This window comes from Aeromonas sp. R2-3 (genome assembly GCF_040908375.1).
In the GTDB taxonomy this organism is placed as follows: Bacteria; Pseudomonadota; Gammaproteobacteria; order Enterobacterales; family Aeromonadaceae; genus Aeromonas; species Aeromonas veronii.
Map to the genome: position 1 here is coordinate 418118 of NZ_JBFODP010000027.1, position 54784 is coordinate 472901.

50 protein-coding genes (1 of these 50 only partly in view) are annotated in these 54784 nt (G+C 54.1%); 23 read left to right on the forward strand and 27 right to left on the reverse strand.

Annotation, left to right across the window (positions count from 1 at the left end):
* The 12 genes from AB5Z02_RS14455 to AB5Z02_RS14510 form a co-directional block, all read right to left on the reverse strand.
* Positions 1 to 646, reverse strand: the 5' portion of a protein-coding gene (locus AB5Z02_RS14455; protein WP_080768620.1) for a 3-oxoacyl-ACP reductase. The gene continues 65 nt to the left of window position 1, outside the view; the window shows 646 of its 711 coding nt (coding positions 1-646); its start codon is at positions 644 to 646; the stop codon falls past the left edge of the window.
* Between the two features lie 40 nt (positions 647 to 686).
* On the reverse strand, positions 687 to 2258 hold the full coding sequence (locus tag AB5Z02_RS14460; RefSeq protein WP_368216268.1) for a glycosyltransferase: 1572 nt from the start codon (positions 2256 to 2258) through the stop codon (positions 687 to 689).
* Positions 2245 to 2811 carry a UDP-4-amino-4,6-dideoxy-N-acetyl-beta-L-altrosamine N-acetyltransferase gene (gene pseH / locus AB5Z02_RS14465; RefSeq protein WP_042080974.1) on the reverse strand — a complete coding sequence of 189 codons (567 nt, stop codon included), beginning with the start codon at positions 2809 to 2811 and terminating at the stop codon, positions 2245 to 2247. Before pseH ends, AB5Z02_RS14460 begins: the two co-directional genes overlap by 14 nt.
* A 19-nt stretch (positions 2812 to 2830) precedes the next feature.
* Positions 2831 to 3571: an ABC transporter ATP-binding protein gene (locus AB5Z02_RS14470; RefSeq protein ID WP_368216270.1), complete on the reverse strand. Its 741-nt coding sequence runs from the start codon at positions 3569 to 3571 to the stop codon at positions 2831 to 2833.
* Between the two features lies 1 nt (position 3572).
* Entirely contained in the window at positions 3573 to 4328 is a 756-nt protein-coding gene (locus tag AB5Z02_RS14475; RefSeq protein ID WP_196298548.1) for an ABC transporter permease, read from the reverse strand.
* Between the two features lie 53 nt (positions 4329 to 4381).
* Positions 4382 to 5509: a DegT/DnrJ/EryC1/StrS aminotransferase family protein gene (locus tag AB5Z02_RS14480; RefSeq protein ID WP_080768622.1), complete on the reverse strand. Its 1128-nt coding sequence runs from the start codon at positions 5507 to 5509 to the stop codon at positions 4382 to 4384.
* A 16-nt stretch (positions 5510 to 5525) separates the two neighbouring features.
* Positions 5526 to 6068 (reverse strand): dTDP-4-dehydrorhamnose 3,5-epimerase, encoded by a 543-nt coding sequence (rfbC, locus tag AB5Z02_RS14485; protein ID WP_080768623.1) that lies wholly within the window; start codon positions 6066 to 6068, stop codon positions 5526 to 5528.
* A gap of 17 nt (positions 6069 to 6085) precedes the next feature.
* Positions 6086 to 6961, reverse strand: coding sequence for a glucose-1-phosphate thymidylyltransferase RfbA (gene rfbA, locus AB5Z02_RS14490; protein ID WP_042080978.1), 876 nt, complete (start codon positions 6959 to 6961; stop codon positions 6086 to 6088).
* 32 nt (positions 6962 to 6993) lie between these two features.
* Complete coding sequence (rfbD, locus tag AB5Z02_RS14495; protein ID WP_368216272.1) at positions 6994 to 7884, reverse strand: dTDP-4-dehydrorhamnose reductase; 891 nt, start codon at positions 7882 to 7884, stop codon at positions 6994 to 6996.
* The gene (rfbB, locus tag AB5Z02_RS14500) at positions 7884 to 8969 is read right to left on the reverse strand and encodes a dTDP-glucose 4,6-dehydratase (protein ID WP_368216273.1); all 1086 of its coding nucleotides are present in this window, start codon (positions 8967 to 8969) and stop codon (positions 7884 to 7886) included. The genes rfbD and rfbB overlap by 1 nt, the downstream gene beginning before the upstream one ends.
* A 581-nt stretch (positions 8970 to 9550) precedes the next feature.
* Positions 9551 to 12700 (reverse strand): efflux RND transporter permease subunit, encoded by a 3150-nt coding sequence (locus tag AB5Z02_RS14505; RefSeq protein ID WP_058059856.1) that lies wholly within the window; start codon positions 12698 to 12700, stop codon positions 9551 to 9553.
* A 17-nt stretch (positions 12701 to 12717) separates the two neighbouring features.
* Positions 12718 to 13911, reverse strand: a complete 1194-nt coding sequence (locus AB5Z02_RS14510) for an efflux RND transporter periplasmic adaptor subunit (RefSeq protein WP_368216275.1) — start codon at positions 13909 to 13911, stop codon at positions 12718 to 12720.
* A gap of 140 nt (positions 13912 to 14051) precedes the next feature.
* Between AB5Z02_RS14510 and AB5Z02_RS14515 the strand changes: the two genes are divergently transcribed.
* The 6 genes from AB5Z02_RS14515 to AB5Z02_RS14540 all read left to right on the forward strand — a co-directional run bounded on the left by AB5Z02_RS14515 (position 14052) and on the right by AB5Z02_RS14540 (position 18064).
* Complete coding sequence (locus AB5Z02_RS14515) at positions 14052 to 14690, forward strand: TetR family transcriptional regulator (protein WP_159158471.1); 639 nt, start codon at positions 14052 to 14054, stop codon at positions 14688 to 14690.
* Between the two features lie 105 nt (positions 14691 to 14795).
* Positions 14796 to 15347, forward strand: a complete 552-nt coding sequence (locus tag AB5Z02_RS14520) for a hypothetical protein (protein WP_368216277.1) — start codon at positions 14796 to 14798, stop codon at positions 15345 to 15347.
* Positions 15348 to 15539: 192 nt separating this feature from the next.
* Positions 15540 to 16721, forward strand: coding sequence for a dicarboxylate/amino acid:cation symporter (locus AB5Z02_RS14525; protein WP_159158470.1), 1182 nt, complete (start codon positions 15540 to 15542; stop codon positions 16719 to 16721).
* Positions 16722 to 16943: 222 nt separating this feature from the next.
* Positions 16944 to 17258 (forward strand): DUF134 domain-containing protein, encoded by a 315-nt coding sequence (locus tag AB5Z02_RS14530; RefSeq protein WP_005338107.1) that lies wholly within the window; start codon positions 16944 to 16946, stop codon positions 17256 to 17258.
* Positions 17255 to 17836: a NifB/NifX family molybdenum-iron cluster-binding protein gene (locus AB5Z02_RS14535; RefSeq protein WP_159158469.1), complete on the forward strand. Its 582-nt coding sequence runs from the start codon at positions 17255 to 17257 to the stop codon at positions 17834 to 17836. Before AB5Z02_RS14530 ends, AB5Z02_RS14535 begins: the two co-directional genes overlap by 4 nt.
* 42 nt (positions 17837 to 17878) lie before the next feature.
* On the forward strand, positions 17879 to 18064 hold the full coding sequence (locus AB5Z02_RS14540; protein WP_128836170.1) for a hypothetical protein: 186 nt from the start codon (positions 17879 to 17881) through the stop codon (positions 18062 to 18064).
* A gap of 163 nt (positions 18065 to 18227) precedes the next feature.
* On the opposite strand, the gene AB5Z02_RS14545 is transcribed toward AB5Z02_RS14540, so the two are convergent.
* Positions 18228 to 19352 carry an HD-GYP domain-containing protein gene (locus AB5Z02_RS14545; protein ID WP_111901376.1) on the reverse strand — a complete coding sequence of 375 codons (1125 nt, stop codon included), beginning with the start codon at positions 19350 to 19352 and terminating at the stop codon, positions 18228 to 18230.
* A gap of 292 nt (positions 19353 to 19644) precedes the next feature.
* Between AB5Z02_RS14545 and rimO the strand changes: the two genes are divergently transcribed.
* Positions 19645 to 20973 (forward strand): 30S ribosomal protein S12 methylthiotransferase RimO, encoded by a 1329-nt coding sequence (gene rimO / locus AB5Z02_RS14550; RefSeq protein WP_005338111.1) that lies wholly within the window; start codon positions 19645 to 19647, stop codon positions 20971 to 20973.
* A gap of 80 nt (positions 20974 to 21053) precedes the next feature.
* On the opposite strand, the gene AB5Z02_RS14555 is transcribed toward rimO, so the two are convergent.
* Both AB5Z02_RS14555 and AB5Z02_RS14560 read right to left on the reverse strand, forming a co-directional pair.
* Entirely contained in the window at positions 21054 to 21635 is a 582-nt protein-coding gene (locus AB5Z02_RS14555; protein WP_368216278.1) for a DUF1349 domain-containing protein, read from the reverse strand.
* 229 nt (positions 21636 to 21864) lie between these two features.
* Positions 21865 to 22242, reverse strand: a complete 378-nt coding sequence (locus AB5Z02_RS14560; protein ID WP_368216280.1) for a hypothetical protein — start codon at positions 22240 to 22242, stop codon at positions 21865 to 21867.
* 666 nt (positions 22243 to 22908) lie between these two features.
* Between AB5Z02_RS14560 and AB5Z02_RS14565 the strand changes: the two genes are divergently transcribed.
* Genes AB5Z02_RS14565 through AB5Z02_RS14575 form a run of 3 tightly spaced genes read left to right on the forward strand, consistent with a single transcriptional unit; the run spans position 22909 to position 25205 of the window.
* Positions 22909 to 24111, forward strand: a complete 1203-nt coding sequence (locus tag AB5Z02_RS14565) for a hypothetical protein (RefSeq protein ID WP_368216281.1) — start codon at positions 22909 to 22911, stop codon at positions 24109 to 24111.
* Between the two features lie 13 nt (positions 24112 to 24124).
* The gene (locus AB5Z02_RS14570) at positions 24125 to 24571 is read left to right on the forward strand and encodes a DUF4325 domain-containing protein (protein ID WP_101531749.1); all 447 of its coding nucleotides are present in this window, start codon (positions 24125 to 24127) and stop codon (positions 24569 to 24571) included.
* On the forward strand, positions 24558 to 25205 hold the full coding sequence (locus tag AB5Z02_RS14575) for a hypothetical protein (RefSeq protein WP_335841488.1): 648 nt from the start codon (positions 24558 to 24560) through the stop codon (positions 25203 to 25205). The genes AB5Z02_RS14570 and AB5Z02_RS14575 overlap by 14 nt, the downstream gene beginning before the upstream one ends.
* 208 nt (positions 25206 to 25413) lie before the next feature.
* On the opposite strand, the gene thrC is transcribed toward AB5Z02_RS14575, so the two are convergent.
* The 4 genes from thrC to AB5Z02_RS14595 form a co-directional block, all read right to left on the reverse strand.
* Positions 25414 to 26688 (reverse strand): threonine synthase, encoded by a 1275-nt coding sequence (gene thrC, locus AB5Z02_RS14580; RefSeq protein WP_368216283.1) that lies wholly within the window; start codon positions 26686 to 26688, stop codon positions 25414 to 25416.
* Entirely contained in the window at positions 26685 to 27695 is a 1011-nt protein-coding gene (gene thrB, locus AB5Z02_RS14585; protein ID WP_368216284.1) for a homoserine kinase, read from the reverse strand. Before thrB ends, thrC begins: the two co-directional genes overlap by 4 nt.
* A gap of 2 nt (positions 27696 to 27697) precedes the next feature.
* Positions 27698 to 30157 carry a bifunctional aspartate kinase/homoserine dehydrogenase I gene (gene thrA / locus AB5Z02_RS14590; protein ID WP_368216285.1) on the reverse strand — a complete coding sequence of 820 codons (2460 nt, stop codon included), beginning with the start codon at positions 30155 to 30157 and terminating at the stop codon, positions 27698 to 27700.
* A 263-nt stretch (positions 30158 to 30420) separates the two neighbouring features.
* On the reverse strand, positions 30421 to 31128 hold the full coding sequence (locus AB5Z02_RS14595; RefSeq protein ID WP_021231205.1) for a tRNA/rRNA methyltransferase: 708 nt from the start codon (positions 31126 to 31128) through the stop codon (positions 30421 to 30423).
* A 206-nt stretch (positions 31129 to 31334) separates the two neighbouring features.
* Here AB5Z02_RS14595 and aceK point away from each other — a divergent pair, with 206 nt between their 5' ends.
* On the forward strand, positions 31335 to 33062 hold the full coding sequence (aceK, locus tag AB5Z02_RS14600) for a bifunctional isocitrate dehydrogenase kinase/phosphatase (protein WP_058059117.1): 1728 nt from the start codon (positions 31335 to 31337) through the stop codon (positions 33060 to 33062).
* A 78-nt stretch (positions 33063 to 33140) separates the two neighbouring features.
* On the opposite strand, the gene tesB is transcribed toward aceK, so the two are convergent.
* Positions 33141 to 34007, reverse strand: a complete 867-nt coding sequence (gene tesB / locus AB5Z02_RS14605; protein ID WP_005350232.1) for an acyl-CoA thioesterase II — start codon at positions 34005 to 34007, stop codon at positions 33141 to 33143.
* Between the two features lie 190 nt (positions 34008 to 34197).
* On the opposite strand from tesB, the gene AB5Z02_RS14610 reads away from it, so the two are divergent.
* Entirely contained in the window at positions 34198 to 34926 is a 729-nt protein-coding gene (locus AB5Z02_RS14610; protein ID WP_368216286.1) for a transporter substrate-binding domain-containing protein, read from the forward strand.
* A gap of 153 nt (positions 34927 to 35079) precedes the next feature.
* Here AB5Z02_RS14610 and rluB read toward each other — a convergent pair whose 3' ends face one another.
* From rluB to AB5Z02_RS14635, 5 genes are all read right to left on the reverse strand, one after another.
* The gene (gene rluB, locus AB5Z02_RS14615; RefSeq protein ID WP_005347347.1) at positions 35080 to 36003 is read right to left on the reverse strand and encodes a 23S rRNA pseudouridine(2605) synthase RluB; all 924 of its coding nucleotides are present in this window, start codon (positions 36001 to 36003) and stop codon (positions 35080 to 35082) included.
* Positions 36004 to 36137: 134 nt separating this feature from the next.
* Positions 36138 to 36710, reverse strand: a complete 573-nt coding sequence (scpB, locus tag AB5Z02_RS14620) for an SMC-Scp complex subunit ScpB (protein WP_005350230.1) — start codon at positions 36708 to 36710, stop codon at positions 36138 to 36140.
* Entirely contained in the window at positions 36694 to 37563 is an 870-nt protein-coding gene (locus AB5Z02_RS14625) for a ScpA family protein (protein ID WP_005347349.1), read from the reverse strand. Before AB5Z02_RS14625 ends, scpB begins: the two co-directional genes overlap by 17 nt.
* Positions 37556 to 38176, reverse strand: a complete 621-nt coding sequence (locus AB5Z02_RS14630; protein WP_005338129.1) for an L-threonylcarbamoyladenylate synthase — start codon at positions 38174 to 38176, stop codon at positions 37556 to 37558. Before AB5Z02_RS14630 ends, AB5Z02_RS14625 begins: the two co-directional genes overlap by 8 nt.
* A 106-nt stretch (positions 38177 to 38282) precedes the next feature.
* Positions 38283 to 39164, reverse strand: coding sequence for a PHP domain-containing protein (locus tag AB5Z02_RS14635; RefSeq protein WP_139406105.1), 882 nt, complete (start codon positions 39162 to 39164; stop codon positions 38283 to 38285).
* 436 nt (positions 39165 to 39600) lie between these two features.
* On the opposite strand from AB5Z02_RS14635, the gene AB5Z02_RS14640 reads away from it, so the two are divergent.
* The 9 genes from AB5Z02_RS14640 to AB5Z02_RS14680 all read left to right on the forward strand — a co-directional run bounded on the left by AB5Z02_RS14640 (position 39601) and on the right by AB5Z02_RS14680 (position 50098).
* A complete protein-coding gene (locus tag AB5Z02_RS14640) occupies positions 39601 to 41235 on the forward strand; it encodes an anthranilate synthase component 1 (protein ID WP_368216288.1) in 1635 nt (544 codons plus the stop codon).
* Positions 41228 to 41827 (forward strand): aminodeoxychorismate/anthranilate synthase component II, encoded by a 600-nt coding sequence (locus AB5Z02_RS14645; protein ID WP_005359135.1) that lies wholly within the window; start codon positions 41228 to 41230, stop codon positions 41825 to 41827. Before AB5Z02_RS14640 ends, AB5Z02_RS14645 begins: the two co-directional genes overlap by 8 nt.
* Before the next feature lie 15 nt (positions 41828 to 41842).
* Positions 41843 to 42871, forward strand: coding sequence for an anthranilate phosphoribosyltransferase (trpD, locus tag AB5Z02_RS14650; protein WP_368216290.1), 1029 nt, complete (start codon positions 41843 to 41845; stop codon positions 42869 to 42871).
* Entirely contained in the window at positions 42871 to 44379 is a 1509-nt protein-coding gene (gene trpCF / locus AB5Z02_RS14655; RefSeq protein ID WP_368216292.1) for a bifunctional indole-3-glycerol-phosphate synthase TrpC/phosphoribosylanthranilate isomerase TrpF, read from the forward strand. Before trpD ends, trpCF begins: the two co-directional genes overlap by 1 nt.
* Positions 44380 to 44426: 47 nt before the next feature.
* Positions 44427 to 45620 (forward strand): tryptophan synthase subunit beta, encoded by a 1194-nt coding sequence (gene trpB / locus AB5Z02_RS14660; protein WP_005347359.1) that lies wholly within the window; start codon positions 44427 to 44429, stop codon positions 45618 to 45620.
* Positions 45617 to 46423, forward strand: coding sequence for a tryptophan synthase subunit alpha (trpA, locus tag AB5Z02_RS14665; RefSeq protein WP_071911944.1), 807 nt, complete (start codon positions 45617 to 45619; stop codon positions 46421 to 46423). The genes trpB and trpA overlap by 4 nt, the downstream gene beginning before the upstream one ends.
* Positions 46424 to 47699: 1276 nt before the next feature.
* Positions 47700 to 48308 carry a DUF4365 domain-containing protein gene (locus AB5Z02_RS14670; RefSeq protein ID WP_279489493.1) on the forward strand — a complete coding sequence of 203 codons (609 nt, stop codon included), beginning with the start codon at positions 47700 to 47702 and terminating at the stop codon, positions 48306 to 48308.
* Entirely contained in the window at positions 48305 to 49465 is a 1161-nt protein-coding gene (locus AB5Z02_RS14675; protein WP_368216293.1) for a hypothetical protein, read from the forward strand. Before AB5Z02_RS14670 ends, AB5Z02_RS14675 begins: the two co-directional genes overlap by 4 nt.
* A gap of 321 nt (positions 49466 to 49786) precedes the next feature.
* Entirely contained in the window at positions 49787 to 50098 is a 312-nt protein-coding gene (locus AB5Z02_RS14680) for a hypothetical protein (protein WP_139407340.1), read from the forward strand.
* Between the two features lie 122 nt (positions 50099 to 50220).
* Here AB5Z02_RS14680 and AB5Z02_RS14685 read toward each other — a convergent pair whose 3' ends face one another.
* The gene (locus tag AB5Z02_RS14685) at positions 50221 to 50754 is read right to left on the reverse strand and encodes a metal-dependent hydrolase (RefSeq protein ID WP_368216294.1); all 534 of its coding nucleotides are present in this window, start codon (positions 50752 to 50754) and stop codon (positions 50221 to 50223) included.
* A 344-nt stretch (positions 50755 to 51098) separates the two neighbouring features.
* Between AB5Z02_RS14685 and AB5Z02_RS14690 the strand changes: the two genes are divergently transcribed.
* On the forward strand, positions 51099 to 51875 hold the full coding sequence (locus AB5Z02_RS14690; protein WP_368216295.1) for a BPL-N domain-containing protein: 777 nt from the start codon (positions 51099 to 51101) through the stop codon (positions 51873 to 51875).
* A 182-nt stretch (positions 51876 to 52057) separates the two neighbouring features.
* Here the strand turns inward: AB5Z02_RS14690 and AB5Z02_RS14695 are convergent, their stop codons facing one another.
* Positions 52058 to 52207: a hypothetical protein gene (locus tag AB5Z02_RS14695; RefSeq protein ID WP_005338159.1), complete on the reverse strand. Its 150-nt coding sequence runs from the start codon at positions 52205 to 52207 to the stop codon at positions 52058 to 52060.
* 442 nt (positions 52208 to 52649) lie between these two features.
* Here AB5Z02_RS14695 and AB5Z02_RS14700 point away from each other — a divergent pair, with 442 nt between their 5' ends.
* Positions 52650 to 54749, forward strand: coding sequence for a hypothetical protein (locus AB5Z02_RS14700; RefSeq protein ID WP_368216296.1), 2100 nt, complete (start codon positions 52650 to 52652; stop codon positions 54747 to 54749).
* Positions 54750 to 54784 lie beyond the last annotated feature (35 nt).

The following is a 54784-nucleotide window of genomic DNA, read 5'->3' on the forward strand; positions in this document are numbered from 1 at the left end:
CCAAGTATTTAACAAGATTCGCCACATCAAAAGGACTACCAAACCGTCCCATTGGGATAGATTTTTCTATTGACAAACGAATACTTTCTTGTATGTCCATAACCATATCTGTTGATATATAACCAGGAGATATTGAATTTACAGTTATCCCATAAGCAGCACTTTCAAGAGCAAGAGCTTTAGTAAAACCTAAAACACCTGCCTTAGCAGCACAGTAGTTAACTTGCCCAGCCTGCCCTTTATGAGCATTTACTGAAGATATATTAATGATTCTTCCATATTTATTCTCTCTCATTTTTTTGTAAATTGGCTGAGTTAAATTAAACATTGACAATAAATTAGTTTCAATGACTGATGTCCATGACTCAACCTCCATTTTATGAAAGAAACTATCACTAGTTACGCCCGCATTATTAATAAGAATGCTTGGATAACATTGTTCGCGTTCCAGATGACGCAAAAATGATAAACAAGAGTTTTTATCGTTTATATCTAGTTGATATCCAAATACATTTTCTTTATTAAAAACTGAATTTTTATTCTTATATATATATATTACTTTAAAGTTTTCATCTGATAAAACATCGACAATTGCTTTACCTATACCACGAGACCCTCCGGTTACTAATACGATTCTATTTCCCATATCATCACTCCATGTTAAATCTAGTGTAGATTTGTAATCTTTATGCATTTATACCAAATACATTGATTTTTATCAAATCATAGAACCACCTTACAATTACTTTCATATAATTGTATTTATGCTTGATTTTGCTTAAGCGCCCTGATTGGCAAGTACTCTCACATGTAATAAAAAGATCCTGAGCCAAATTAAGCACTTCAACAAAATCATTATTATTAACATCATTGAAAATATGATTTCCATATGTACCAAGTTCATTCCTCTGTGATAGAAATATTAACTGGGCATTCTCAACACTATTTAAATCGACGTTGTTTTTTACTTTTGAATCAAGAATCGCTAAAATTTTTACACCTGCAGAAAATACCAACGACGAGACCATTTTAACGTCATTTATATTGCCAACAATTACTACGTTTTTTACTCCAGACATCAAAAACATCATAAAATCATTATAATCAATAGCGATATGTGTTACATACTGCCGCAATATATCTAAAACAATTAAAGGTTCTCTATCTTTTCTCAAATCAATGAGAACACTATCTTTTCTTTTTTGTTTTACTACCGTGAATAAATCTGAACCATCCTCCACTTTTTGATTTACAATTTCGAACCATTTATTTTTATAAGATGAGAATGAATAGTTGTCTTTTATATCAAGTCTTGCATTTTCCTCTATAGAACGCCTTAAGTCAGAATTGTCCAATAGCAATTGGATTGCAGATGACCATTCAGCTACATTATTTGAGACTAGAAGTCCATTCACATTATTATTTATGCATGTATTATAAAGTGATACATTTGAATAAATCCCAGCAATCCCCATCCCTCCATATTCACGATATTTATTATTCGTTTTGGAATTATAAAACTCATCATCAATCATTGGAGCCAAGGCTAATACATAGTTCTGTGCGATTATTTTTTTAAGATATAGTTCATATGATGCCTCAAAGGCATAATATTTTATTCTAGGATGTGATATTTTGTTTTCAACAGCACCCCATATATGTAAAACAACATTCTCCCGCGTATTCAAAATATATAAAAGCGCTGGTTCAAATATTAATTTGAGCGAATCATCACTACGGCTTGTTGCATAGAGTATACGTAACTCAGAATTGAGATTACTTTTTTTATTTGCTTCACTTACAAAATCGGAATCAAAGTAAGTATTAACTAAAATAACATTTTTATTGTATTTAATAATCCGTTCATGTAATAAAGAGCTATAAACTCTAACAACCGAAGCTAGTTTTAATATTTCAATATGATAGAAAATATTTATCGGATGACGATGATATCGTCCAATAACCGTTTCAGTAGGTATAGCAAAAAAATTGTCATCTAGCTCATAAATCAACTTTTTGCCACAATTAAGTACATCTAGCGCAATCTCATATGCATTCTTAGATATAGCTCTACACATTACAACTACATCATATTTTAAACTCAGTCCATTATAATATTGACGTTCATGAACCATATGAAAAGTTAGTTTTTTATCTTTTTGCAATTCCAGCAATGGCTTAACCACGCCTAACTTTGCAGATGGTATTAATCCAGAACAAACGAATAGAACCTTCTGATAGGACTTATAATAGTTCAATTTTATATTTCTCCAACATAGAAATATCACCAGAAAAATATTCGTCTGAAAACATAGCCATACATATCACATCAATATACTTACCATACTTAAAAATATGCCGTTTCAACACACCTTCCTCTTTAAAACCAAACTTCTTATGCATGTTGACTACTTTCATATTTGTTGACAACACTTCACAGTACAATTTATTAAGATTTAAGTGTTCAAAACAATACTGCAAGATAAGCATTTCAACTTCACGGCCATACCCGGCTGATTTATGCTCCTCTGGTCCAATGATTAACCTACCCCACTCCGCTTTTCTATTCCGGTAATCAATATGTACAATGCTAACAGTTCCAATTACTTCTCCTGTATTCAAAGACACAACAAAATTAATTTCGGTTTTATTGTTTTTTTGATGTAAGTACCAATCCTTTTGTTGAGATAACGATATCGGTAAATACTCATAAAAATACTCATAGACATCAGGTTCAGAACGCCATTTTGCAATCAAGCTAAGATCATTCTCTTCAATAGCTCTTAATGATATACGTTTACCTTTTAGCATTTACTCTTCTCTCCAAAAACTATTTGTAATACTCTAAATATGCGTCAATAACTGTCGATGATTCCCCATCCATCATTATCGCTCCATGGTCAAGCCAAACCACACGCGAACATAGCTTTCTAACTAAATCTATCTGGTGAGATACAAAAATCAAAATATTTGCACTATCAACAAATCGATCCATTCTTTTAAGAGCCTTATTAATAAAAGCCGCATCACCGCCAGCGAACAACTCATCCAATATTAAAATATCAGGCTTTAACGATGTAGCGATCGCAAATGCAAGTCGCATATACATACCAGTAGAATAATATTTTACCGGCATATCAATAAATTCATGCAACTCACAGAAATCGATTATTTCCTGTTCGATTATTGTGATTTCATTTTTATTAAAACCTAAGATGGCACCATTTAGATGAATATTTTCTCGACCACTCAACTCAGCATTAAAACCTGCACCGATCTCAATTAATGGAGCAATATTTCCAGTAACCTCAATAGTCCCCCTCGTTGGGCTATATATTCTACTTATAGTCTTAAGAAGTGTGCTTTTACCTGCACCATTATGACCAATAATACCAACTCTCTCACCATGATGAATCTCAAGTGAAATATTATTTAATGCTTTGAAAACTGTTTTATTATTTATCTTTCCTCGTTTAAAAAGATCAATTACCATCTCTTTAAGAGACATTGATTTATCTTTATATGAAGAAAAATCAAGCTCGACATTATTGATGATTACTTTACTTTCCATTCTACATCCTAAAGACGACATGGTTTTTGTATTTATCAAATGTTAATAGACCTGCGATCATAGAAGTGACTGCCATTAACGTGCAAAATAGTATCGTTGTTGTAGCAGGAATAGTTCCATCGTATAACGGCGCCCTAAAAAGTTGCAAAAAATGCGTCATTGGATTTAGTTCAAAAATCCAATGGTACTTTTCAGGAATCATTGATAGTGGGTACAGAATGGGGGTCGCATAATAGCCAACCTGGAGCAATATTGTAAATATTTGTTGTAAATCTCTAAAATAAACAAACAAAATATTTGCTATTAAACACAGACCAAATGAAAAAAATATCAATAAAATAAACGATATTGGTAAAAACAATGCAGCTACATTTATTTTTTGCCCAAAAGCTAGAATTATAATAAAGAGACAAATAAAACTCAAAAATGAGTCAAAACAAATTGCCAATGCATTTGTTAATGGAAATATATATCTTGGTATATATATTTTCTTTATTAGTCCTTCGGATGCTAATAGACTACTACCTCCATTTACAAATAGAGAAGAAAATAGCCCCCATGGAATAAGCCCTGAGAAAATAAATATGACAAAATTTTCTAATGGAATCCTAGTAACCATTGAAAATACAAATGCAGACACCGACATAGTTAACAGTGGGTTTAATAGTGACCATAAAAAACCAAATACTGTTCTTCTATATTTCATAGTTAATTGCTGAACAACTAACTGCTGTATCAAATAGGAATATTTTTTCATGTATTGACCCAACCCCATCCTTGGTATGTCAAGGATGGGAATCGTTAGTAAAATTAACGGCTATATCTAATAACCAAATCAACAATTTTTACAACATCATTATATGACACACCCATATGCATAGGAAGAGACAATATTTCATCGCTTACTTGATGTGATATTGGGCACATCCCTGCACCATGAGAATACATACGATACGCTGTATTATCACGATAATGAACACCTGGGTAAATATCATGCTCATGTAACGCCATCATGACTTCATCACGATTACTGATTCTAATCTGGAATAAATGTCGTGAGGACTCACATCCTTCCGCCATAGGAATTGTTTTTATTTTCTCATTTCCGACAAATAACTCTTCATACCATTGAGCAAGTTGGCGGCGATATGCATTATCGCGGTCAAGATACTTAAGAGATACGAGTGCAAGGCCAGCCATAATTGAATTACCATGATACTTGAAGCCGACTTCTTCAACATCATACATCCATTTATATGCACCTTGAGTAGTGGTCCTGGCAAATGTGTCTTTGTTAATACCAAGCCAGCACAACTTACGAGCACGTGCATCATCTTCTTCATTTTTAAAGCAGATCATACCAGAGTCAGCTGTGGGCATATTTTTGACAGCTTGGAAACTAAATATTGTAACATCAGCATCATAGCCAACGTGTTTACCGTTATAGCGGGTACCAGACATATGAGCCGCATCAAGAATAAGCTTCAGATTGTGACGGTCACAAATTTCACGAATTTTATTATATTGACCTACGTTGCCACCTAACCCCACAAAGATAATAGCTTTAGTTTTATTGGTTATTTTCCTTTCTACATCGATAGGGTCAAGACAAAGGTGCTGATCTACATCAGCAAATACCGGCTTAAGATTTTCATATAAAATAGCATGATTAGTTGATACAAAAGTCAAAGGGGTGGTAATCACTTCATCATCATCTTGCCAACCAAGCTCACTTTTAAACATATGAAAAGCAAGATGGAGACCAACTGTATTTGAAGCTAAAAAGTGAGCATGTGGCAAACCAGTATACTTTTTCCATTCTTCTTCAATTTGCTGAGTCTTAAATCCCAGACCAGTCCAACCTTTTTCAAGACACTCACGAACTTGTTCAAGGCACTCTTCAACACGAAATGTTGGAACAAAAAGCTGAATAGACACAGGTTTACTCCTATTTTTAGTAGATTTCTATTTGTAACAAATTTGCAGCATTACGATCTTTTTCTGAAAGTAACACTTCATGATTTATAGGCCAATCAATATTAAGTGTAGAATCTTGCCAGTTTAATCCTCTTTCATATTCTTCATATCGATAGTCTGTTGTTTTGTACAAAAACTCAGCTGTTTTGCTAATGACATAGAAACCATGAGCAAAACCCTCTGGTATCCATAATTGTCGCTTATTCTCAGCACTTAAAAATACACCAACCCACTTTCCGAATGTTGGTGATTCTCTGCGAATATCGACAGCAACATCATAAACCTCGCCATGTACACAACGAACCAGTTTTCCTTGTGCATGTTGAATTTGATAATGTAGGCCGCGGAGCGTCCCTTGTATCGACTTAGAGTGGTTATCTTGGACAAAGTTAACCTTTTTACCGATAGCAAGCTCAAACTCTCGATGATTAAAGCTCTCAAAAAAGAAACCACGCTCATCTTCAAACACTTTAGGTTCGACAATCAATACATCATCAATATCTGTTTTAATCACCTTCATTTCTTTTCCTATAGTTCTTAAGCACTCACCATCCGTAACAAATACTGACCATAGCCATTCTTTGAGAGCGGCTTTGCTAATCTCAAAACTTGCTCTTTATCTATAAACTTCTTTCTATACGCGATTTCTTCTGGGCAAGCAACTTTCAAGCCCTGACGCGTCTCAATTGTTTGAATAAAATTACTTGCTTCAATAAGGCTCTGATGCGTACCGGTATCGAGCCAAGCATAACCACGCCCCATCATAGCGACTGATAGATTTCCTTGCTCTAAATAGATGCTATTCACATCAGTAATTTCAAGCTCACCACGGGGGGATGGTTTAAGGCTCTTCGCGATCTCAATTACACTATTGTCATAAAAATAGAGTCCCGTCACTGCATAGTTACTCTTGGGCTTCAGTGGCTTTTCTTCCAGTGAAATTGCAGTTCCTTGAGTATCAAACTCGACGACCCCATAACGCTCAGGATCTTGCACATGATAGGCAAATACAGTAGCACCACTCTCTTTAGCTGCAGCAGCCTCCAGCTGATTCTGAAGATCGTGGCCATAAAAGATGTTATCACCCAATACCAAGGCACAGGGATCTGAACCAATGAATTGCTCACCCAGAATAAATGCTTGCGCCAATCCATCCGGACTTGGCTGTACCTGATATTGCAAGTTCAAGCCCCATTGACTGCCATCACCCAATAATTGTTCAAAGCGTGGAGTATCTTGCGGCGTGCTGATGATCAAAATATCTCGAATACCAGCCAACATAAGAGTGCTCAGCGGGTAGTAGATCATAGGCTTGTCATAAATAGGCAGTAATTGTTTGCTCACTGCCATCGTTACAGGATAAAGACGTGTGCCTGAACCACCAGCCAATATAATACCTTTACGTTTTTCCATATTGACACAACCTATAGTTAGTATATTAAATTTTATTTTGCCATGAGTTCAGTCAACATTCTCTCCACACCATCTTTCCATTCCGGCAAAACAAGATTAAATTCACGCTGGAATTTTTCACTGCTAAATCTTGAATTCATTGGCCTAATTGCCGCACGGAAAAAGGATGCTGATGGAACTTCGATAACTTCCTTCACTTTGATGTTTTTATTTTGTTTTTTAGCAAAATCAAATATAAAAAGCGCATATTTATACCAGCTTGTAACTCCGCTAGCAGCCACATGATATAAGCCATACTTAGATTCATCATCTAAGACTATTTTAATTGCATGAGCACTACAATCAGCTAACAAGTCTGCACTAGTAGGAGCACCAAACTGATCATTAACAACTGAAATTATATCTCGTTCTAATCCAAGATTTAAAATAGTCTTGATAAAATTATCGCCATATGTGGAATAAATCCAACTTGAACGCAATATTAGATATCTATCACAATATTTTTGCACAGCTTGCTCGCCAGATAACTTTGTTTTCCCATAAAAATTTACTGGAGAAGGGTTATCTAGTTCATTCCATGCTTGAAAACCGCTGCCATCAAAAACATAATCAGTTGAGTAATGAACTAGTAAAGAACCTAACTTATTTGCTTCTTTGGCCACTACCTCTACACTCTCGGCATTAATTCTCATGGCTATATCCTGCTCTGTCTCAGCAAGATCTACAGCGGTATAACCTGCAGCGTTGACAATAACATCAGGCTTTAGTGATCGTATCGTCTCAATAAGCCCGTTAGGATTCAAAAAATCGCCACAATAATCTTTAGAATCATGACTTAGTGCCGTTAATTTTCCGAGCGGAGCTAGTGCTCGCTGCATTTCCCATCCCAACTGGCCATTTTTACCAAACAGCAGAATATGCATCAGGCACGATCCCCATAATTCTGCTCAATCCAAGATTGGTAGGTACCACTCTTGACGTTGCTGACCCACTGCTGGTTATCCAGATACCACTGCACGGTTTTGCGAATACCGGATTCAAAGGTCTCTTGCGGTTGCCAATCCAGCTCGGCACTCATCTTGGTCGCATCGATGGCATAACGGCGATCGTGGCCAGGGCGATCCGCCACATAGGTGATTTGCTCACGATAAGAGCCCGCCTTCGGCACCATCTCGTCCAGCAGATCGCAGATGGTGTGTACCACCTCCAGATTCTGTTTCTCGTTGTGACCGCCGATGTTGTAGGTCTCTCCGACCAAGCCAGTGGTCACCACCTTGTAGAGCGCGCGCGCGTGGTCTTCCACATAGAGCCAGTCACGGATCTGGTCGCCCTTGCCATAGACCGGCAACGGCTTGTCATCCAGCGCATTGAGGATGACCAGCGGGATCAACTTCTCGGGGAAGTGGTAAGGGCCGTAGTTGTTGGAGCAGTTGGTGACCATGGTCGGCAGGCCGTAAGTACGGCGCCAGGCGCGTACCAGATGGTCGCTGGAAGCCTTGGAGGCAGAATAGGGGCTGCTGGGGGCGTAAGGAGTAGTTTCGGTAAAGAGCGGCAATGGCTCATTGGCAGCAACTTCATCCGGATGGGGCAGGTCACCATATACCTCGTCAGTGGAGATATGGTGGAAGCGGAAGGCCGCCTTGCGTACCTCGTCCAGACCGTTCCAGTAAGCGCGAGCCGCTTCCAGCAACATATAGGTGCCAACGATATTGGTCTCGATAAAGTCAGCCGGCCCTGTAATGGAGCGGTCAACATGGCTTTCGGCAGCCAGGTGCATCACCGCATCCGGTTGATACTGGGCAAAAACCCGATCCAGCTCGGAACGGTTGCAGATATCTACTTGTTCAAAGGTATAACGATCGCTGGACGAGACATCGGCCAGGGATTCCAGATTGCCAGCATAGGTGAGTTTATCGAGATTGATAACGGCATCCTGAGTATCACGGATGATATGGCGTACTACAGCCGAACCGATAAAGCCTGCGCCACCGGTAACGAGAATTTTCATAGATAGGTTATCTCTTGCGAAGAGTTGATATGTGATAGGTGTGGACTGAAATTGAGTAAAACGCTGAAGAGCTGAAGCAATGTCTAAACTTCACTCAACATCTGAGGGCTGACATCTTAAACAAAGCAAAAGTTACATTGATAACAGGTAAACATCATGGCTACCGCCCCTGGGTTACAGCCCCCAGCTTGCTGCTTTTTACCATATTGCTCACGCCTTTGGTCATCATGCCTCCAGCATCGTTATGTCTTGGCAGCGTTGATCGCAACCCTCTCTCACGGGCACGCCGCGAGTTGGCACACTGCACCAGCCCGATTTTATAGGGAATTCTATCCCGTTTTTCCCAAGGATGAACAGTTGAAAGTAATTCGTGATGGGTGCAACTTGAGGCTCATCACAACCTCAAGAGCGCGAAACGCCTACTCATACCTCGCATTTTCAATTACAACCACGCAATTTTTGCTTACATTTTTCACAAAAAACAGGGCAACCCATGGGGTTGCCCTGTTTGATTGTCAGCCAGACCAAAGCTGGCTAGCGATTTATTGAACTCTGTTCAAATTAGCTAAACCTGCATGCCATCAGTCACCTTTTGACTCAACTGCTGCAGCCATGCGCGCCTCTTTACTCTTGTGGCTGGTGAAGTAACGCATCACCAGCACAAAAAAGAGCGGTACGAAGAAGATGGCCAGCACGGTGGCGCTGATCATCCCCCCCATCACGCCGGTACCGATGGCGTTACGGCTGCTGGCACCGGCACCGGAGCTGATCACCAGCGGCAGCACCCCGAGGATAAAGGCGAGCGAAGTCATCAGGATCGGACGCAGACGCAGACGCGCCGCCTCCACCACCGCCTCACCCAAGCCCATCCCTTTGTCGTAAAGCTCTTTGGCAAATTCCACGATCAAAATCGCGTTTTTCGCCGACAAGCCAATGGTGGTGAGCAGACCAACCTGGAAGTAGACGTCGTTCTCCAATCCGCGAAGGGTGGCAGCCACAATGGCCCCCAGAACCCCGAGCGGTACTACCAGCATCACCGAGAACGGAATGCTCCAGCTCTCGTAGAGGGCAGCCAGACAGAGGAACACCACCAGCAGCGAGATCGCGTAGAGCGCAGGCGCCTGTGAACCGGCCTGCCGCTCCTGGAAGGAGAGCCCAGTCCACTCGATGCCCACCCCTTCCGGCAGCTGTTTCACCATCTGTTCGATGGCGGCCATCGCATCACCGGTACTCTTGCCGGGCGCCGCCTCACCGACGATCTCCATCGCCGGCACGCCGTTGTAACGCTCCAGACGGGGCGAGCCGAAGCTCCACTCGGTGCTGGCAAAGGCGGAGAAGGGCACCATCTGACCGGCACTGTTGCGCACATACCAGAGTTTCAGATCTTCCGGGTTCATCCGGAAAGGGGCATCCGCCTGCATGTAGACCTTCTTGATCCGGCCACGGTCAACGAAATCATTGACGTAGGACGAGCCCCAGGCGGTAGCCAGGGTGTTGTTGATATCCGCGATGGATAGCCCCTGCGCCAGTGCCTTCTCGTAGTCGATCTTGATATCGAGCTGCGGCGTATCTTCCATCCCGTTCGGGCGTACCCGCACCAGAGTGGGATCCTGCGCCGCCATGCCGAGCAGCTGGTTACGCGCCGCCATCAGCTTGTCGTGACCAATACCGCCGCGATCCTGCAGGAAGAAGTCAAAACCGGTCGCCGTACCCAACTCCGGGATCGGAGGCAGGTTAAAGGCGAACACTTGCGCCTCCTTGATGCTGAACAGATAGCCCATGGCGCGGCCGATGATGGCATTGGCGCTGCGATCCGGGCTCTTGCGCTCGCTCCAGTCCTTGAGCTTGATAAAGGCCATCCCCGCGTTCTGGCCACTACCGGCGAAGCTGAAGCCGGATACGGTCAGTACGGAGTCAACGTTATCCTTCTCGTTTTTCAGGAAGTAGTCGCGCATGTCCGCCAGTACCACCTCGGTGCGCTGCTTGGTGGCCCCCACCGGCAGTTGTACCATGGACATGATGACACCCTGATCCTCTTCCGGCAGGAAGGAGGTGGGCATCCGCATAAAGAGCACTGCCAGTACCGCCAGCATGGCGCCGTAGATCAGGCTGTAGCGCACACCCTGCTTGATCACCTTGCGCACACCGCTCTGATAGCGGTTGGTACCGGCATCAAAGGCGCGGTTGAACCACCCAAAGAAGCCGCGCTTGGCACCAAACTCGCCATGTTTCATCGGCTTGAGCAGGGTGGCACAAAGGGCCGGTGTCAGGATCAACGCCACCAGCACCGACAGCACCATGGCCGAGACGATGGTCAGCGAGAACTGGCGATAGATGGCGCCGGTCGAGCCGCCGAAGAAGGCCATCGGCACGAACACGGCAGAGAGCACCAACGCGATCCCCACCAGCGCGCCAGTGATCTGGGTCATCGACTTGCGGGTCGCTTCCAGCGGGGAGAGATCCTCCTCGCTCATCAGCCGCTCCACGTTCTCCACTACCACGATGGCGTCATCCACCAGCAGGCCGATAGCCAGCACCATACCGAACATGGTGAGGGTGTTGATGGAGAAACCAAACGCCGCCATCACCCCGAAGGTACCGAGCAGCACCACAGGCACCGCAATGGTCGGGATCAGGGTGGCGCGGAAGTTCTGCAGGAACAGATACATGACGCAGAACACCAGGAAGATCGCCTCGATCAGGGTCTGCACCACCTCCTCGATGGAGATCTTCACAAACGGCGTGGTGTCGTAGGGGTAGACGATCTCCATGTTGGCCGGGAAGTAATCCGACAGCTCATTGAGCTTGGCACGCACCTTCTCGGCGGTATCCAGCGCGTTGGCGCCGGTCGCCAGCTTGATGGCGACCGCGGCGGTGGACTGGCCGTTGTAGAGCGCATCGGCGTCATAGCTTTCGCCCGCCAGCTCGACCCGGGCCACATCTTTCAGCCGTACCTTGGAGCCATCCTGATTCACCCGCAGCAGGATGTCGTTGAACTGCTCCACGGTAGAGAGACGGGTCTGCCCCATGATGGTGGCGGTGAACTGCTGATCTTCTACCGACGGGGTACCACCCAGCTTGCCGAACGCCACCTGGGCGTTCTGCGCCTTGATGGCCGCCTGTACATCCCCCGGGGTCATCTGCACCCGGTTGAGCTTGTTGGGATCGAGCCACACCCGCATGGAGTACTGGCTGCCGAACAAGGTGATATCCCCAACCCCGTCCAGACGACTCAGAGGCTCCTTGATATTGGAGACCACGTAGTCCGCCAGATCGTCGTTGTTCATCGAGCCATCGCTGGAGATGAAGGCCGCGACCATCAAGAAGCTGCTGGAGGTCTTCTGTACCCGGATCCCCTGCTGCTGAACCTCTTGCGGCAGCAGCGACATCGCCTGCTGCAGCTTGTTCTGCACCTGCACCTGGGCGATATCGGGATCGGTACCCGGCTGGAAGGTGAGGGTCACCGACACCCGACCCGCAGAGTCAGACTGGGAGGACATGTAGAGCAGGTGATCCAGCCCGGTCATGTTCTGTTCGATGATCTGGGTTACCGAGTCTTCCACCGTTTTGGCGGATGCGCCCGGATAGCTGGCGGAAATACCGACAGCGGGCGGCGCAATGCTCGGGTACTGGGCGACCGGCAATTTGATGATGGCCAGGCTGCCCGCCAGCATGATCACCAGCGCGATCACCCAGGCAAAAATGGGTCTGTCTATAAAAAATCGAGCCATGAAGCGACTACTCCATCCTACTTGTTGGCCGGGGTGTTGGACGCAGCTTGAGCAGACGGTGCATCAGCACCCTGCTCGGCGGGATTGACCACGGCGCCCGGTCGTACTTTCTGCAAGCCAGCCACGATCACCCGCTCGCCGGAGGTGAGCCCTGACTCAACCACCCAGTTGCTGCCAACGACCCGGCTCAGCTGCACGTTGCGCAGCTCCACCTTGTTGTCAGCGGTTACCACCATCACGGTGGCGCCACCATTGGGGGTGCGAGTCACGGCCGTTTGCGGCACCAGCAGCCCTTGCGCCCGCTCACCCTCTTGCAGGGTGGCGCGCATAAACATGCCGGGCAGCAGCAGTTGGTGAGGGTTGGGCACAATCACCCGCAGGGTCACCATGCCGGAGGTCTCATCCACGGTCACATCGGAGAACTGCAACGAGCCCTCTTCGCCATAGGTACTGCCATCTTCCAGCTGGAAGGTCACCTTGGCCCCCTTCTGCTCGTCCTGGGTCAACTTGCCCTCGGCGACCAGTCGCTTGAGGCGCAGCAGATCGGCGGTGGACTGACGCACATCCACATACATGGGATCGAGCTGCTGGATGGCGGTCAGGCTGTCAGCCTGCTGGGCGGTCACCAGCGCCCCCTCGGTCACCACGGATTTACCGATACGACCGCTAATGGGGGCCGTGATGCGGGTGTAACCGAGATTGATCTCGGCAGTGCGCAAAGCCGCCTTGCTCGCAATTATCTCCGCCTTGGCCTGCTTCCAGCTGGCGTCGGCGTCGTCATAGTCCTGACGGCTGATGGATTTGACCTTGAGCAGCTCCTGATAGCGCTGCGCCTTGAGGCGGGCACTCTGCTCGTTGGCCTCGGCCTTGGCCAGATTGGCCTTGGCGCTGGCAACCGCCGCCTGATAGACAGCCGGGTCGATCTGATAGAGCAGATCGCCCGCCTTCACATCGCTTCCCTCGGTAAAGAGGCGCTTGAGGATGATGCCGCTCACCTGCGGACGCACTTCGGCCACCCGCAACGGAGCGCTGCGGCCGGTCAACTCGGTGGTCAACATCAGCGGACCGCTCTGCAGGGTCACCACGTTGACCGCCGCGGGGGGCATGCCGCCCTGTCCCTGGGGTGCACTCCCCTTGTCACCACAACCTGCCAGCAAGCCTGTAGCCAGCAAGGCAAGACCAACTGAACGAGCAAGAATATGTTTATGCATGAAACACCTGAGCCTTTGCCAGTCAATGAACAATCAGGGCCGCATGGGCCCTGTTGGTAAATAGTCGAAAGATGAGGCAATATACATACATTCATAAATGTATGTAAGTGACTTTTTGCTTGCATGAGGCACAAATTTCGATGGCCAGACGAACCAAAGAAGAGGCGCAGCAAACCCGCTGCCACATCATGAGCACGGCGCTGGATCTGTTCTGCTCTCAGGGCCTGGCCAAGACCAGCCTGACCGACATCGCCAGGGCGGCAGACCTGACCCGCGGGGCCATCTATTGGCACTTCAAGAACAAGGATGAACTCTTCATTTCGCTCTGGCAGGAGCTCTGCAGCCCCCTCGCCCACCAGCTCGATGCCTGCCTCAATCCAGATGAGCCGGATCCGCTCGGGCAACTGCGCCTCTTCTTCGAAGGGGTACTCCACAGCTTCATTCACAATCCGGCCCAGCGGCAGATGTTCACCATCCTGTTCAATCTCGAATCGCTGGAGGGAGAAGCCATCTCACTGCGCGAGCATATCCGCTGCCAGTCCGCCAACTTCTTTCGGGACCTGGAGACCACCCTGGCCAATGCGGTACGGCGGGGCCAACTGCCCGCCAACCTCAACCTGCAGCGCGCCGCCACCCTGCTCCACTGCACTCTGGATGGCTACATCATCAACTGGCTCCACTTTCCGGGGCGGATCGACCTGCAGGGCGAATCCGCCTTCCTGATAGAGAGCATGTTCACCATGCTGGCCCAGCCCCACGGGCCTGCCTGCGGCCGCTAACCGGCTCCGGCAACTCCCCCCCATCCAAATCGGGGCCTGACCGCGCGCTTTGGCAGTCAGGCCCCGATTTGTTACCCTGTGCGCCCCCTGCTTGAGGTAACCCCTGTGCCACACTCTGACGCCATCCCCGCTTCCCGGCCATTTAACGACCAGCACGCCCACGTTCGAGCTGCCTTTGTGGCACGCCTCAAACCCGGTGCTCACCTGCTCAATGGTCAGTGCGGTATGGGGGAGGATCTCTGCTGGCTGCGTGCGGAAGGGTATGTGGTCACCGCCTGCGAAGCTGTGCTGGCTGACGCCAAAGTTGCCTCGCAGCAATCCGGACAAGCGGTGCGGGTCTGCCCGCTGGCGAAGATGTACTCGGTGCTCCCTTACGATGGGATCTGGCTGAGCCGCCCGCTTGATAGCGACGCGGCCACCCTTGTTACCCAGCTGCAACAGCTGGCGACCCTGCTCAAAGCGGGCGCTCCGCTCTGCTTCCCCCTGCCGCCAAGCGGCAAGATAAGTCACCATCAGCTACAGCAACTGGTCACCACATCCGGGATAGCACTGCAACTGGCGCCGATGGAAGCCGTATCAGCCAGTACGTCAGATTCCTCAAGTCAACACGCCAACCAGTACGTCATGTTGCTGCGTGGCGATCATCAGGCCACCTAACGGGCTAATTCATCACGGATTTTCCTGTTCAACGCCAAGCCGACAGCTAGTCGGCGATCTTGACCTTCGACAATATTTAACTCGGCGTTAACGCGGAAAAGGCAGACATAACACGGCTTACGTGTTAAAAAGTGTGATTAATATCAAAATTTAATAACAAAACAGACAATACAACCAACTCCGGATTTCCTTATGAAACTTGTCCTGAAACTCATTGCTGGCATCCTTGCCGGTCTCTTGCTCGGTCTCTACGCCCCTGAGTGGGTGGCGCGCGTGCTGTTTACGGCCAAGACAGTGATAGGTCAGCTGATCACCTTCACCATTCCGCTCATCATTCTGTTCTTTATCATGAGCGGCATCGCCAGCCTGCCGAAAAACTCCGGCAAGCTGCTGGGCAAAACCGTGGCCCTCTCCTACTGCTCCACCATTCTGGCGGGGCTGTTCGCCTTTACCGTGGCGAGCCACCTGATCCCGCAGTTCACCACCGCCGCCGAGCCCACCACGGCCACGGCTATCAAGCTCACCTCCTACGTCAATCTGGAGATCCCGCCGCTGTTTGGCGTGATGTCGGCACTGGCCGCTGCCTTCGTGTTCGGCATCGGCATCAGCGCCACCCAGGCCACCGATCTGCGCCGGGTCGCCGATCAGGGTCGTGACATCATCGACCGTCTGCTGGCCAAGGTGATCATTCCGCTGCTGCCGTTCTACATCGCCGGCGTCTTTGTCGAGATGACGGTAGAAGGCACTGTGTTCGCCACTCTGAAAACCTTCGGCGTGGTGCTGGTGATGGCGATCCTGATGCACTGGATCTGGCTCTCCGTGTTGTTCGTGGGTACCGGTCTGGCCCTTGGCCGCTCACCGACCCAGCTTATCAAGAACATGCTGCCCGCCTACTTCACCGCGCTGGGGACCATGTCGAGCGCCGCCACCATTCCGGTCGCCCTGCAATCGAGCAAGAACAACGGGGTGAGCGACGGCATCGCCAACTTTACCGTACCGCTGTGTGCCACCATTCACCTCTGTGGCTCCACCATTACCCTGGTCACCTGTGCCACCGCGGTGATGTTCCTCTCCGAGCATCTGGCCATCCCGGGCATCGAGACCATGCTCCCCTTCATCATGATGCTGGGGGTGATCATGATCGCCGCACCGGGCGCGCCAGGTGGTGGCGTGATGTCGGCGCTGGGTCTGCTCACCTCCATGCTCGGCTTTGGTGAAGCCTCCATCGCCCTGATGATCGCCCTCTATCTGGCGCAAGACAGCTTCGGCACCGCCTGCAACGTCACCGGTGACGGCGTGATTGCCCTGTGGGCGGATCGCTTCGCCAACGGTAGCGAGAGCGCAGCTCCTGTGGCCGAGGCCGAACAGGCATAAGCTCGCCGGGATAGCCCGACCATCCTCTGCAAAACCGCAGGCCCGAACCATGTTCGGGCCTGCGTCGTTTCTGCCACCTTCACTGCTTTTGTACGTCTTTCTCTTTCCCCCTTTACCCCTCGCTGCCGTAAACAGCACTCGCGCTACCCTCTGCATCAGACAAAATTATTGGCATATGCTATATATGAGTGTATAAATGGCTTATGCCAATTAGGAGCCACCATGCCAAGACCCAAGATTGCCCGCCAGATCTGTGGCCGCCCCGCCAACAGCTGCTTCAAACCCAACGGCCGCCCCATGCATCAGCTGGAACAGGTCACGCTGGCCCCTGACGAGTTCGAGGCACTGCGCCTCGTCGACCTTCAAGGAATGCAGCAGCAGGAGGCCGCCCTGGTGATGGGGGTTTCCCGCCAGACCCTGGCCAATATCCTGAAAAAAGGGCGCTACAAGGTGGTGGAGTGTCTGAGTCTGGGCAAGGCATTGATGATGCAACCCGCCGAGCCCGACCACCCAACCAGTGGAGAAGAGCCGACATGAATGCTGTCACAACCATGACCACCAACCCCAGCAACAGCGCCCTGATGCTGAGTCAGGGGCTGCTGGCTGGCCACTTTACCCGTGCCGAGCAGCTGCAAATTCTTAACCCCGAAGGGAACGTTATCGCCACCCTGCCCAATCCGGCCGCCGCCGAAGGCTGCCACGGCAAGCAAGCGCTGCTCGACGCCCTCGCCCATCATCAAGTGGGTCAGGTGGTGGTGCGCAATATCGGCGAGCGAATGCTGGGGCGCCTGCTGGCGGTCAATATCCGGGTGCTGCAGTGTCGCTCTGCCCGCCTGCCGCTGCCCGCGCTGCTAGCCCCCACCAATTTGCAACCTCTTACCGAGGCAAGTCAGGGCCGTCCGTCTCGTCGTCATCAGAGCAAGGCGACTATCCGTGCCATCCAGCCCCTCGGCGCAGGCCACAGCCATGCGAATTGTCACGGTGGTTGTAACAGCAGCTCAGGTCACTGTTGCGCCAGTGGTGGCAATCAGGCAGATAGCCCACGGCAAGGCCATACTTGTTGTCAAGGCAGTGAGGGCGCAGGCCAACAGGGCGGTTGCTGCCATCATCACTGATGCCATCGCCGTGCATGTCATCACCATCAAGGAGAAGAGATCATGTCCATCTGGTTGTTGAGCCTGCTCGCCTCGTTCGTACTGATCCTGGCCATGGGCACCATCATCTGGTGGCGCCAATACCAGCTTGCCCAGAAGCGGGAAGATAAAGAGGTGCGCCCCTGTGGCTGCTCCAGCGCTTGCGCGGATCACCTCTATCAAATCAGCGAGCCGACGCCCAAACAGTAACCTGAGCGCAAACGCCATAGCCGCAGATACAAGGTCGGCAAACTAAAGGCGCATTTAATAGAAAGACGTATAAAAGAGAAGGGGCACCTGCTGGTGCCCCTTCTCTATTTACTCCTCGTCATGCTTGAACCGCCTCTTTCCCCCTTATGCTCATCACACGCGCTCAACCCGGCTCGGCGCTGCTGGCCGCCACACTCGGAGTGCAGGCCGGATCCTGATACTGCTGATAGATGGCATAAAACTCGGCCTTGTTGTGCAGGGCCGCGGCGACACAAGCGGGATCAAATTGGCTGCCGGCATGCTCCTCCAGATAGGCGAACGCCGTCTCGAACGGCCATGCCTTCTTGTAGGGGCGCTCGCTGGTCAGGGCATCAAACACATCGGCCACCGTCACGATACGCGCCGCCAGCGGGATCTCCTCCCCCGCCAGCCCCAGCGGATAGCCAGTGCCGTCAAAGCGTTCGTGATGGCTGGCGATGATATTGGTCAGCATGTCGGTGTGGTGAATGCCATCGAGACCAAACTCGTTGATCATCAGACTGATCATCTCCCGCCCCTTGCCGGGGTGGATCTTCATGATCTCGAACTCTTCCGGCGTCAGCTTGCCCGGCTTGAGCAAAATGGCATCCGGCACCGCGATCTTGCCGATGTCGTGCAGCTCGGAGAAGAGATAGATAAACTCCACCTCCTCATCGCTCAGCCCGCAAGTCGGGGCCAGCGTCTTGGCGATCAGTCGGGAGTAGGCCGACATCCGGTGCAGATGGTTGGCGGTCTCCTCATCCCGATAGCGGCTGAACTCCCGCGCCGTGGTCAACGCGCCGCCAAGGGTCTGGATGGAGAAAAACTCCACCGCAATGATGGCCGAGAGCGCCTGGGCATAGGCCGACAGCTCGCTGCGGATCGGCTCCTCGAAGTATCCCGGCTCCATGGCATCGCAAAACAGAAAACCAAACAGCTTGCTGTTGAACAGCAGTGGCTCGGTATAGCTGGAGGCATAGCCCGCCTCCAGCACCTTGCGGCTGTGCTCCGACGCAGAGCCACGCAGGGCGTCGAGATTGCCGAGCACCCGGGGCTGCTTGTGCTCCGCCAGATAACTCAGGGAGGGAACATCGCTCAGCTTCACCTCATACTGCACCAGTGGCGAGGGCCCCTCGGTGCTGTGGGCAAAGGTCTTGAGCTGATCGGTATGGGGATCGTAAATCGCGATGGCCACCCGACTCAGCTTGTCAAAGCGCTGCCTGAGCGTGGCATGTACGCTCTGCATTTTTTCGCCAAATGAACTTTCCATCGCCTTCTCCAACGGGACCCCGTGATGGAAGTATAGTGACTCCCTTTGACGCTCTCCCCGCCACAGCGTCAAAATTGACAGAAAAATCAACAAAGCAACTTCCCCACAACAAGCCCGCACGGCAGAGGCAATAGCCCTACCAAGGGCGCGCCATCAGCGACTGCTGGTGCGGCCCAATCTTGCCTGGTCGGAGATATTGTTCGGTTCTGCCATGCTGGCTGTATAGTTTTTGGTTAACCATTCCGGTAAAATCCGCGCCCTTAAAGAAGAGCCACCTAAGAGTGATTGAGCGATGTCCAACACAAAACAGGCCCCCAAAGTAGGATTCGTCTCCTTGGGTTGCCCCAAAAACCTGGTCGATTCAGAACGCATCCTGACCCAGCTGCGTACCGAAGGGTACGATGTGGTGCCCAGCTATGACGATGCCGAGCTGGTCGTCGTCAACACCTGCGGCTTTATCGACAGCGCGGTGCAAGAGTCGCTGGAAGCGATCGGCGAAGCGCTGGCCGAGAACGGCAAGGTGATCGTCACCGGCTGCCTTGGCGCCAAAGAGAATCAGATCCGCGAGATCCACCCCAAGGTGCTCGAGATCACCGGCCCCCACGCCTATGAAGAGGTGCTGGGTCACGTCCACAAATATGTGGAGAAGCCGCAGCACAACCCCTTCACCAGTCTGGTTCCGGCCCACGGCGTCAAGCTGACCCCGCGCCACTACGCCTATCTGAAGATTTCCGAGGGCTGCAACCACCGCTGCACCTTCTGCATCATCCCCTCCATGCGTGGTGATCTGGTGAGCCGCCCCATCGGCGACGTGCTGGCAGAAGCCAAGCGCCTGAAAGAGGCGGGCGTGAAGGAGCTGCTGGTGATCTCCCAGGACACCTCCGCCTACGGCGTCGATGTGAAGCACCGCACCGGTTTCTACGACGGCATGCCGGTCAAGACCAGCATGGTCGCCCTGTGCGAAGAGCTGGCCAAGCTCGACATCTGGGTGCGCTTGCACTACGTCTACCCCTACCCGCACGTAGATGACGTCATCCCGTTGATGCGCGATGGCAAGGTACTGCCCTACCTCGATATTCCGTTGCAGCACGCCAGCCCGCGCATCCTCAAACTGATGAAGCGCCCCGGTACGGTTGAGCGCACCCTGGAGCGGATCCAGAAGTGGCGCGAGATCTGCCCGCAGATCACCCTGCGCTCCACCTTTATCGTCGGCTTCCCGGGCGAGACCGAGGAAGATTTCCAGATGCTGCTGGACTTTATCGACAAGGCGGAGCTGGATCGCGTCGGCTGCTTCAAATACAGCCCGGTCGAAGGGGCGCTGGCCAACGAGCTGCCGGATCCGGTACCGGAAGAGGTTCAGGAAGAGCGCTTCCAGCGCTTTATGGAACTGCAACAGCAGGTCTCCATCCGCAAGCTGGCCCGCAAAGTGGGTCAGGAGATGACCGTTATCATCGACGAAGTGGACGAAGAGGGCGCCACTGGCCGCTCTTTTGCCGATGCGCCGGAGATCGACGGTCTGGTCTACCTCAACGGCGAAACCGGCCTCAAGCCGGGCGACATGGTCAAGGTACGGATCGACGAATCCGACGAATATGACCTGTGGGCCAGCCTGATCAGCTAATTGAGGCTCTAACAGCCAAATGAAAAAAGCGCCTGCGGGCGCTTTTTTATTGGCTCAATATTGCAGGCAAAACCGCTGGCCTAGCTCAAATCATGGAGCGCCTTGCCAAGGGGCGGCGTGAGGCGCAAGTCAGAGAAGCGCACCGCCAGCCCCTGCCGCTCCGGCGTGCAGCACATCACCCCGATAAAGCAGCGCTCGCTTGGAGGGAACGGGGCGAGACGCAGCAGCGGCCACACCTTGCCATCGGTGGAGTATTGCAAACGCAGGCAATCGGCCAGCCGGGTCAGCCGCAGCCAGAAGCGGCGCGGATTGCCGGTAAAAATACCGGTGGCCCAGTCAGAGCGCGGATTGGTCAGCACGCTGCCGATCATCGGCTGGGCATCGTTGTACTCGATCCCCGCTTTCAGCCAGTGCGCCTCGTCTTGCAGCAGCATCAGCCCCGCCTGATCGTAGAGGGTGGTGAACTCCCCCTCGACGCAGACCTGAAAGGTAAACTCCCCCGCCACCTCGCAGCCATAGAGATGCCCGCTGTGGCGCTCGAAGCCATACCAGGTGCTGCGCCAAAAATCGGTCTGCTGGTCTGTCACCACCTGCAAGCCATCGCTAGTCTGGTGCCACTGGGCCGGTTCATTGAGCCAGCGCCATTGTTGCCCTTCCATCATCCTGCTCTGCTCCTTTTTATCCCGCATAATCCCGCACGAATGCAGCTCGCCAACCCCTCGTCAGGTCACGGCAGGTCATGGCTGCGCCTCTGCGGCCCCCCATAAAAGGAGTCAATAGTGTCGCTATTGCCGCCCCGATACAAGGCTTGTGCGTTGCGCCATCAGTGCGCCCCAAAAAAGCGCGGGGGGCCTGATGGCCCCCCGCAAACACACCGGATGAGAAAATGCCTTACTTGGCGGCGCTATCCTTCACGCACTTCTGGACAAAGCTGTTCTTGGCCGCGCCAGCCAGCTTCTTGTCGGCCGCCGCCTTCTCGCACTTGGCCGCCGGATCCATCGCCACGCCCGTCTTCACGCACTTCTGGATAAAGCTGTTCTTGGCCGCTCCGGCCAGCTTCTTGTCGGCGGCCGCCTTCTCGCACTCGCCGGTCGCAGCGCCAGCGGCATCTTTCACACACTTGCCGACAAAGCTGGTTTTAGCTGCGCCGTTTAACTTTTTGGCCGCGGCCTGCGCCTCGCACTGCAGCTGGGCTGTGTCGTTGGCAAAGACCGGATTGGCCAGCAGCACGCTGCCGCAGAGCAGGCCGAACAGGATGGTACGCTTCATGGGAGATATCCTCTCTATCTGGTGATGTGTTTGCATGGTCATATTTGCATGACGATGTGTTGCAAATGGCTGTGATTGCAACAGCTGATTGTTGCCGCAGATCCCCCTCCTCGCCAGCTTGGGCCACGGAGCAGAGGGCAACTATCGCCCGCACTATAGCGCCGATTGGCGGAGAGAGATTGCCCCCAGCCAGCCCTTCTCCAACAGCAAGCCTGCCCCCTACCTTCCCGCCAACCCCAATAGAATCAAGGGTCATGGGAATCCTGCCTCCACCCACACCCTTTTATTGAGCCAGCGCAAAAAATCAGTCATTACTGACACTTACGTCACTTTTTGACTGGTGCGGCCAGATTCGATTGGCTTAACATAGCCATCCGGTGCCTATTCATCTGCGATGGGCTGCTGCCCTCGCTGGTCAATGGAGCATTTTGGAAGCTGCAATCCACGGGCGGTAGCGTGGTGTTTGGTAGCGTTACGCCTCCCCAAAAAGGTGGGTGTCTCAGATTTCCCTATAGCGCGACTAGCAATAATTACTTACTTACCATCACACTGAACGCAAAAAAATAAATACCCCATGCGTTAAATCCCCACGTCATTCAGTTAACGCGAGCACCAAATAAATCTAACGCAAAATTTACACAAAAAACAACTCTGAGATTTAACAAAATGAAAAAAATAACTCAAAAACAACGAGAGCGGGATGTTCGAAGAGTTTTAAAGCAGCGATTCAATTTTAAAAGAAAAAACAAGCAGTTTAGAAATGGCGATTCATTCATCAAGCATAAAAGAGATGTCCAGTGGAAGGAACTAAACGCATGGATTAATAGTGAAAAGAACAATGGCCTTTCCGTTAAAGATTGCAAAACTAAAAGACAAAAAAAACAAAATATGATCGCCATTGAATTACCTCAAGAAATGGATTTCGAGAGTAATTATGACAAAACTGTACAGTCATTAACTGCAATAAGAAGGCTAGTTGAACTATTAGACGCCTATAAAGGCTGTAAATTGCCTGTTAGAGCATATAAAATTGGCACCGTCATTTTTGATAAGTTAACAAAAATTTCAACATCCGCAGCCCTTGTACTAACAGCTGAGATATCAAAATGGGACTCGTCAATTATTAAAAGATTAAAACCACAAGAGGATGGATGGCAAGAAAATATATATGATAATTTTTTCCAATTAGGTTTTTTTGAACTATTTGAAAATAAACCTAAAAAACCACATACAGGAAAGAATACGCCTTCTCACCTCAATTTCGTTAAATACTTCAAAGGTGACTGTTCCGATAGCGAAAAAGCAAGAAAAAATAAAGTAGAACTCAGAACACAAATTTCTGAACTTGTGGGTTCAAAAGTTCCAAAATGGACAATTTTACATAGCGGATTATCTGAAGCAGTTACTAATGTTACACATCATGCATACCCAGATAATTTCGAAAAAAATGATAAATCATGGTATTTAACTGGTTCATATAACACCAATACAAAAGAGATGATGATTTCATTTTTTGATCAAGGAGTCGGAATTCCAAACTCCTTGCCTGATTCAAAAATATGGGAAAAAGTGCTCTCATATTTTGCATCAACCGGAGTATCTATTGCAGAGCAAAAAAAACATGAGACTTTATTAAAAGCCGCCGTTAGTTTAGATCGCACTAGAACTGGGCAAAATGATAGAGGAAAGGGTCTGCAAGACCTGCTTGAATTTATTAGGCAACGAGCGGAAGGCTCGCTTTCCATAATGAGCTACCATGGCGCATACGAATGCAACGTAATAGCAGGAAAAGAGCATGTTAGTACAGCAAGCTTTTCAAGGCCATTATGTGGTACACTAATAACGTGGTGTGTGACACTAAATGATTAATTACGAGGTTAATATGTGCACCATTTATATTGGAAATCAGTTTCATAACGATCCATCAGGTAGATATTATACTGATGGTGATGGCTCTGGCGAAGAGTTTAGAGAAGAGGTTTTAAGACCTTTACTTGAGTGCAAGAGCATTGATAAAATCACAATAAACATTTCGCGTAATGTGGAAGGTTATGGCTCATCATTTCTTGTTGAGGCATTTGGAGGGTTAATCAAATATGGTTATTTTAAATCTAACTTTGTTGATAACAAGATAGAACTATCTGTCGATGAAGAAGACTTAGATGATTACTCATTCTACAAAGATAGAATCTTAGAATATATTAGAAGTGCAAAATTCAACTCACAGAAATATATATCAACAAAAAACAAGGCCATTGAGGAAAAAACATTTAAAGGCATAATCGACAAAACATTTGTAGAAGGATTTATTAAAAATGCTACAAAGTAGTCATATGCTTTCGACCACTGACAAGCTTTTACAAAACTACAATGCCTTAGCTATACCGTCATCAGATGCTAAGGCATGTAATAGCTTGGTTTATAGTTTTTCAGAACCATCTACATTTTATAGCCTCGAACGAATTAACAGTACTGTTAGTTCAATCCCTGACGGCTCTTATCCTCTAACTATTTTATCTGCAGTTTTAGGCGCTCTAGTGGCTGCTATTGCAGCCTTTTTATTTAATATCGCATACTGGAGAAAGTTAAATAAGGAAAACTTCAAGTCTCATTACGCAAATATATGTCTAGAGCACTTGACAACATTTGAAAAGGCAGCGCTGCAATATTGGATAAGTAATAAAACCAATGAAAACGCTCAAGAGATGCAACTACTAGAAGTTAAGATACGCTCAACCTTTATCGTACTTAAAAGTAGCCTAGATAATCTTTCCAACGTTGTAGTTGACCCCGCCGACAAAGCAAGTATATCCACATTCACAACCACAATATTCGATGTTGCAACAGGTGGAAATTTTGAAAGCTCAGTCAAAAAGACAGAACGAAACACGTGTCTAAAAATATCAAAGGAATGTTCTAAAATCATGACTGTAATATTAAGGCACTCACAAAAAACACTATAAAACTATATCTACCACAACAAATAACCCTGCCTAATATAGCAGCCTCGCATCACTCACACTGACGTACCAGAAATAATGTATCTAGGCAACATATCTTTCTGAGCCAGTTATTGCCTGATTGGCTCACATATTATCCATCCTATCCCAAAGGCATAAAAAAACCCGTTGCCGGGTTTTTTATTTCTATCGGTTATCTAAGCTCAGCTACTTACCCCACCAAAAACGCCCTTAACCGGGCAAACTCCGCTGGCAAATTAACAGAGAGCAGCGGCAGCTCGGCGTGTTTGGCGAGCGGGCCGGGCAGCGGCACATCCAGATGCAGGATCTCGTCCACCGACTCCTTGAACTTGGCGGGATGAGCGGTGCAGAGGAAAACCCCCACTTCATCCTCGGCCAGCTGTTCCCCCAGCAGATCCCAGGCAATAGCACCGTGGGGTTCGCAGAGGTAATCCTGCTGGTGCAGGCGTTTAAGGGCAGCGCGAGTCTGGGCATCGTCACGCATGCCTGACCCTAAGGTCTCCAGCGCCCAGCCCTTGCGACGGCAGAGCTCTTCTACTCGCGGCCAGTTGTTGGGGCGGCTCACATCCATGGCGTTCGACAGGGTTGCCACTGTCTGGTGCGGCTCCCACTGACCGGTTTTCAGATAGCGTGGCACAGTGTCGTTGGCGTTGGTGGCGGCGATAAAGCGCTTCACCGGCAGTCCCAGCGCCTTGGCGATAAGGCCCGCAGTGAGGTTGCCAAAGTTGCCGGACGGCACGCTGATCACCGCCTTGGCACGATCGGCTTTCGGCAACTGGGCCACCGCTTCGAAGTAGTAGCAAACCTGCGCCAACAATCGGCTGATATTGATGGAGTTGGCGGAGTTGAGGCCAATGGCCTTTTTCAGCGCCTCGTCGTCAAAGGCCTGTTTTACCAGTGCCTGACAGGCATCGAAGTCGCCATCGATGGCGATGGTGCGGATATTGCCGCCGAGGGTGCAGAAGAGCTTCTCCTGCAGCGGGCTTATCTTGCCCTTGGGATAGAGGATCACCACCTCGATCCCCTCCAGCCCGTAGAAGGCGTGGGCCACGGCGGCGCCGGTGTCGCCGGAGGTGGCGGTGAGGATGGTGATCTTGTCGTTGGTTCTAAAGGCCGCGAGACACTGGGCCATAAAGCGGCCGCCGAAATCCTTGAATGCCAGGGTCGGGCCGTGGAACAGCTCAAGGGCATAGGTGCCATCCTTGAGCTTCACCAGCGGCGCCGGGAAGGTGAAGGCGGCGTTGATAAGCTCGCTCACCTTGGCGGCGGGTACTTCGTCCCCCAGCAGGTGGCTCAGGATGCGGGCAGAGCGTTCGGCCAGCGGCAGATCGAGCAGGGCATCCACATCGGCCAGCGGTTCGAGTTGTTCGGGGAAGAAGAGCCCCTGTTCGCGACCCAAGCCCTGACGCACCGCCTGCGCGAAGCTCACCTGTTCGCTGTTGTCCTTGATGTTGTAGAGATTCATAGCTCGCTTCCTGTTACCCGTGCCCCGGCCATGTCCAGTTTGCAGACCCGGGCAAATCCATCTTCGTTCTGCACGAAATGTGCTTCCATCCAATCCTTCATCCGCTCGGCCTGCGCCAGATCCTTCATCACCACAAACACGGTGGGACCGGAGCCAGAGATGCCGGTAGCCAGCGCCCCGTTCTGGGCCGCCTGCGCCCGCACTTCGGCGAAGCCTTCGATCAACGCCGCGCGGTAGGGTTCGGCAATCACGTCTTTCAAGACGCTCGCCGCCAACCCCTCCTGCCCGGTGTAGCTGGCGTGAACAAAGGCAGCCAGGCGGCGACCGTAGGTGAGGCAATCCTGACGGCGATATTGAGCAGGCAGAATGGCGCGGGCGGCGGCGGTGGAGACGACTGTGCCCGGGTAGCAGACCACCCAGTACCACTGATCGAACACCGGAATACCCTGGCTGATAACGCCGTGCTCTTCCAGCACCAGCTGCATGCCGCCGAGATAGCAGGGGGCCACGTTGTCGTAGTGAACGGAGCCGGATATCTTGCCTTCCATCTCCCCCATCAGCAGCAGCATGTCGTGCTCATTGAGCGGCTCGCCGTGGAAGGCGTTGAGCCCTTCAAGGGCCGCCACCACGCTGCAGGCGCTGGAACCCAGACCCGAGCCCACCGGCAGGTTCTTCTCCAGCACCATTTCAAGCGGATTGAGTTTAAGGCCGCGCTTCTCCAGCGCCTCGCCATAGGTGACCCAGCAGTCATGGAGGATATTCTTTTTCGGATCGTCCGGCAGCTTGTGGGCGTAGCGGCCCACAGAGGAGAGCGCAAAAGGCACGTCAGCCGCTTTTACCTGCACCCGATCGCCGAGCAGAGAGCCATCAACGGGGGCGAGCGCCGCCCCCAGTACATCGAATCCCACGCTCAGGTTGGCGCTGGAGGCGGGCGCATAGGCAACCACACTTCTGTCATTACCCATGGCGCCTTCCGTCATATAAGAGGGGTACATGTCTGAACTCATGCTTATAGCTCCTGCTTCCAGTTCTGGGTGCGCAGCACGTCGGCAAAGACGCCCGCCGCAGTCACTTCGGTACCGGCGCCATAGCCGCGCAGCACCAGCGGGATCGGCTGGTAGTAGGTGGAGAAGAAGGCGAGCGCGTTCTCCCCGTCTTTGACCTTGAACAGCGGCTCGTCACCACCGACCGCCTTGATGGCGACCTTGCACTTGCCACCTTCGATGGAGCCCACATAGCGCAGCACCTTGCCTTCACGCTGGGCCGCGGCGAACTGGTCGCGGAACCAGCCGTCGGCTTCGGGCAGGCGGGCCATAAAGGCTTCCACGTCGCCACTGACGTCAAAGCCCGGCGGCAGCGCCTGCTCGACTTCCACATCGGAGAGCTCCAGCGCCATGCCGGCTTCACGAGCCAGAATGAGCAGCTTGCGCGCCACATCCATGCCGTTGAGATCGTCGCGAGGATCCGGCTCGGTAAAGCCGTTGCTGCGGGCGATTTGGGTCGCCTCGGAGAAGGCCATCCCCTCGTCCAGCTTGCCGAAGATAAAGGAGAGGGAGCCGGACAGAATGCCGTCGAAGGCACGCAGCTTGTCACCGGCCTTAATAAGGTTCTGCAGGTTCTCGATAACCGGCAAGCCCGCGCCCACGTTGGTTTCATAGAGGAACTTGCGGCGAGTCTGGCGGGCGGTGCGGCGCAGCGCCTTGTAGTAATCAAGCGAACCGGTGTTGGCCTTCTTGTTCGGAGTCACCACATGGAAACCGGCAGCGAGGAAGTCGGCGTACTGGACGGCCACCGCCTCGGAGGAGGTGCAGTCGACGATCACCGGGTTGATGATGTGGCTATCTTCCACCAGCTTTTTCACCCCTTCCAGCGAGAAGCTGTCGCGGGCTTCCGCCAGCTGTTCGCGCCAGTTGGCGAGGTTCAGGCCATCCTTGTTGACCGCCATCTGGCGGCTGTTGGCGATGCCGACCACGCGAAGGCCAGTGCCCTGCTCGGCCAGTACCGGTTGCTGGCGGGCAATCTGATCCACCAGCGCGGCACCAACGCCGCCAACCCCGACCACAAAGAGATCGATAAACTGCTGGCTGCCAAAGAAGTTCTGGTGGCACGCCTTGATGGCTTCCGCCACCTTGCGATCCCGCACCACCGCCGAGATGGAGCGCTCGCTGGAGCCCTGCGCGATGGCGACGATGTTGATGGAGGCTTGCGCCAGCGAGGTGAAGAAGCGGGCCGCCATCCCTTTGCTGGTGCGCATGCCGTCACCGATCAGGGAGATGATCGCCAGATCGCTGATGATATCCAGCGGCTCCAGCAGCTGGTTTTTGAACTCCAGCTCGAACTCGCGCTCCAGCACCTTGCGGGTCTTCTCACTGTCGTAGCTGTGGATACAGAAGCTGACGCTGTACTCGGAGGATGACTGGGTGATCAGCACGATACTGACCCCGGCGCGAGAGACGGCGGAGAAGATGCGACCGGCCATGCCGACCATCCCCTTCATGCCGGGGCCGGAGACGTTGAACATGCACATGCCGGAGAGATCCGAGATGGCCTTCACTTTCAGGTCATCGTCGCCGCTCTCGGGGCCGATCAGGGTGCCCGGCCCCTGCGGGTTGAAGCTGTTCTTGATGAGGCAGGGAATATGGAACTGGGCCACCGGCGCGATGGTTTTCGGGTGCAGCACCTTGGCGCCGAAGTAGGAGAGCTCCATCGCCTCCTTGTAGGAGAGGGTTTTCAGCAGGTAGGCATCCGGCACCAGACGGGGGTCGCAGCTGTAGCAGCCTTCGACGTCAGTCCAGATCTCGCAGCACTCGGCATCAACGCAGGCGGCCAATACGGCTGCGGAGTAGTCGGAGCCGTTGCGCCCCAGCAGCACGGTCTCGCCCTTGTCGCTGCCACCGGTAAAGCCCGGCATCAGGTAAAGACAGTCGCTACGCAGCCCCTTGGCGGCAAAGCGCAGGCGGGAGGCTTCAATATCGACGTGCGCTTCCAGATAACCGCCGTCGGTGACCAGCAGCTCTTCCGGTACGATCAGCTCCAGATCCAGACCGCGCACCCGCAGCAGTTCGTGCATAAAGGCGATGGAGAGGTTCTCGCCACGGCTCAGAATGCGCGCCTGCACGTTGTCCGGGCAGAGGCCCAGCAGACGGATGCCCTGCATCAGGCGCTCCACCTGATCCAGCTCGGCGGTGAGGCGGGCCAGCAGCGCCTTGTCATCGAGCGCCGGATAGGCCACCTTCAACCCGGCCAGCAGGCGGGAGAAGATGCCGTTGACTTCAAACAGGGTGGAACTGGCATCCATGCCGCGACTGGTCTGTTCCACCAGCGCCACCAGATGATTGGTCACCTTGGCAGGTGCAGAGAGCACCAGGGCTACCTGAGATTGGCCGTGGGTGTTGACCGCAATATCGGCCACCCGTAAAAAACGTTCTGCATCGGCCAGTGAAGACCCGCCAAATTTCAACACTCTCATCGCTTTCTCTCCCTGTAATCCCTGCTGTATAACCGAAAAACCGGTCTGAAAATCATCCAACAAAAAGGCCCGTACTGGGTGGGTACGGGCCTTTTCTGATTTCTGTGCTTGTTCGTCAGCGCATCAACCGGCCCCAGTGCCACCTGTGGTGGTACCGGTAATAATGGTGGTGGTGATGATGTTGTTGGTGAATAGCTGCATGACGAACACTCGTTGACGAAGCTGGCTTTTAGCAATACCGCGGCGGGCGCTGGGCTGTCAACTTAAACCTCTTTGCCAAGTTTGCGCGCAAGGTCTTTGCAGAGCAGGTGGAGCATGTTCAAATCCCGCTGCGGCAGCATGGGCACCCGGTCCATCACCCATTGATGCAGTTTTTCATCCTGCGAAACTCCGAGTTCACCAAGTAATTCTGCTGTTTTGCTTTTCAGCACCCGAACCTGCCCGGCGTTATCAAAATTTTCTGCTACCGCAGCGGCGCCGTCGGCGTTCAGCTCATCCATCAGCTGACTCATCTCGTAGGCGTAGAGCATGATCGCCTGCCCCAGATTGAGGGAGGGGTAGCTCACCTTGAGGGGCAGATAGCTGATGAGATCGACCTCGGCCAGCTGCTCGTTGGAGAGCCCCGACTCCTCGCAGCCAAAGACGATGGCCACCTTGTTGAGTGAAGGCTTGCTGCGGATCTGCTCGCGGATCTCCCCCGGGGTGAGGTAGTGCTGGTAGCGACCGCGCTCACGGGCAGTGGTGGCGATCACCAGATCCATGTCGGCCAGCGCCTCGGGCAGGGTATCGAACGCTTCGGCCTGAGTCAGGATCTCCTGGGCGCCGTGGGCCACCCAGCTTGCCTCCTCCTCTTCGTGTACCCGGCTCGCCACCAGTCGCATGGCATCGAATCCCATGGTTTTCATGGCGCGGGCAGCCGCCCCCACATTCGCAGGTCGGGCAGGTGCCACCAGGACAAAATAGAGCTTCATCGGGTTTCCTCACAGGCCGGACGGCCTCTCAAACAGACAGCAAACAGTCGCTAAACCATCACCAAAACAGGGGCGCAATCTACCGTTTATCCCCGAAAATTGCCACTTGAACAGACGTTTGAATGTTGCGATAGTGGCCTGACGTGTGAACAAATTACACCCAATCCTTCGCGCTATCGGCCCGACAGATCACAAGGAAGAGAGAGATGCAGCAGCCATTGGAACAGGCCGTCGCCGAGACTATCCTGCAACGCTTCGAGTCGTTTTACAGCCGGTTTCTCGAGATAACCCAGGGCAGCAAGAGCCGCTTCGAGAACAGTGACTGGCTGGGGGTGCAGCTCGCCGGGCGCGAGCGTATTCGCCTCTATGACCACCATGTGGGGGCCACCGCCAGCTCCATCCGCCAGATGATGGGGGAGCACCACGCCACCCAGGAGCTGCTCAAGCGGGTCAAAAGCGCCTTCAGCGATCTGCTGCCCCGTTGTGACAACTTCGAGGTGGCGGAGTCCTTCTTCAACTCCGTCTATCGGCGGATCTTCCGCCATCGCAATATCCGCGACGAAAACCTCTATATCCACCCCTTTGTCAGCCGTGGCGAAAAACCGGATTTAAGCGCCCTGCTGCGGATCTATCGCACCGATCTGGCCCATCTGCCGCAGACCTTGAGCCAGCTTTTGGGGGATTACAGCTTCACCCTCCCCTACGAGGACAAACAGCGGGATATTGTCGACATCCACCGCCATCTTGCGGAGAACGGCCCACAAATACTCCATGATGAGCCGTTTGCCATCGAGCTGCTCAAAGAGGTGTTCTACCGCAACAAGGGGGCCTATCTGGTGGGGCTGATCCGGGCCCGGGATCAGGTCTTCCCCTTTATCCTGCCCCTGCTCAGCACAGGCCACAGCATCTATGTGGACACGGTGATCTTCGAGCCGGATCTCGCCTCCATCGTGTTTGGCTTTGCCCGCGCCTACTTTATGGTCTATGCCCGCGAACCGGCGCTGTTTGTCGCCTTCCTGCGTCAAATCATGCCCCACAAGCCCGATTACGAGATCTACAACGCCATCGGCTGCCAGAAGCATGGCAAGACCGAGCTCTATCGCCACTACCGTCACCATCTGGCCCAGAGCCGGGATCAGTTCATCATCGCCCCCGGCATCAAGGGGATGGTGATGAGCGTGTTCACCCTCCCCTCCTACGATGTGGTGTTCAAGGTGATAAAAGACGAGTTCACGCCCCCCAAGGATGTGAGTCACGAGCAGGTGAAGGCGAAATACCGGCTGGTAAAACAGCACGATCGGGTTGGCCGGATGGCCGATACCCAGGAGTTCACCAACTTCGAGTTTCCCCTCGATCGCATCTCGCCCGAACTCCTTGCCGAACTCAAGACGGTGGCGCCCTCGGCACTCACCATCAGCGACGACAAGCTGGTGATCAAGCACCTCTATACCGAGCGCAAGATGATCCCCCTCAACCTCTATCTGGACAAGGCGGACGAGCAGCAGACCCGCCTCGCGCTGGAGGAGTACGGCAACGCCATCAAGCAGCTGGCGGCGGCCAACATCTTCCCGGGGGACATGCTGTTCAAGAACTTTGGCGTCACCCGTCACGGCCGGGTGGTCTTCTACGACTACGACGAGATCTGTTACATGACGGAGTGCAACTTCCGCCAGATCCCGCCGCCGCGCTACCCCGAGGATGAGTGGAGCGCAGAGCCCTGGTATTCGGTAGCCCCCAACGACATCTTCCCCGAGGAGTTCGCCACCTTCCTGCTGCAAAAGCCGCAGGTGCGGGAGATCATGCTGCAGCTGCACAAGGAGATGTTCGACGCCAACTACTGGAAGATGCTGCAGAGCAACATCAAGGTGGGGGTGTTCGAGGATGTCTACCCCTACCGGCGCAAGAAACGCTTCAAGTACCAGCGCGGCGGCTGATCCCGCAGCGCCCGCGCACATCGCAGCAACGAAAACGGGGTGGCCCAAGCCACCCCGTTTTGCTATCCGCTTTGCGCCTTAACTGCCGCGACGGCGGATCACTCCCTCCTGCATGGTACTCGCCACCAGCATGCCGTCACGGGTAAAGAACTGACCACGCACCAGACCACGACCGCTGCTGGCGCTCGGGCTGTCTACCACGTAGAGCAACCAGTCGTCGAAGCGGAAATCCCGGTGGAACCACATGGAGTGATCGATGGTCGCCACCTGCATATCCGGCTCCCAATACGACACCCCGTGGGGCTGCAGCGAGGTGAGCAGGAAGTTGAAGTCGGAGGCGTAGGCCAGCAGGTATTTGTGCACCCGCAGATCGTCCGGCATCTGACCGTTGGCCTTGAACCAGACGTGACGCACCGGATCCTGCACCGTCGGGCGAATAGGGTCGACCAAGGTCACCGGACGCATCTCGATGGGCTGCTCGCAGAGGATCTTGTCGCGCAGGGAGGCCGGGATCAGGTTCTCGTAGGGGCGCACCAGCTCCAGCTCGCTCTTGAGCTCCTCCGGCGGGGTGATGCCGGTGGGCATCTGTACCTGATGCTCGAAACCGTCGGCCGGCACCTGAAACGAGGCGTTGAGATAGAAGATGGGCTTGCCGCCCTGAATCGCCTTGACCCGGCGAGTGGAGACGGTCTGGCCGTCACGGATATTCTCCACGTCATAGACGATGGGACGGGTCACATCCCCCGGACGCAGGAAGTAGGAGTGAAAACTGTGAACCTGACGGCCGGTCTCGACCGTCTGCTTGGCGGCTGACAAGGCCTGCCCCATTACCTGTCCGCCAAACACGGCCCGCAGACCGAGATCCTGGCTCTGGCCCCGAAACAGGCCCTCCTCGATTTTTTCCAGCGCCAGCAACGCCAGCAGCTCATCAAGTACCTTGCTCATCGTTCACTCCTCTATCAGAGCCGCACAGGCTAACAAGCTCACCGGAGCAGAGCAACCGCCACAACCCCTTCCGCCCGCCAAAGGGAACTTCAAGGGCCATACGCCGCGACCAACAGCATTTATCGAGTCTGTTTTTTCCCTGCCAGAACCGCTACGCTGTCAGCAATCGATAGAGGTGAGGTCACCCGCCATGCACATCCGTTATCCGGTCACGCCCTCTGCCACTTATCGCCTCCGCTCGTCCCTTCGCTTTCTTGCCACCCTGTTTGCTCTCTCGCTGCTCCCGGCCGCCACGGTGCAGAGCGCGGTAATTATCACCGGCGAATTGCCCCCCTACTCTTCAGCGACGCTGGCCAATGGCGGCGAGCTGGCAAGCAAGGTGCTCACCACTCTCAAAGCGGCAGGCCACCCGGATCTGAGGGTCTCCTACCAGCCCTGGCCGAGAGGACTTAAAAACATCGAGCTGGGCAACGCTATCGCCGCCTTCCCCTTTACCTGGACCAACGAGCGCAGCAACACCCTGTTGTTCAGTACCCCCATCGCCTTCGATATCCAGTCCTGGTACACCACGCCCGATAAGAAGGGGCTGGAATCCCCACCCTGGCAGCAGAAAACCGCCTGCGTGCCCAAGGGGTGGTTCTCCGATGCCATCGAGCAAGTGACCATCGAGCAGAATCTGATCGTCAGAACCACCAACCGCCTCAACCAGTGTGTCGAACTACTGAAAAAGGGCAAAGTCGATCTGGTGCCCATCAACGACACCTCAAAAAAGAACCTCTCGGAGGAGGACAACGCCGCCCTCTACCGCCTCTCGCTGTTTCGCCAGAACGTCACCTTCTATCTGGTCACCGCCCGCAATGAAGAGGGAGAGATGTTTATCCGCGACTTCAACAAAGAGTGGATGACACCAGCCAACTGAGGAGTGTGAGAGCAATCATTGCCATATGACCGGAGCCAGCCGGCAGCTGGAGGTCACCCGCTAGAGATGAAAAAGGCCCGCACCAGTTGGTGCGGGCCTTTGCTTGGCCGACTGAGCACTTGAACAGCGTGCAGTACGCAACAGGCTATCGGCTTACTTGCTGCCGGTACCGGAGTTGCGGGTAGAGGCTTGCGGCTTGCGACGGGCGGTGGTGGCGCGGGCACGGGGCTCTTTGCCCTGCATCTCTTTGTGACGCTGCACGGCGCGACGGATCTGGGCGGCCTGCTTGTGACGGCTGGTTTTGCCATCTTGCTGCAGATCGACCTTGGATTCGGTCTCCGGCGGCAGGTTGACCAGACCGCGAAGGTAGTTCACTTCCGGCAGTTTCAGCTCTTGCCAGCCACCGCGCGGGATGCCGCGATCCAGCTTGACGTCACCGTAGCGGATGCGCATCAGGCGGCTCACCTGCACTTCCTGAGATTCCCACAGGCGGCGCACTTCACGGTTGCGACCTTCGGTCAGGGTGACGTTGAACCACTGGTTCAGACCCTCACCGCCAGCCGGTTTGATCTTGTTGAACTTGGCGGTGCCATCTTCCAGCTGCACGCCCTTGCGCAGACGCTGCAGCATGGCTTCGGTGATTTCGCCAAAGACACGTACCGCGTATTCCCGCTCCACTTCGTGGCTCGGGTGCATCAGACGGTTGGCCAGCTCACCATCGGTGGTGAACAGCAGCAGACCGGAGGTGTTGACGTCGAGGCGGCCGACCGCGATCCAGCGGGCACCTTCCATCTTGGGCAGACGATCAAACACGGTGGGACGACCTTCCGGATCGTGACGGGTACACATCTCCCCTTCCGGCTTGTGGTAAGCCAGTACGCGGCAGATCACTTCCTCTGCGGCACGGGTCTTGACCTGGTGACCATCCACCCGGATCACGGCGTTCACTTCGACGCGATCCCCCAGCGTGGCGACCTTGCCATCCACACTGACCCGACCTGCGGTGATCAGGGCCTCCATCTCACGACGGGAGCCGTGACCCGCGCGGGCCAACACTTTTTGCAGTTTTTCACTCATCGGGGTTACCTGATTGTTGATCGCTGCCCACTGGTAAAAGGGGCAACGGGGTTAACTGTAACAAACGCCGGTTGGAGCACTCGCCACAGTTGAAAAATGTATATCTCGGTGACATTGGCACACTTGGGCGCCATTCACCGGGCATCGCTCTCCCCGTCCACCGCAGAGGGCAACAGGGGTTGCAGTTCAGGATCCAGCTCGGGGAGCTGCTCCAGACTCTGCAGATTAAAGTAATCCAGAAACTCTCTGGTGGTGGCGAGCAGTTCGGGGCGACCGGCCACCTCTTTGTGGCCAATGCTGCGCACCCAGCCACGCTCTTTCAGGGTATTCACTATCTGGCTCGACACCGCCACCCCGCGGATCGCTTCGATCTCGGCCCGGGTGATGGGTTGGCGATAGGCGATAAGGGTCAGCGTCTCCATCACGGCGCGGGAATAGCGCGGCGCCCGCTCGCTCCAGAGCCGCGAGAGCTCTTCGGCATACTCCTGACGCGCCTGAAAGCGCCAGCCGGAGGCGACCTCTTTGAGCTCGACGCCCCGCGAGCTGTAATCTTGCCTGATCTCGGCCAACAGTAGCTGAACATAGCGACTGGTCACCGGATAATCCGCCAGCACGCTGCTTTTCAGCTCGCTGACATTGAGTGGGCGACCGGCCACAAACAGCGCCGCTTCGATCAGGGTCTTGAGTCGTTCAGTGGGCAGCGCCACGGTTGCCCTCCTCGCTCTGCTCGGCCAATGCGAAATGGATTGGTCCCAGCGGTTCTGCCTGCAGGATCCAGATCAGTTGCTCCTTGCACAGCTCCAGCAGGGCCAGAAACGTCACCAGTACCCCCATGCGCCCCTCTTCGGCGCGTAGCACCTGCTCAAGGCGCAGGGTCTGCCCCAGCGTGAGCATGGCGAGGATCTCCGCCATGCGCACCCGGGTCGGGATCTGTTCGCGGCGGATCTGGTGATGTTCGAAATGAGTCGCGCGTTTTACCACACTTTGCATGTAAAGGGCGAGCTCAACCAGCGAAACATCGGGCGCCAGTGGCTTGAGGGCGCCAAAATCGGGGGGCAAGGCGGCTGCGATATAAATCTCTCGCTCCACCCGTGGCAGCTCATTGACCCTCTCTGCACCTACCTTGTAGCGCTCGTACTCCTGCAGGCGGCGGATCAGGGTCACCCGCGGGTCTTCTCCCTCATCTTCATCCTCCAGCTCCGGCGCCTTGGGCAACAGCAGGCGGGATTTTATCTCCGCCAGCCAGGCCGCCATCAGCAGATATTCGGCCGCCAGCTCAAGATTGAGCCCCTGCATCAGCTCCACGTACTCCATGTACTGGGCGGTGATCTGCAGGATCGGCAGGTTGAGGATATCGAGCTGCTGGCGCCGGATAAGGTAGAGCAGCAGATCGAGCGGCCCCTCGAAGGTATCGAGGAACACCTCCAGCGCATCGGGCGGGATGAACAGGTCCTGAGGCAGCTCGTGATAGGGCTGCCCCAGGACTTTCGCGATGGGTAGCGCGGCGCCAGTCCCCGTCTCGGCGGAAGGGACTGTCACCGGTTCAGCGACATCACTCAAACGGGGTCGGGTCTCCGGCGCCGCGACGACGCAATACCGGCTCGTCGTCAGAGAAATCGACCACAGTGGTGGGCTGCTCGCCCAGATAACCGCCGTTGACCACCAGATCGATCTGCTTGCCCAGCTTGTCGAAGATCTCTTCCGGGTCGAACTCGGCCATCTCGGAGTCCGGCAGGATCAATGTGGTGGAGAGCAACGGCTCGCCGAGGGCTTCCAAGAGCGCCTGGGCAATCTTGTTGTCCGGCACCCGGATGCCAATGCTCTTTTTCTTCTCGTTCATCAGGCGGCGCGGCACCTCTTTGGTCGCCTTGAAGATGAAGGTGTAGGCGCCCGGGGTGTTGTTCTTGATCAGGCGAAACGCGCTGTTGTCGACCTTGGCGTAGGTGGAGATCTCGGAGAGATCGCGGCACACCAGGGTGAAGTCGTGGTTGGCGTCGAGACGACGGATGCGGCAGATGCGCTCCAGCGCGCCCTTGTCACCCATCTGGCAACCCAGCGCATAGCCGGAGTCTGTCGGATAGACGATGACGCCACCGTTCTGGATGATCTGTACCGCCTGACCGATCAGACGGGCCTGGGGATTTTCCGGATGTACGTAAAAATGCTGACTCATAGCTTGTTCTCGCAATGGGGGCAGCAATACCTGCCCGCTCGTATGGTCACGGGCCAAAGACCCATGACACTACCTTAACCTGTTTGTGGCCGCTTCGCTGGCGCCGTTACCGGCTTGCCAGCAGCTCAGCATGCTGCTCGGTGGTGAGCCCGAAGTGACCGGGATAGGCCAGCCAGACGGGCATTCCCTCTTTGGGCAGCCAGAGATGGCGGCCCAGCTCGGTCCAGTTGGAGGGGAAGTGAAAATCCGATCCCACCGAGATATAGAGGTCGTGATCCTTGGCCCACTGGCCCAGATTGGCCCGCTCCTGCGGACTCTGCTGGGGCAATGAGACCTCCATGGCATCGCCACCGGCCGCCTTGAAGGCCACCAACAACCGCTTGATCCACTTGGCGGTGAGATCGTAACGGCTGGGGTGGGCCAGCACCGCCAGCCCACCCGCAGCGTGAATGGCGGCGATGGCTTCACTCATCTCGGGCCACTCGGCCGGGGCATACCCTTTATTGCCACGGCTCAGGTACTTTTTGAATACCTTCTGCATGTTGTCGGCCACCCCACGCGCCACCAGCACCCTGGCAAAGTGGGCGCGGGTCACGGCGGCGTCACCGGCGAGCTGTTTGGCCTCTTCATAGGTGCCGGGGATGAGGCACTTCTCCAGACGACGCCCGATTTCCAGCGCGCGCGCCTCACGGCGGGCCAGCTGACCGGCTAGGAAGTCGGTCAGCTGCGGATTTTTTTCATCCACCCCCAGCGCCACGATATGAATTTCGTGATGCTCCCAACCGGTGGAGATCTCGACCCCGCTCACCAGTCGCAGCGGCAGTTGCTCGGCTTCGATAGTACGACGCACCTCATCAAGCCCGGCAAGGGTGTCGTGGTCAGTAACTGCTAACACCTCGACCTGTTTTTCGGCAGCGCGGCGCACCAGTTCGGCTGGGCTCAGCACCCCGTCGGAGGCAGTGGTATGGCAGTGAAGATCGAATCTCATCAGGTTATTCCGCTCTCGTGGTCAGGTCACCATTCATGGCAAATCGGTGAAAGAAGGCTAAAAAGCGACTTGACTTGGCCGCGGCTTTATCGTTTTCTGTAGGCACTTCATTGCAAACATCTTTTTACAGGACTTTATCATGCAAACGACTTCCATCCTGACCATCTGGTGGTGGCACACTCCCTGACATGCGGGCGTGTGGTCGTTGCTGTACCTGTAATCTGACAGCAAATTAAGAACCCAAAGAAAAAGCCCGCTGACCCCAGCGGGCTTTTTTATTATCCGGCAAATGGACCTGTGATGAAACCGAGAATTCAGACAAGCAAGCTGACCTGGCGATGGCGCCCCTGAACCAGCCACCCCGGACCAATTAAATTTTCAAGGAATTCAATGTCATGAACATCGGTAAACAGCATCACACGCAAGGGAACGCACTATGACAGCCACACATCGCCTTCCTCTGGGTGAATTCGATACCCTCAAACTCAACGCCCCCTATGTGGCCGATCCGCTGGCGCTCTATACCCACCTCTGTCAGGGCCGCCCCAACAACCTGCTGCTGGAATCGGTGGAGATCGACTCCAAGGCGGGTAAACAGAGCCTGCTGCTGGTCGATGCCTGCCTGCGCATCGAGTGCCGTGGCCACACCGTGCGGGTGCGCAGCCTGAACGACAACGGAGCCCAGTTGCAGAGCCTGCTGGCTGAGCGGCTGCCTGCGGTGGTTGCCCGCTCGCTGGTAGATGGCGAGCTGCAGCTCGACTTCCCGGCCTCCGATCGGGAGCAGGACGAAGATTCCCGCCTCAAGGGGAGCAGCGTGCTGGACGTGTTGCGCACCCTGCAGCGGGAGCTTGATTGCCAGCTCGGCAAAGAAGCGCTCTTTATGGCGGGCAGCTTTGCCTACGACCTGATCGCCTCTTTCGAGGATCTGCCAGAGGTGCCGGAGGGGAGCAACAACTGCCCCGACTACTGCTTCTATGTGGCCGAAACCCTGATCACCATCGACCATATCGAACGCACCACTCAACTACTCGCCTGCATCTTCGGCGGCGACAGCGACGAGAGCCAGGTGGAAGACAGATACACCCGCCTGAGCGAACGGCTCACCGACTTCAAACAGATTTGCCAGCAACCCCTCTGCGCCGAGCTGACCACCCAGCCCCTGACCGGCGGCATGAGCGTGGACAAGAGCGACAAACAGTTCTGCGCCGAGGTGGAGAAACTCAAGGGCTTTATCCGCCGTGGCGACATCTTTCAGGTGGTGCCGTCCCGCTGCTTCTCCCTGCCCTGCCCGAGCCCCCTGGCCGCCTATCGCCGCCTCAAACAGACCAACCCCAGCCCCTACATGTTCTACGTGCAGGATGAGGGCTTCACCCTGTTTGGCGCCTCGCCGGAGAGCGCGGTGAAGTTCTGCGCCACCAGCCGCGACGTGGAGATGTACCCCATCGCCGGTACCCGCCGCCGCGGCTTCAACCCGGATGGCAGCATCAACCGGGATCTCGATGGCCGTATCGAGCTGGAGCTGCGTCAGGATGAGAAAGAGGTGGCCGAGCACCTGATGCTGGTGGATCTCGGCCGCAATGACATCGCCCGCATCTCCGAGCCCGGCACCCGCTACGTCAAGGAGCTGCTGAAAGTGGATCGCTACAGCCACGTGATGCATCTGGTCTCCAAAGTGGTGGGCACCTTGCGTTCCGACCTTGACGCCCTGCACGCCTATCAGGCCTGCATGAACATGGGCACCCTCACCGGCGCCCCCAAGATCCGCGCCAGCGAGCTTATTCGCATGGTGGAAGGCAAGCGCCGCGGCAGCTACGGCGGCGCGGTCGGCTATATCAACGGCGCCGGCGAGATGGATACCTGCATCGTCATTCGCTCGGCGTTTGTCAAAGATGGCGTGGCCCACGTACAGGCCGGTGCCGGGGTGGTCTATGACTCCAAACCCCAAGCCGAAGCGGACGAAACCCGCGCCAAGGCGGCCGCCGTGCTGGCCGCCATCGCAGCCAGCCATGGCACCTCCCTGCAAGCCCTGAGCGCCCAGCAGGAGCAACATAAGGACGTGAGCCATGACTAACATCTTCCTGCTCGATAACTTCGACTCCTTTACCTACAACCTGGTGGATCAGTTCCGCTCCCTCGGCTATCCGGTGCGGATCTACCGCAACAGCCTGCCGGCCAGCCGCATCATGAGTGAGATCGCCGCCTGCGAAGGGGACGCCGTACTGGTGCTCTCGCCGGGCCCGGGCGCCCCCCACGAGGCGGGCTGCCTGATTGATCTGATCAAGCTGGCCCGCGGTCAGGTGCCCATCCTCGGTATCTGCCTCGGTCATCAGGCCCTGTGCGAAGCCTACGGCGGCACCGTCGGGGCGGCGGGCGAAATTGTCCACGGCAAGCGTTCGCTGATTGAGCACAACGGCCACGGCGCCTTCGCCGGTCTGCCGAGCCCGCTGCCGGTAGCCCGCTACCACTCACTGGTCGCCACCTATGTACCGGAAGAGCTGACGGTGATTGCCCACTATCAGGGCATGCCCATGGCCATCGAGCAGCAGGATGAGCGGGTACTGGGTTTCCAGTTCCACCCGGAATCCATCATGACCTCGGAAGGGGCCCGTCTGCTGACCCAGGCGCTCGCCCATATCACCCGCCCAGAAAGCAGCGTGCGTTAAGGTAAGGAGACCAACATGCATCAACATCTCAACACCCTTTATCAGGGTCAGTCTCTGAGCCGTGAAAGTACCCGCGATGCCTTCGGCCAGGTGGTACGTGGCGAAGTGGATCCCATTGTGCTCGCAAGCCTGCTGACTGCCCTCAAGATCAAGGGGGAGACCCCGGAGGAGATCGCTGGCGCCGCCGAAGCGTTGCTGGCAGAAGCGCGCGACTTCCCGCGTCCGGACTATGAATTTTGCGACATCGTCGGCACCGGTGGCGATGGCCTCAACACCATCAACGTCTCCACCACTTCGGCACTGGTCGCCGCCGCCTGCGGCCTGAAAGTGGCCAAGCATGGCAACCGCTCGGTCTCGAGCAAGTCGGGTTCGAGCGATCTGCTGGACAAAATGGGCATCAAGCTCGACATGAGCCCGGCGCAGGCGCGCCGCTGCCTGGATGAGCTCGGCATCTGCTTCCTGTTCGCCCCCCAGTACCACGCCGGGGTGCGCCACGCCATGCCGGTGCGTCAGGCCCTCAAAACCCGCACCCTGTTCAACGTGCTGGGGCCGCTTATCAACCCCGCTCGCCCCACCTATCAGCTGATGGGGGTCTATGCCCCCGAGCTGGTGCGCCCCATCGCAGAAACCCTGCTGGCACTGGGGCTGAAAACCGGTATGGTGGTTCACGGCGCAGGGCTGGATGAAATTGCCATCCACGGCCCGACCCAGGTAGCCCAGATCCGTGACGGCGAGATCCGCGAATTTCTGCTCACCCCAGCCGACTTTGGCCTCGAGACCTATCCGGTCAGCGCCATTCAGGGCGGTGAGCCTGAAGAGAACCGCGCCATCACCGCCGCCATTCTGGAGGGGCGTGGCACCCCGGCCCACAACGCCGCCATTGCCGCCAATGTGGCGCCACTGCTGCTGATGGCGGGCAAGGCGCAAGATCTCAAGAGCGCGGCGGCCGAGGTGCTAGCGGTGCTGGCGAGCGGCAAGGCAGCGGATCTGGCCGCTCGGCTCGCCACTTTAAGCCATCAGGAAGCGGGCCATCAGGAGGCATGATGTCAGCCACCACATTGCACAGCAGTCATTCAGAACGCCCACAGGGCAAGAGCCAGTTTCGCAAGGATAACGAGATGTCAGACCTTATTGCCCCCCATGCATTTCTGAACATGGCCTCCATCAGCCAGACCATTCTCGGCAAGATCGTGGCGGCCAAACAGGAGTGGGTTGCCGCCCGCAAGCTGGCCCAACCGCTGGAGAGCTTCCAGAGCGCACTGACCCCCAGCGATCGGGATTTCGTCGGCGCGCTCAAGGCGGGCTCCACCCGCTTTATTCTGGAGTGCAAGAAGGCCTCCCCCTCCAAGGGCTTGATCCGCGACGACTTCAGCCCGGAGGCGATCGCCGACATCTATGGCAAATACGCCACCGCCATCTCGGTGCTGACGGACGAGAAGTTCTTTCAGGGGGATTTCGCCTTCCTGCCGCGGGTGCGAGGTCGCGTATCGCAGCCGGTGCTCTGCAAAGATTTCATGATTGACCCCTATCAGGTCTATCTGGCCCGCCACTATCAGGCGGACGCCATCCTCTTGATGCTCTCGGTGCTCACCGACGAGGGCTATCGCGCCCTGTTCGCGGTGGCCAAGGAGCTGGGCCTTGGCGTGCTCACCGAAGTGAGCAACGAGGAGGAGCTGACCCGTGCCATCGCGTTGGGAGCGCCGGTGATTGGCATCAACAACCGGGATCTGCGGGATTTGAGCGTCGATCTCAACCGCACCAAACAGCTGGCTAAAGATATTCCGAGCGATCGGGTGGTGATCAGCGAGTCCGGCATCAATCACCGCGCTCAGGTGGCGGATCTGCGCCAACACGCCAAGGGCTTTCTGGTGGGCTCGTCATTGATGGCCGAGCCGGATTTGGAAGCGGCTGTGCGCAAGCTGGTACTGGGTCAGAACAAGGTGTGCGGCCTGACCCGCCCCGAGGATGCCGCCGCTGCCCATCAGGCGGGTGCGGTGTTCGGGGGTCTTATCTTTGTGGCGAAAAGCCCGCGCTATGTGGACATCCCCGCCGCCCGCGCCGTGATGGCGGGTGCACCGCTCTCCTACGTCGGGGTATTTCGCAACGCCCAGCCCGCCACCATTGCCAAGACGGTGGATGCGCTGGGACTCGCCGCGGTGCAGCTGCACGGGGATGAGGATGCTGCCTATATCGAGGAACTGCGCCCACTGCTGCCAGCGGGCTGCCAGATCTGGAAGGCCGTAGGCGTCTCTCTCGGCAAAGAAAGCGGCGAACCGCTGCCCGCCCTCGACTATCCGGCCGATCGGCTACTGCTGGATACCAAAGTAGGCAGCCAGAGCGGCGGTACCGGTCAGGCGTTCGACTGGGCCCTGCTGGCCCATCTCGATAAAGCCAAGCTGATGCTGGCGGGGGGCCTTAATCCCGACAACGCCCTGCAGGCGGCGCAAGTCGGCTGCCTCGGCCTTGATTTCAACTCCGGGGTGGAGAGTGCCCCGGGCCAGAAGGATGCGCACAAGATTGCAGCCGCCTTCGGCGCACTGCGCAACCTGTAACGCAACCCTTTTTGATGTTTCGATTTAGCTAATACAAGGAAGAAGCCATGACCCTGCTCAACCCGTTTTTCGGTGAATTTGGCGGTATGTACGTACCCCAAATCCTTATCCCGGCCCTGCTCCAGCTGGAGAAAGCCTTTGTCGATGCCAAGGATGATCCGGCCTTTATCGCCGAGTTTCAGTCCCTGCTGACCGAGTATGCCGGTCGCCCGACCCCGCTCACCCTGACTCGCAATCTGACCAAGGGCACCAAGACCCGCCTCTATCTGAAGCGTGAAGATCTGCTGCACGGCGGCGCCCACAAGACCAACCAGGTGCTAGGTCAGGCGCTGCTGGCCAAGCGGATGGGCAAGAGCGAGATCATCGCAGAGACCGGCGCCGGTCAGCACGGCGTCGCCACTGCGCTGGCCTGCGCTCTGCTCGGCCTCAAGTGCCGGGTCTATATGGGTGCCAAGGATTGCGAGCGCCAGAAGCCCAACGTATTTCGCATGAAGCTGATGGGTGCCACCGTCATTCCGGTGCACTCAGGCTCCAGCACCCTGAAAGATGCCTGCAACGAGGCGCTGCGCGACTGGGCCGCCAACTACGAGTCGGCCCACTACCTGCTCGGCACCGCCGCGGGCCCGCACCCCTTCCCCACTATCGTGCGGGAGTTCCAGAAGATGATCGGCGAAGAGGCCAAAGCCCAGTGCTTCGAGAAAGAAGAGCGCTTGCCCGATGCGGTGATCGCCTGTGTCGGCGGCGGCTCCAATGCCATCGGCATGTTTGCCGACTTTATCGATGAGCCGTCGGTGCGCCTGATCGGTGTCGAGCCGGGTGGTCACGGTATCGAGAGCGGCGAGCACGGTGCGCCACTCGGCCACGGCAGCAAGGGGGTCTTCTTTGGCATGCACTCCTACCTGATGCAGGACAATCAGGGCCAGATTCAGGAGTCCTACTCCGTCTCGGCGGGGCTAGACTTCCCCTCCGTCGGCCCGCAGCACGCCCATCTGGCCGCCATCGGCCGCGCCGAGTACCCCTCGGTGACCGACAAGGAGGCGCTGGACGCCTTCCAGGAGCTGGCCAAATCCGAAGGCATCATACCGGCGCTGGAGTCCTCCCACGCGCTGGCCCACGCCCTCAAGATGGCCCGCAGTGAACCGGAAAAAGAGCAGGTGCTTATCGTCAACCTCTCCGGCCGTGGCGACAAAGATATCTTCACCGTTGCCGACATTTTCGAGAAAGAAGGAACCTTGTCATGAACCGTTACGCACAACTCTTCTCCCGTCTGGATGCGGCCAATCAGGGCGCCTTTGTGCCGTTCGTGATGCTGGGTGACCCCACCCCCGAATTGTCGCTGGCCATCGTCGATGCGCTGGTTGCAGGGGGCGCCGATGCCCTCGAGCTCGGCATTCCCTTCTCCGATCCGGTGGCGGACGGCCCCACCATTCAGGGCGCCGCTCTGCGCGCCTTTGCCAGCCACACCACCCCGGACGACTGCTTCGAGCTGCTTGGCCGCATCCGCGCCAAGTACCCGCAGCTGCCCATTGGCCTGCTGGTCTACGCCAACCTGGTCTATGTGCGCAAAATCGATGGCTTCTACGAGAAGTGCCAGCAGGCGGGCGTGGACTCCGTGCTGGTCGCCGACGTGCCGGTGCAGATGTGCGCCCCCTACAAGGCGGCCGCCGACAAGTTCGGCATCGACAGCATCTTTATCGCCCCGCCCAATGGCGACGCCGAGACCCTGAAACAGGTGGCGGAGCTCGGCAATGGTTACACCTATCTGGTGAGCCGCGCTGGCGTCACCGGTGCCGAGACCAAGGCTGGCATGCCGGTAGAGGGGCTCATCAATACCCTGCGCGAGTTCAACGCCCCCCCCGCCCTGCTCGGCTTTGGCATCAGCGAACCGGCTCAGGTGCGTGAGGCCATCGCCGCTGGCGCCGCCGGTGCCATCTCCGGCTCCGCCGTGGTGAAGATCATCGAGACCCACCACCAGAACCCGGAGCATATGCTCACTCGTCTGAAAGAGTTTGTGGAAGGGATGAAGGCCGCGACCCTGCGCTAAGCGTTCAGTCAAACGCCCCCCCATGACAAGCAAGGGAGCCCAAGCGGGCTCCCTTTTGTTATCCACCATCCCTGGTTGGTGCCCCCCTTGTAGGTCTGATTAGCGAAGCGTAATCAGACGTTCGCGGAATTGATGCTGATGCTATGGCGCGGCTTCACCACGCAGGACACGAGGGCGCCGCCCTCGACAGCGTTTCGCCCGCCCTTCGGGCTCGGGCGAGTGACTTTGGAAAGACCCGCTCTCTTTAGCAAATCACACCAAAGGTCTTCTCCCCGCTTATTCGCCCGACTGACGTCGGGTACCTTTGGCTCATCCTCTTGTCCAACGGCACGCGCCGATGGGCCTTTGGCCTCCGCCGTCCGTGGCTTCGGCCAAAGCCCGCTTCGAACATCCATGTTCTCGCGCCAAATCGGGTCGAGCGGTGCTCGCCCTTTCCCGATTTTGCCCATAGCCCTGCGCCGCTCGCTCGGCGTCCTGCCTCGCGGCTTGGACAAGAGGACTCGCCTCAGCGAATAAGAGGGGGATCAAAACCGTGCCAGCCTGTGGCGACCTTGCAACAGTGAACAAGCCCCCTCTCCCCTTGGGATAGGGCTGGGGTGAGGGGAAGCTACGGCAACCGAATTTGCTCAAATTGAATACTACCGATGACTAATTTATTGATCCAACACAGATTCCCGCCAAAACACGCTTCTCAACGTACCCCCTCCCCCTTAAGATACCCGAATGACAATCAACCTCTCGGAAGAACGCCATGACAGCGATTGTTGCTATCTCGCAGGTTAACAGCAGCGAACTGGGAGCTGTCACTCAGGGGCGGTAGCGTGGTTTTTTGTAGGTTGGTGCAGAACGCAATAAACATGGACGTGGTAGATCCGTAAAACAGATTTCATATCAATTCGCGGTAAACGTTGGGCTTCACTTCGTTCAGCACCAACCTATGCTTTTTAGCCAAACATACGCGAACTATATGTCTTACAAATCAAATTGATTAATAAAGAAAAAACTAATCTGGATAAATAAATTTAAAAGTAGCCTTAGAAAGATTCACCAAAGGGGGAAATAATGGTTATAAAAGAAATAAATGCCAAAGACCGTCAACAGTTACTGGATATTTTCCGTATTGGAGCTAAACAGATGAGAATAATAAAATTAACAGACTGTTCAAGCACACGCCCTCCTCAAAAAGCACAGCATCCGCAGACCAGCCAAGCAATTTATTTGACATCCCCTTAACAAAACGTTCTGGCTTTCATAGAGCATTTTCATTGTGTTTAGAATGATGTATGAAATCTCTATACTTAATTTGAGAATATTAATGGAAAATGAATCATTATTGGAAACTGGACAAAGCTTGGCTAGGCTTCCTGCTTCCTATGGCTTACATATTACAGATGCTCAAGAGCGATTTAGCTCTGCCTATGTAAAGTTGATGTGTGCAGCTGCGAAGATTAATTATAGTGAGCCCACTACTGATAATGAGAGTATCGATATCGAACTCATTGGTAAAGGCTTTCAAGGTCGTTGGAAAAAACCTCGCATTTTGGCACAACTCAAGTGCACGTCTAACTACAAATATATAGACATGGCAAAACAAGAGCTGAGCTTTCCTCTGCCTATAAAGAATTACAATGACCTAAGAGAAGTTGACGATCTCCCAAAGATTTTGATCGTGGTTTTCTGTCCTCAGGACAATCATGAGTGGGTTCAACATTCATCACTTCAGTCGAATGTAAGGTTTTCAGGTTACTGGGTTAGCCTTGAAGGTGAACCAGAAGTCAGCAATAAAACTAGTGTGACAGTTAAAGTTCCTTTTTCTCAAGCTTTTAACAATCTCACTCTCATTGAGTTGATGGAACAATACAGCGCTAGAGGGTTAATAATATGAGTATACAATTACCCTTGAATGATGTAACCAAGTACCTAGCGGAAAATGGCTGGCACAAATCATCTGAAATTAGAGACACATTTCAGATTTGGCATAGTTACGAGTTTCCTGAGTCAGAGGTAACGCTACCTTTGAGTGAGGACCATAAGCGTTATGACGCCCTTCTACTAGATACAATAGAAGAGCTATCCGTATATCTGAAAGTTCCCCATGATACATTGATCAAACAAATATCACCGTTGGACTTTGACGCCATAATGGTGAGAGCAATTGCTGATGATGTTCAAAATGGATCAATTCCATTTGATGATGGTATAAAGCTTTTATCTTCTTCTTACCAGTTACTTAAACATTGCTCGAGCAAAATGAAAAGTTTTAAGAACAAGAACAAGCACTTGGGCAGTTATTATAGCCATATTGGGATGGGACAAACTCAGATAGGTAGTTATGTTGTAGCTATCCATTCTCCTCTATACCGTATAAATAGTGATGAAGAGCCTAACTTGTTTGATAGCACTTCATCCCTTGGTAGGATAATCAATAAGCTATTTTATTCAAAGCTGTCTAAAGTTTCCTCTGTTTTTAAGCGTGAATCAGATATTGATACGATTAATCAGAAACTACTTGAGCTAGGAATAGATAACAAGGATTGCGATGCGTTAATAGATATTTTTGGTTTCAAATCCCATAGGGATATTGAAATTAAAGTTAATTGGTCGTCAAAAGAGTTCATCGAAGAAAAATTCCATAACCCAATATCATTATACTCTAGCGATGCTCAGAAAATAGTTGGATATCGAGAAGTATTGAAAGCAAAGAAGACCGAAAAAAACATTCAACTTTCTGGTGAAGTTGCTGATTTACATAGAGGTTATGACGATGAATTGGGGCGAGCCAAGCTTAGGGCTAAATATCATGGAAGGGAGGTCAGCGTTTCATTCACAGTTAGTGACGACCTTTATCCAATAATAGCTATGGCTCATGTAAATAAAAAGGTATTGACTCTAACTGGCGATTTGGAAGTGCTCAAAATGAAAAATAGAATATCTGCTAATTTCAAATCTCTTTTTGACTGTCAAGTATGTGAGAACCTAGAGTTCGAGGAATTAGATAGGGTGCAGGAAAGCTCTAACAAAGCGCTTAAGGGTGATTCGTAACACGTGGAATTTTTACTATGAGTGACGTTTAGTGTTTAAAGCGATATACGGCTGACATGCTATTGCTTCAAAAATCATTACACCCATCTTTCTGAGCAGGGTGCTATATAGCCAGCGCACAAGAAGATGGATGTCCACATTTTTCCTCAGGCATCATAGATACAAATAAACATAACAAAGCATTTAAGTCTGGATCATGCCGCCTAGCATTTTTATTATTTAGGGTTTTTGTGGTGTAGCTAAAACAATTAAATTTAATTTTGTGTAATTTTATTTAAAAACGCACTATTTTTAACATTAACCAAAAAGAGGCATTAAATAATGGACCGTCAGTTAGCAAAAAACCTAATCAGATCAATTGGTGAAGAATATGGCTATGAAGTATCTGGTAATGAAACAGATGCTGAATTTGATGTTTATTTAGCTAGAGAAAAGCATGGGATAGCCTTTCAAATTAAAAACTCAACTCATGATTCAGCACGACAGGGCGGTTGGTTGCAAGTTCATCATTATGAAGGTGAGCCTGCTAACTGGGGGCCTGCTCTGCACTCTCTTAGAACGATGGGTGACGTTGTTGCATTTTGCCAGACACTTATAACATTTGCTCAAATTAAATCCAAACGACAAGCATAAAAAATTAGGGCACCCATTTTTTTAGCTGAACGTCACATCGTCAGAATAAAAGAGATGGGTGTCCACGTTTTGATTTTTTTGCTCAGCCACGATATACCCAACAAACCTTTCCCATCCCACCACTACCGCCCCCTGCCCCACACCCGCCACCCCATCAATCCCAGCATCAATACAACTCCCGGCAGCCAGACCCAGTAGAGCTCGGAGAGGATCACCGCTTCGCCTCGGGCGGTGAGATAAGCCTCCAGCTTGAAGGGGGCGACCCGGATCACCTGCCAGGGGGCAAAGAAACGCTCGTCACGCCACGGCCAGAGCCAGCCAACCCCCTTGCCGCCGGTGGTGAGGGAATCGAGCAGGCTGTGGGAGAGCAGAGAGACCAGCAGAAATGACCAGACGGTGGCGGCACTCGCCCTAAGCTGCCGATGAAACAGCATGGCCAATGTGGGCAGGGCAAAGGCGAACAACAGGGAGTGGGTAAAGCCGCGGTGGCCAAAGACATGGCCGTAGGCGACCCCCAGTTTGAAGGCGAGCACATCGGCATCGGGCAGCATGGCGATGGCGACCCCAGCCAGCAGCAGGCGCGGTGGGATAATCCGACTGCCAAGCCCGAGACCAAGGCAGAGGGGTACGGCAGCGTGGGTGATGATGGTGGGCATAGGGTGAAGCTCCAACTGAAAACGTTGGCCTACCTTATCCCCGCTCGGTGAAGTGAAGGTGAAGTGCACCCTCATATGTTGCTTGATTCCTCCCTCGAATCCTTATCCATCAGCCATAAGAGGCGTCACTCAGGAAGTGATGAAAACGGCTGTTGCGCGCGTCCCCAAAGCAGGGGCTGAGCTTCTTTTCTTTGTTTCCTCTGTATTGGCTCGCAGTTAGCTAAATGCAGCGCCAATGAGCGTTGGCGCATTAACCTGAAATGTTCATTTAACAGCGGCTGACATGCAGAACGGGATCGTGATAAGTAGTCTCTTCGATTCACATCACAGGGATAGTGGCAGCGATGAATGTACCAAAAAGCGTCATGCGGATTGCGAGCGTTATCAGCCTTTGGTTAATGACAGGGTGCATGGCAGAGGCCGCCTCTGCGCTGCCGCAGCAAGAGCCATACGCGCTGATCTATAACGGGCCGGTTTCTGATGGGGATAGCACGAAGGCGATTGCGGATGTGGTCATGCAGGTGGGCTTGCCAGTCAGGTATCTCTCCAATATCGAGGCGCTGCCTGCAGAGCTCGATAATGCCAGGGTGTTTATCGTTGGCGGCACAGAGGATGATGTTGAGCCGCTCCTCAATGCGTTTACCCCGCCAGCGCGTTCGGCGTTAAAAACCTATTTGCAGAATGGTGGCCGCTACCTCGGGATCTGTGGGGGGGCCTTTGTGGCATCCACCGGCTGGTCTGAAGAAGAGGGCTTTGTGCCGGCGCTGGGCCTTGTCCCTGCCACATCCGATGATTATGACGGCGACTTTAGCGCCAGGATCTTCCCGATCAGCTGGCTTGGTGAAGAGCGCCAGATGTATTACCAGGCCGGCCCGCAATTTACGCCGGTGCCAAGCCCCGAGCAGGTCAAGGTCATCGCCCATTTTCAAAACCATCAGATTGCCGCGCTGATCAGCTCATACGGCAAAGGCAAGGTGGCCGTCTCCGGGCCACATCCCGAAGCCCCTGAATCGTGGAAAGCGAACGCGGTGAACGGCGACAAGATGGAGTCCAATATCTATTTAGCCACAGGACTCGTTAACGAGTTGCTCTCCGAAGAGCCCGTCACCGATTCGAAGTAGTCGCGCCCCTACGCCCCTGGATGTGACCCCATTGCTCGGTCCGAAAGTGAGGGCAGCCAATCGGCAGCAATCCATAAAAAAACCACCGACCTGCAAAAGGTCGGTGGTTTTTTTATCGGTGGTAGATAACGGGTAGCCGATACGAAGCGTTCGCTACCTCAACTTTCGCCCGGGAGCGAGCACTACTCTTCCTGCTCCTCCGGTTGTCTCTCCTCACCCCGTATCTGTAGCAGCTCCTCGACCCTGGCTTGCCACTTGTCGTGGGCCTGTTTGCGCTCCTGCTGCATAAATGCTTCTCGCATGGTGTCGATTTTCTGGTCAAGTGTTTCCATCAGAGTGTCTCCTTGTGTGACCGCGTAAAGACTGGCTGACGGCGCGTTGGCCAACCTGCTCCCCTAATCTGACACCGCTAATGCCGTTACTGCCCAATCAAATAATCGATTGGAAATAGTAAAACCAATCTAAAAATTCTTTTCGTGTTTGTTCCACCACGCCAGCGCAAGGGAAACTGGCCGCTCAGAGCGGGATAATCCGGCACGCGGCCAACACGTTGTTGAGTGTGGTCGTCCCCATTTTCAGGGGAATGGGGCGCCGTTGCCCCATCCGTCCGGTGAGGAGTACCGGCAGATTTCAGGCGTGTTGCTGTGCCCATGCTCACACAGTCACAACTCTCGCCCTCCTCTCACCGCGCCCCTGCTTTTTATCATCTAGAGTTAGCGGGCAGTCCAAAGCTGCTGATTTATATACATTCGCCGCCAAGAGGGATCTTTTTTCATGACCGAGCATATCGATCTGCTACCTATCAACACGGATGATGAGCAGGACGCAGGCAACCGTTACCTCTACTACACCGAAGGGGATCTGGCCCGCATTCTTGCCAATCTGGAACAGCTGCGCCACGCGGTGTTTCCGGCCGCCATCGGAGAGAGTGAAACGGGCGCCACCGTGCCCCACAACTTTCCATCCGTCTGTCTGGTGGGGCTGGGACGCTGCGGCTCGAACATCGCGCAGGATGTGGCCTCGCTGGTCTACAACGCCCGCAGCTTTTATCTCAATGAGTTCAACAGTGAAGAGCAACGCAAGCGGGAGAAGGAGTTTGGTCCGGTAAGCTGGATCCGGCGCAATCTGCGGCTGCCAAACAACGGGGCCCGGCCGGTCTTTCTGATCGAGCCCATGGTGATGCTGGGGGATCTGGACAAGGACATCGATGGCCGCATCCGCCACTCCAATCGCAGCGGCGAAGGTGGCTCCTTGCGTGACTACGCCAAGATGCGGGTGATGGACTTGTCGGAGATCCACGCGGGTGGCGCGGGTAACGCCCCCATCCTTGGCCAGTATCTGGCCAAGATCATCCTCAACAAGAGCCCCCACTACTTCGCCAACTCCGAGTGGCAGGCCATTCATACCTATCTGGTGGACTCCTGCGGCATCAAGGCCAACCAGTCCCGCCTCTATTTCTACATCTTCAGTGCCGGGGGCGGCACCGGCTCCGGCATGGCCTCCGAGTTCGGGCTGGCCCAGCAGTACTCCTACATGAGCAAGACCTTTTCGCCCCCGTCAGAAGAGGAGGAGCACCTCTCCCTCGGGGAACACTTCATGTTCGACCCTATCTTCACCAGCGGCATCTGCATCCTGCCCAATATCTGTGATCGGGGTATCGAGATCTCGGAAGCGCTGCACATCAACGCGGGGCGCCTGCTGTGCAAGTATCTGGCCGAGGAGTGGGACTTCTCCTATCACTTCGACAACGAGCAGGCGTGCGATGCCAGCATGCTCAAGAGGATCAGGCCCTGGAATGCCATGATGCTGATCTCCAACGACATCATGCGCTACGCCGAAGAGAGCGACGATGGCGAGATCCAGCACGTTGACGTCAACACCATGGAGAAGTACGCCAACCAGTACATTTCCCAGCAGATCTTCAACATTCTTACCGCTCAGGCCGTCACCACCGACTACGACGAGAACTACTTTCGCCGGGCGGGCATCGATATCAGCGAGACCATTCGGCTCGATGCCAACGACCTCTTTATGAGTCTGGCGGGGCCGGTGGCGGTGGCGTATGCCGAGTCCATCTCGCCCCCCGGCGGCCTGTTTGACAAGGAGGACGGGCTCAATGTGGACGATCTCTTCACCCGTTCCATCGAGCTGCCCCACTTCAACAAGATGACCCAGGCCATCGAGGGGATCAGTCTGCTGCCCATCGAGGCGGGCAACTATCGGGAGTATCTGGACGACTATGTGAAAAGTGGCCATGACCCGGCCCACCTCAACGAGCTGCACTTTTTCAAGAACTGCTCCTCTGTGGTGTCGATCATCTCCCTGCCCAAGGAGTACAAGCTCTCCTATATGGATCTCAACCGGCTCAAGTCTCACCTCAACGGGCTCTTCCCCAATACCACCCTCAAGCGCTATGCGCTGGTCATCGGGGCGTCGGCCAACATCTCCCTCACCACCCTGATCGTCAAGAGCCCCTGCCTGAGCGATGACTTCCTGACCCTGATCGTGGCCTTTATCAAGCGCTGCTTTGCCAAGGATCACTATCGCTTCGATGAGCATCTGGACAAGGCGGTGATCGAGATGATCTGCAATGAGGAGTGGAACTATGCGCTGCTCGACAGCATGCTCAACGAGTTCGAGAACCCGGCCAAGATCCTCGATACCAACTGGTACGCCATCAAGCCCATGTATGAGAAGAAGTATCGGGAGCTTATCCGCGAGAAAGAGAAGTTCGTCTCCATCAACGATATTCGCCTCAGCCGCGAATCGGTGAAAAAGGCGCTGCTCTATCTGCGGGAGATCTATCGCCACCGGGTCAGCAAGACCCGGATCCTCTCCCTCAACCCACGGCTGGGGGAAGCGAACACTCGCTAGCACCCAGCCCATAAAACAAAGCGCCCGCCCCACAT

Coding starts and splice junctions, on each gene's coding strand:
- AB5Z02_RS14685 (WP_368216294.1), bottom strand. CDS start 50,754: ATGCCCACCATCATCACCCACGCTGCCGTACCCCTCTGCCTTGGTCTC.
- AB5Z02_RS14630 (WP_005338129.1), bottom strand. CDS start 38,176: ATGAGTCAGCATTTTTACGTACATCCGGAAAATCCCCAGGCCCGTCTG.
- trpB (WP_005347359.1), top strand. CDS start 44,427: ATGACCCTGCTCAACCCGTTTTTCGGTGAATTTGGCGGTATGTACGTA.
- AB5Z02_RS14535 (WP_159158469.1), top strand. CDS start 17,255: ATGAATGCTGTCACAACCATGACCACCAACCCCAGCAACAGCGCCCTG.
- thrA (WP_368216285.1), bottom strand. CDS start 30,157: ATGAGAGTGTTGAAATTTGGCGGGTCTTCACTGGCCGATGCAGAACGT.
- AB5Z02_RS14595 (WP_021231205.1), bottom strand. CDS start 31,128: ATGAAGCTCTATTTTGTCCTGGTGGCACCTGCCCGACCTGCGAATGTG.
- AB5Z02_RS14470 (WP_368216270.1), bottom strand. CDS start 3,571: ATGGAAAGTAAAGTAATCATCAATAATGTCGAGCTTGATTTTTCTTCA.
- aceK (WP_058059117.1), top strand. CDS start 31,335: ATGCAGCAGCCATTGGAACAGGCCGTCGCCGAGACTATCCTGCAACGC.
- AB5Z02_RS14700 (WP_368216296.1), top strand. CDS start 52,650: ATGACCGAGCATATCGATCTGCTACCTATCAACACGGATGATGAGCAG.
- trpCF (WP_368216292.1), top strand. CDS start 42,871: ATGTCAGCCACCACATTGCACAGCAGTCATTCAGAACGCCCACAGGGC.
- rfbA (WP_042080978.1), bottom strand. CDS start 6,961: ATGGAAAAACGTAAAGGTATTATATTGGCTGGTGGTTCAGGCACACGT.
- AB5Z02_RS14675 (WP_368216293.1), top strand. CDS start 48,305: ATGAGTATACAATTACCCTTGAATGATGTAACCAAGTACCTAGCGGAA.
- rfbD (WP_368216272.1), bottom strand. CDS start 7,884: ATGCATATTCTGCTGTTTGGTAAAAATGGCCAGTTGGGATGGGAAATG.
- AB5Z02_RS14560 (WP_368216280.1), bottom strand. CDS start 22,242: ATGAAGCGTACCATCCTGTTCGGCCTGCTCTGCGGCAGCGTGCTGCTG.
- AB5Z02_RS14510 (WP_368216275.1), bottom strand. CDS start 13,911: ATGCATAAACATATTCTTGCTCGTTCAGTTGGTCTTGCCTTGCTGGCT.
- AB5Z02_RS14505 (WP_058059856.1), bottom strand. CDS start 12,700: ATGGCTCGATTTTTTATAGACAGACCCATTTTTGCCTGGGTGATCGCG.
- AB5Z02_RS14530 (WP_005338107.1), top strand. CDS start 16,944: ATGCCAAGACCCAAGATTGCCCGCCAGATCTGTGGCCGCCCCGCCAAC.
- AB5Z02_RS14565 (WP_368216281.1), top strand. CDS start 22,909: ATGAAAAAAATAACTCAAAAACAACGAGAGCGGGATGTTCGAAGAGTT.
- rfbC (WP_080768623.1), bottom strand. CDS start 6,068: ATGAAGGTGATTAAAACAGATATTGATGATGTATTGATTGTCGAACCT.
- AB5Z02_RS14695 (WP_005338159.1), bottom strand. CDS start 52,207: ATGGAAACACTTGACCAGAAAATCGACACCATGCGAGAAGCATTTATG.
- AB5Z02_RS14690 (WP_368216295.1), top strand. CDS start 51,099: ATGAATGTACCAAAAAGCGTCATGCGGATTGCGAGCGTTATCAGCCTT.
- tesB (WP_005350232.1), bottom strand. CDS start 34,007: ATGAGCAAGGTACTTGATGAGCTGCTGGCGTTGCTGGCGCTGGAAAAA.
- thrB (WP_368216284.1), bottom strand. CDS start 27,695: ATGAGTTCAGACATGTACCCCTCTTATATGACGGAAGGCGCCATGGGT.
- thrC (WP_368216283.1), bottom strand. CDS start 26,688: ATGAATCTCTACAACATCAAGGACAACAGCGAACAGGTGAGCTTCGCG.
- rimO (WP_005338111.1), top strand. CDS start 19,645: ATGTCCAACACAAAACAGGCCCCCAAAGTAGGATTCGTCTCCTTGGGT.
- AB5Z02_RS14575 (WP_335841488.1), top strand. CDS start 24,558: ATGCTACAAAGTAGTCATATGCTTTCGACCACTGACAAGCTTTTACAA.
- AB5Z02_RS14555 (WP_368216278.1), bottom strand. CDS start 21,635: ATGATGGAAGGGCAACAATGGCGCTGGCTCAATGAACCGGCCCAGTGG.
- AB5Z02_RS14545 (WP_111901376.1), bottom strand. CDS start 19,352: ATGGAAAGTTCATTTGGCGAAAAAATGCAGAGCGTACATGCCACGCTC.
- AB5Z02_RS14635 (WP_139406105.1), bottom strand. CDS start 39,164: ATGAGATTCGATCTTCACTGCCATACCACTGCCTCCGACGGGGTGCTG.
- AB5Z02_RS14475 (WP_196298548.1), bottom strand. CDS start 4,328: ATGAAAAAATATTCCTATTTGATACAGCAGTTAGTTGTTCAGCAATTA.
- AB5Z02_RS14515 (WP_159158471.1), top strand. CDS start 14,052: ATGGCCAGACGAACCAAAGAAGAGGCGCAGCAAACCCGCTGCCACATC.
- AB5Z02_RS14570 (WP_101531749.1), top strand. CDS start 24,125: ATGTGCACCATTTATATTGGAAATCAGTTTCATAACGATCCATCAGGT.
- AB5Z02_RS14670 (WP_279489493.1), top strand. CDS start 47,700: ATGATGTATGAAATCTCTATACTTAATTTGAGAATATTAATGGAAAAT.
- trpD (WP_368216290.1), top strand. CDS start 41,843: ATGCATCAACATCTCAACACCCTTTATCAGGGTCAGTCTCTGAGCCGT.
- pseH (WP_042080974.1), bottom strand. CDS start 2,811: ATGCTAAAAGGTAAACGTATATCATTAAGAGCTATTGAAGAGAATGAT.
- rfbB (WP_368216273.1), bottom strand. CDS start 8,969: ATGAAAATTCTCGTTACCGGTGGCGCAGGCTTTATCGGTTCGGCTGTA.
- AB5Z02_RS14680 (WP_139407340.1), top strand. CDS start 49,787: ATGGACCGTCAGTTAGCAAAAAACCTAATCAGATCAATTGGTGAAGAA.
- AB5Z02_RS14525 (WP_159158470.1), top strand. CDS start 15,540: ATGAAACTTGTCCTGAAACTCATTGCTGGCATCCTTGCCGGTCTCTTG.
- AB5Z02_RS14540 (WP_128836170.1), top strand. CDS start 17,879: ATGTCCATCTGGTTGTTGAGCCTGCTCGCCTCGTTCGTACTGATCCTG.
- AB5Z02_RS14610 (WP_368216286.1), top strand. CDS start 34,198: ATGCACATCCGTTATCCGGTCACGCCCTCTGCCACTTATCGCCTCCGC.
- AB5Z02_RS14640 (WP_368216288.1), top strand. CDS start 39,601: ATGACAGCCACACATCGCCTTCCTCTGGGTGAATTCGATACCCTCAAA.
- AB5Z02_RS14645 (WP_005359135.1), top strand. CDS start 41,228: ATGACTAACATCTTCCTGCTCGATAACTTCGACTCCTTTACCTACAAC.
- rluB (WP_005347347.1), bottom strand. CDS start 36,003: ATGAGTGAAAAACTGCAAAAAGTGTTGGCCCGCGCGGGTCACGGCTCC.
- trpA (WP_071911944.1), top strand. CDS start 45,617: ATGAACCGTTACGCACAACTCTTCTCCCGTCTGGATGCGGCCAATCAG.